Source organism: Pseudomonas sp. MF08831, from assembly GCF_059862645.1.
Map to the genome: position 1 here is coordinate 1 of NZ_JCBCUX010000012.1, position 57,671 is coordinate 57,671.

Below are 57,671 nucleotides of genomic sequence, written 5' to 3' on the forward strand. Positions count from 1 at the left end.
CACTGCTCTACCAACTCCTTCTGGGCTTCGATGAACTGAAGCAACTCGCTGTCGAATTCTGCGTAACTCTTTGTTTACCAAGGAGTTTTCCGTTTCGACTGCGCCGGAAGTGGGGCGAATTATAGACAGATATAAAACGCCGTCAACACTTAATTTCAGGTTTATTCGGATTTAAGCGTAATACGCGCAAATGCCTTCTTACCGGCCTGGCAAACGTGGGTAGCGCCCAGCTCGTATATAAAGGTGCGATCAACAACCTCACCATCTATACGCACGCCACCGGAACCCAACAGGTCACGCGCAACCGCCGAGTTCTTCACCAAGCCAGCTTTGTTAAGCACTGCAGCGATCGGCATCGCTTCAGCAGCAGTCAGCTCGATCTCCGGCAGATCATCCGGCAACTCGCCATCCTTCATGCGATTGCCTGCCGCACGGTGAGCACTTGCCGCAGCCTCTTCGCCATGAAAGCGCGCCACAATCTCTTCGGCCAACTTGATCTTCACGTCACGCGGATTGGCACCCGCCTCGACGTCAGCACGCAGCGCATTGATCTCATCCATCGAGCGGAAACTCAACAGCTCAAAGTAACGCCACATCAACGCGTCCGGAATTGAAACCAGCTTGCCGTACATCACACCCGGCGCTTCCTGAATACCTACATAGTTACCCAAGGACTTGGACATCTTCTTGACGCCATCCAACCCCTCCAGCAACGGCATGGTCAGAATGCACTGCGCCTCTTGCCCATACGCACGCTGCAACTCACGACCCATCAGCAGGTTGAACTTCTGATCGGTGCCCCCCAACTCAACGTCCGCGCGCAACGCCACCGAGTCATACCCTTGAACCAGTGGGTACAGGAACTCGTGAATCGCGATCGGCTGATTAGTGGAGTAGCGCTTGTCGAAGTCATCGCGCTCAAGCATGCGCGCCACGGTGTACTGGGATGTCAGGCGGATAAAGTCAGCCGGCCCCATCTTGTCCATCCAGGTGGAGTTGAAGGCCACCTCAGTCTTGGCCGGATCCAGAATCTTGAACACCTGAGTCTTATAGGTCTCGGCATTGTCGAGAACCTGCTCACGGGTCAGCGGCGGGCGCGTTGCGCTCTTGCCGCTTGGATCACCGATCATCCCGGTAAAGTCACCTATAAGGAAGATGACTTGATGCCCCAGCTCCTGGAACTGACGCAGCTTATTAATAAGCACGGTGTGACCCAGGTGCAGATCCGGCGCCGTTGGATCGAAGCCAGCCTTAATACGCAGGGGTTGGCCACGCTTGAGCTTTTCGATCAGCTCGGCCTCGACCAACAGTTCTTCCGCACCACGTTTTATCAGCGCTAGCTGCTCTTCAACCGACTTCATAACAGACCCGCAAGGCTCAGATTCAAAAGGGAACCAACCATACAAGATCAGGGACTAATTACAAGTTTTGCCCTGCGCACGGACACCGTTCAGCAAGCCCAGCGTTCGCAAGCTTGCGCCACAGATGATTTGGTTATATTTTATACAGTTATTTCATCTTCATCATGTCATTCATCTTTTCCATTTCATCTTCAAAGTCAAAATTACTTATGACCACAGAACCGTCTAAAGCGCCGCCGCTTTACCCGAAGACCCACCTGCTCGCCGCAAGTGGTATCGCCGCTCTTCTCAGCCTGGCACTCCTGGTATTCCCTTCCAGTGACGTAGAAGCCAAACGAACATCCCTGAGCCTTGACCTGGAAAGTCCAGTTGAACAACTGACACAAGATCAAGACGCTGCTGAAGCGCAACAAGCCACAAATGCACCAACCGAATCACCCTTTGCGCAGATAGAAAGCACTCCCGAAGACACTCAACAAGCCACTCAAGAGCCGCCTGCGGCCGTTGCGGACAAGAACCCCCTGCACCGCGAAGTGATCGTGGCCAAAGGCGACACTCTCTCAACGCTGTTCGAGAAAGTGGGCCTGCCCGCCTCTACTGTTAATGAGGTGTTGGCGAGCGATAAACAAGCCAAACAATTCACTCAGCTCAAGCACGGGCAGAAGCTTCAGTTCGAGCTGGCACCCAACGGTCAGCTGAACAACCTGCACAGCAATGTCAGCGACCTCGAAAGCATCTCGCTGACCAAAGGCGCCAAAGGCTTTGCCTTCAACCGCATCACCACCAAACCGGTGATGCGCTCCGCCTACATACATGGCGTGATCAACAGCTCGCTGTCGCAATCGGCCGCCCGCGCCGGCTTGTCCCACAGCATGACCATGGACATGGCCAGTGTGTTTGGCTACGACATCGACTTCGCTCAGGACATTCGCCAAGGCGACGAATTCGACGTGATCTACGAGCAGAAAGTCGCCAACGGCAAAGTGGTCGGCACCGGCGCCATCCTTTCGGCGCGTTTCACCAACCGTGGCAAGACCTACACCGCCGTTCGCTATACCAACAAACAAGGCAATACCAGCTACTACACGGCTGATGGCAACAGCATGCGCAAGGCGTTCATCCGCACGCCGGTAGATTTCGCTCGCATCAGCTCGCGTTTCTCCATGGGCCGCAAACACCCGATCCTGAACAAGATCCGCGCTCACAAAGGCGTCGACTATGCCGCCCCGCGTGGCACGCCGATCAAAGCAGCCGGCGATGGCAAGGTGTTGCTGGCCGGACGTCGCGGTGGCTACGGCAATACCGTGATCATCCAGCACGGCAACACCTACCGCACGCTGTATGGCCACATGCAAGGGTTCGCCAAAGGCGTGTCCACAGGCAGTAACGTCAAGCAAGGCCAGGTGATCGGCTACATCGGCACCACTGGCCTGTCCACTGGCCCGCACTTGCACTATGAATTCCAGGTGAATGGCGTTCACGTCGATCCATTGGGCCAGAAGCTGCCGATGGCCGACCCGATCGCCAAAGCCGAACGCGCACGCTTCCTGCAGCAAAGCCAGCCGCTGATGGCCCGCATGGACCAGGAGCGCTCTACCCTGCTGGCCTCGGCGAAGCGCTAAGGTATGCCGCGCTATATAGGTGTGATGTCCGGAACCAGCCTTGATGGCCTGGATATCGCCCTGATCGAACAAGACCCGGCGATCAACTTGATCGCCACGCACTACATCCCGATGCCCGAGACCCTGCGCGCCGAGTTGCTAAGCCTGTGCGCCAGCGGCCCGGATGAGATCGCACGTTCAGCGATGGCCCAGCGACATTGGGTAACGCTCGCCGCCGAGGGCATCCACGCCTTGCTGCAACAGCAGAACCTCAAGCCGGAAGACATTCGCGCCATTGGCAGCCACGGGCAGACGATCCGCCATGAACCGGCCCGTGGCTTTACCGTTCAGATCGGTAACCCTGCGCTGCTCACCGAGCTGACAGGCATCACCGTGGTCAGCGACTTCCGCAGCCGCGACGTCGCCGCCGGCGGCCAGGGCGCGCCGCTCGTGCCAGCGTTTCATGAGGCGTTGTTCGGTGAGCGTGCCGGCAACCGTGCCGTATTAAACGTAGGCGGGTTCAGCAACCTTAGCCTGATCGAGACCGGCAAGCCGGTAGCCGGCTTCGACTGCGGCCCCGGAAACGTCTTGCTGGATGCCTGGATTCACCAACGGCGCGGCGAGCACTTTGACCGCGACGGGCAGTGGGCCGCCAGTGGCAAGGTTGAGCCTCAGTTGCTCAGCCGCCTACTCAGCGACCCCTTCTTCCTCACCAAAGGCCCGAAAAGTACCGGACGTGAAGTCTTCAACCTGAGCTGGCTGCAGCAACACCTCGGCACATTACCCGCGTTTAAGCCTCAGGACGTACAGGCAACCCTGCTTGAACTGACGGCGCTGACCATCGTTGAATCCCTGCAAACCGCACAGTCCGCGACTGAAACGCTGCTGGTCTGTGGTGGCGGCGCGCATAACGCCACGCTGATGAACCGTCTGACGGCGCTGCTGCCGTCCACCCAGGTCAGCAGCACCGCCACTTATGGCGTCGATCCCGACTGGGTCGAAGCCATGGCCTTCGCCTGGCTGGCCCATTGCTGCCTTGAAGGCATTGCCGCCAACCGCCCCAGCGTCACCGGCGCACGTGGGCTGCGGGTACTGGGCGCGATTTACCCGGCCTGACTCCCAGACAGCAAAACGCCGCTTGGCCTTTCAAAGCCAAGCGGCGTTTTTTTATCTGCTATGGATCAGATCGAGAACGAAGACCCGCACCCACACGTCGTGGTGGCATTCGGGTTCTTGATCACGAAACGCGAACCTTCCAGACCTTCCTGGTAATCCACCTCGGCACCTGCCAGGTATTGGAAGCTCATCGGGTCCACGACCAGGCTAACGCCTTCGCGCTCGACGATAGTGTCATCATCGGCCACATCTTCATCGAAGGTAAAACCGTACTGAAACCCTGAACAACCGCCGCCCGTAACAAATACGCGCAGCTTCAAGCGATCATTACCCTCTTCATCGACCAGGCTCTTCACCTTGTGCGCAGCACCGTGGGTGAATTGCAAAGCCGTGGGGGTGAAGGACTCAACGCTCATGCTGATAATCTCCCGGCGTACCGCCGCCATATGCGTAATGGCGGGCATTATCCGCTTCTCCTAGAAAAGCGGTCAACTATTGTTACGGTATATCAATCTGCGTTGCCGCCATTAAAAACACAAAAGGCCCGATCAACGGGCCTTTTGCACAGCAGCAGGCAAGCCTTACGGCAGCATGCCCGCGTGGGACAGGCCCAGCTTTTCATCCAGGCCAAACAGGATGTTCAGGTTCTGCACCGCCTGGCCCGAGGCGCCCTTGACCAGGTTGTCGATGACCGACAACACCACCACCAGGTCGCCATCCTGCGGACGGTGCACGGCAATACGGCAGACGTTGGCACCACGCACGCTGCGGGTTTCCGGATGGCTGCCAGCTGGCATTACATCGACGAACGGTTCGTTGGCATAACGCTTTTCAAACAGCGCTTGCAGATCTACCGAACGATCGACCACGGTTGCGTACAGCGTGGAGTGAATGCCACGAATCATCGGCGTCAGGTGCGGCACGAACGTCAGACCGACCTCCTTGCCAGCGGCACGCCGCAGCCCTTGACGAATTTCCGGCAAGTGGCGGTGCCCTTTTACCGCATAGGCTTTCATGCTTTCGGACGTTTCGGAGTACAGCGAACCCACAGCTGCCCCACGACCGGCGCCGCTCACACCCGACTTGCAGTCTGCGATCAGGCGCGAAGTGTCCGCCAGCCCGGCTTCGAGCAATGGCAGGAAACCCAGCTGCGTGGCAGTCGGGTAGCAACCCGGCACCGCGATCAGGCGTGCTTGCCTGATCTGCTCGCGATTGACTTCAGGCAGGCCGTATACCGCCTCTTCCAGCAATTGAGGCGCGCCGTGCGGCTGGCCGTACCATTTGGCCCATTCGTCAGCATCCTGCAGACGGAAATCGGCTGACAGATCGATGACCTTGGTCCCCGACGCCAGCAGTTCACCGGCCAGTGCATGCGCCACCCCGTGAGGCGTTGCGAAAAACACCACGTCACAGGCGCCAAGGGTCTTGATGTCCGGCACGCTGAACGCCAGGCCGTCGTAGTGGCCTCGCAGGTTGGGGTACATATCGGCCACGGCCAGTCCGGCCTCGGATCGGGAAGTGATAACCACCACCTCAGCTTGCGGATGCTGAGCCAACAGACGCAGCAATTCGACACCGGTGTAACCCGTGCCGCCGACGATACCGACCTTGACCATAAACCTGCCCTCAACGAACCCACTGGAAAGCCGTCGATAATAGGGGCCACATCGCCCTGCGACAACCGTCAACGTGACGTACGGGCGCATGAGCCACTACTATCTTCAGTTACCGTGAACCTGGGAATAACTAGAAATGCTCTATCTATGGATCAAAGCCTTCCACATCGTCGCTATCGTCTGCTGGTTTGCCGGGCTGTTCTACCTGCCCCGCCTGTTCGTCTATCACGCCCAAAGTGAAGACACCGTCAGCAAAGAACGCTTCAGCGTCATGGAGCGCAAGCTCTACCGCGGCATCATGGGCCCGGCGATGATCGCCACGCTGATATTCGGCGGCTGGCTGATCTACCTCAACCCTGCCATCTTTCAATCCGGTGCCTGGATCCACGCCAAACTGACCCTGGTCGTGCTGCTCATCGGTTACCACCATATGTGCGGCGCACAGGTAAAACGCTTTGCCCGTGGCGAAAACACCCGCAGCCATGTCTTTTATCGCTGGTTCAATGAAGTACCGGTTCTGATATTGCTGGCTATCGTAATTTTGGTCGTGGTCAAACCGTTCTAACTTCAATCACTCGGGGTACCTCCAATGTCGCTGCCCGCTTTGCTTGAACAACGTCTGCGCCTGCCCGTGGTGGCTGCGCCGATGTTCCTGATTTCCAACCCACAACTGGTACTGGCCTGCTGTCGCAATGGCGTGGTCGGGAGTTTCCCGGCACTGAACCAACGTGAAAGCAGCGGCTTCAAGGCCTGGCTGGAAGAAATCGAAGCGGGCCTGGCGCAGCTGGATAACCCCGCGCCGTATGCCGTCAACCTGATCGTGCACAACAGCAACCCCCGCCTGGAGGCCGATCTGGCGATCTGTGTGGCGCACAAAGTGCCGATCGTCATCACCAGCCTGGGTGCGGTGAAAGAACTGGTCGATGCCGTGCACAGCTACGGCGGTCTGGTGTTTCACGACGTCACCACCCGGCGCCACGCCGAGAAAGCCGCAGAGGCTGGTGTTGACGGCCTGATCGCCGTGGCTGCAGGCGCCGGGGGCCATGCCGGCACCTGGAGTCCGTTCGCGCTGATCGCCGAGATTCGGCAGTTCTTCGACAAAACCCTGCTGTTGGCAGGCTGCCTCAACCATGGCCACGAGATCCTTGCCGCCCAACTGTTGGGCGCAGACCTCGCCTACTTCGGCACACGCTTTATCGGCACCACTGAAAGCCATGCCCCGGATGCGTATAAAGAGATGCTGCTCACATCGCGTGCCGCCGACATCGTGCACACTCCCGCAGTGTCCGGCGTGCCCGCCAGCTTTATGCGCCAGAGCCTGGAAAACGCCGGTTTCGACCTCGCAGCCTTACAGGGCAAAGGCGAAGTCAACTTCGGCTCCAAGCTCAAGCCGTTGAGCGACGAGGCCAAGGCATGGAAAACGGTGTGGTCTGCGGGCCAGGGCGTCGGTGAGATTGACGATCTGCCCGGCGTCGATGAACTGATTGCCCGCCTGGATGCCGAATACCGCAAGGCCCGCGAACAGGCGACACAACTGCGCTGGCCACGCTGATACACTCGCCAGGCCTGCCGATTGAAGCGGGCCGGCAACTCCCCTCCTTTACCAGTGACAAGGATGCCCGCATGAGCGACAACCGTTTCAAGATCGTGTTTGACGGAGCCTTGCTCCCGGGTGTCGAAAGCACCACGGCCAAACTCAACCTCGCCGAGTTGTTCAAGAGCGATGTCGAGTCGATCGAAAAGCTCTTCACCGGACGCCCCGTTGCGCTCAAGCGTGACCTGTCGCGCGCGGATGCAGAGACCTACCTGACTGCGCTGAAAAACGCCGGTGTTGATGCCCGCATCGAAGATGAGCAGCCCGTGGCGTTCAGCCTGGCCGAAACCCATGAAACGCAGACCAGCGCTGCTGATTTTTCGCGCGCCGCCGCCTCGCCTTACGCGCCACCCCGTGCAGCCGTGGGGGATAGCACCGAGGAATTCGCAACGCTCAAGGTTTTCACCATTCACGGGCGTATCGGTCGCCTGCGCTACCTGGCCTGGACGTTGGTATTGACCGTCGCCATGCTGGTCGCCGCGGGCATTATCAGCACCGCCAGTTTCGCCGTCGCCACCGCCTCGCCAATAGCCGGCGCTATTCTCGGCTCGCTGCTGGGTTTCGCGCTGTTTGTTGCACTGGTCTGGGTCAGCGTGCAAATCGGCGTGCAACGCCTGCACGATCTGGGCTGGTCTGGCTGGCTGTACTTCCTGAACCTGGTGCCCTTGGTGAACAGCGTTTTCCCGCTGTTGCTGCTGGTGCTGCCCGGTAATCCAGGTGCCAACCAATACGGCCCTCCGCCACCACGCAACTCTACTGCGGTGAAGGTGCTGGCTGCCATGTGGCTGGCGTTCATTCCGGTGATGCTCGCCATCCTGGTCACGCTGGGCATGAACGGTTACCTGAATCAATTCGAAGCCAATATGAGCAATAGCTACGAAAGCAGCTCCATCAATGCCGATGACGACACCGATCAAAGCGTCATCGTCGATGAAGAAGACGGCGCGCAAAGTGCTGACGACGCAGCCGAACCTGTAGACTCTCCAGAACAGTGAGAAACGCCCGGCGCCTGTGATGCCTCTGTCACAGGCCCGGCGGCGTTGCGATGGAGAAAGGCATGACCCGTTACGCTCTGATCACCGGTGCCTCCAGCGGCATCGGCCTGGCCTTGGCCGAAGCATTGGCCCGTCGCGGCCGCAGCTTGATTCTGGTGGCCCGCCAGCGTGATCAGTTGGAAAGCATTGCAATCGAATTGACTCAACGCTTTGGCGTCGAGGTGTTGTTTCGCGCCTGCGATCTGGGCGAGCCGCTGCGCCTGTCCGGGTTCCTGCTGGAGCTTGAAGAGGGCGAGCGGCAGATCGACCTGCTGGTCAACTGCGCCGGCATCGGCACCAGCGGACCGTTCCTGGCCCAGGACTGGATGACCGAACAAGACCTGATCGAAGTCAACATCCTGGCCCTGACCCGTATGTGCCATGCCCTGGGCAATGCCATGGCGCTGCATGGCGGCGGGCAGATTCTTAACGTTGCTTCGGTCGCCGCGTTTCAGCCGGGCCCATGGATGAGCAGCTATTACGCCAGCAAGGCGTATGTACTGCACTTCTCCGAAGGGCTGCGCGAAGAGTTGAAGAGTTGTGGCATCAAGGTCTCGGTGCTGTGCCCCGGCCCCACGCGCACAGCCTTTTTTGGTACCGCGCAAATGGACACCGCCAAACTCGACCGCAGCCAACAACTGATGAGCCCGGAAGAAGTCGCGCTTTATACCGTGCGAGCCTTGGAAAGAAACAAAGCCATCATCATTCCCGGGCGGCGCAACCGTTGGCTGGCGTTCAGCCCGCGCCTGAGCCCCCGCTGGCTGACCCGCAAGATTGCCGGCGCGATCAACAAGGCCTATTGCCCACGTTGACGGCCTGGGTACACTCCCCTGCACTTTCACAATGGAGAAACAGCTGTGGATACTCTGTTCACCAAGATCATCAACAGGGAAATACCGGCGAAGATCATCTATGAAGATGACCAGGTCCTCGCTTTCCACGATATTGCCCCGATGGCGCCCGTGCATTTTCTGGTCATTCCAAAAAAGCCGATCCGCACCCTCAATGACCTCACCGAAGACGATAAAGCCCTGGCCGGCCATATTCTGTTTACCGCTCAGCGTCTGGCTGTGGAACAGGGCTGCGAGAAAGGCTTTCGCGTGGTGATGAACTGCAATGAAGAAGGCGGGCAGACCGTTTATCACATTCATATGCACGTACTGGGGCAGCGCCAGATGAACTGGCCACCGGGCTGATCAGCCGTCCTGCAAAGGTCGCGGCCCAGTGCTGCGACTTCATGCCCTTGACTCAACGCAAACGCTTCGCCCTCTCTTGCGGTAAACTGGCCGCCGAGATTCTTCCCGGAGGTCAGCATGACTACCCAACGTCACTACTCGCCGATTGACCGTCTGTTGCTGCAAGCCGACATGGCCATGCGCACGCTGTTGCCGTTCAGCGGCCAACCGTACCGCCCATCGCCCGCAATCGTGCAGCCGGATTCGCAGATGAGCGAGACCGACACCCGCCACGTCGTCGGCCTGATGCGCATCAACCATACCGGCGAAGTCTGTGCCCAGGCGCTGTACCAGGGCCAGGCGCTGACCGCCAAGCTGCCGCAGGTGCGCGCGGCGATGGAACATGCCGCCGAGGAAGAAATCGACCATCTGGCCTGGTGTGAGCAGCGCATTCGTCAGTTGGGCAGCCATACGAGCGTGCTGAACCCACTGTTTTACGGTTTGTCGTTTGGTATCGGCGCTGCTGCCGGCCTGATCAGTGACAAGGTCAGCCTTGGCTTTGTCGCAGCGACGGAACATCAGGTGTGCAAACATCTGGATGAACACCTGGAACAGCTGCCGGCCGAAGACGAAAAGTCCCGGGCCATTCTCGAGCAGATGCGCATCGATGAAGAACACCACGCAGAAAGCGCATTGGATGCGGGCGGCTTTCGCTTCCCGGCGCCGGTGCGGTTTGGCATGAGCCTGTTGGCCAAAGTCATGACCAAGAGCACCTATCGCATCTAAGTGCATTGAATCTGACCCACAAAAAAGGGCGCCACACAGGCGCCCTTTTCTTTTGCCGCTTGGCGATCAACCCAACTCGATGATTTCATAATCATGAGTGATTGCCACACCGGCCGCGCCCAGCATGATCGACGCCGAGCAATACTTCTCGGCCGACAGCTCGATGGCACGCTTGACCTGGGCTTCTTTCAGCGCCCGGCCCTTCACTACGAAATGCATGTGGATCTTGGTGAACACCTTCGGGTCTTCAGTGGCGCGCTCGGCTTCCAGGAAGGCTTCGCAGCTTTCCACGGCCTGGCGGGATTTCTTCAGGATGCTGACCACGTCGAAATTGCTGCAACCGCCGACACCCAGCAGGAGCATTTCCATCGGACGTACGCCCAGGTTACGGCCACCGGCTTCCGGCGGGCCATCCATGACCACCACATGGCCACTGCCCGACTCACCGAGGAACATGGCTTCGCCCGCCCATTGGATGCGTGCCTTCATCGCCCAGACTCCACTGCTAAAAAAGGGTCGCCAGCTTAGCACAGGGCCTTGGAACCGCAGCGTCCTGCCTTCAAAGCGATCAATGACAGCGTTTGCTCGGTAAATTCCTTAATCGAGGCAGAATGTGTCTGGTAAGCTGGCGCCAATTCAATGGCGCATTGCCATCCTTTGTACAGCGTGTATCAATGCCGACATCGCTGGATAAAAAAATAAATCCAACCACACCGTGCAGTCTTTCCGGGATACAACCATGGTTGCTCTTACTCCCACACCCAAGATCAAGAATCTCGACAAGCTGCTGATGCATTGCCAGCGCCGGCGTTATCCGGCCAAGCACAACATCATCTGCGCGGGCGAACGTTCCGAAACGCTGTTCTTCATCATCAAAGGCTCGGTCACTATCCTGATCGAGGATGAAGACGGTCGCGAGATGATCATCGCCTACCTCAATACCGGCGATTTCTTCGGGGAGCTGGGGCTGTTCGAGCAAGCCGGCAAAGAGCAGGAACGCAGCGCCTGGGTGCGCGCCAAGATTGAATGCGACGTTGCCGAAATCAGTTACGCGAAATTCCGCGAATTGGCCCAGCATGATCCCGACATCCTTTACGCCCTGAGCGGCCAGATTGCCCAGCGCCTGCGCGACACCACACGCAAAGTCGGTGATCTGGCGTTCTTTGACGTCACCGGCCGCGTGGCCCGTTGCCTGCTGGAGCTGTGCAAGCAACCGGATGCCATGACCCATCCGGACGGCATGCAGATCAAAGTCACGCGTCAGGAAATCGGGCGCATTGTCGGCTGCTCACGGGAAATGGTCGGTCGCGTACTCAAGGACCTGGAAGAGCGCAACCTGGTGCACGTCAAAGGCAAGACCATGGTGGTGTTCGGTACGCGTTAACCCGCCAGGAAGCCGGCCAGCATCTGACGGTACAAGGTATCCAGCCGGCTGATCGCATCCGGCGCGGGAAAGGCTTCATGCAGTGCGATATGACTGTCGGCACGTACACGCTGGTCGAGGCCGCAGGCTTCATTGAAACGGTTGACCGCTGCAATCAATTCCTCGCGATCGTCATCCAGCAACAGGGCACCGTGCACCAACCCCACCGGGCGGCCGCCGCTCTGTCGCCAGCGCTGGGCGGTGCCCACCATCTTGCGACCGTTGAGGTTGACGTTGTAACGACCGTCGCAAAACGCACCGTCGATTTCACCGACGGACGCGTCACCGCCCAACTCAATCAATAAGTCGCAGATCGGCTGGCACAAACGCTGGTAACCGGTTTCGATGCGCCCTTGATCACCTTCGCTGCGTGGCGGCGCGTACACCAGGGCGATATTGACGGTAGCGCCAGACTGCGGCACCGGCTCACCGCCGGTTTCACGCAGCAACACCGGCCAACCGGCATCGGCTGATACGCGGCTCGCGGCTTCAAACGCGGGCAAGCGGCTCAAGCGACGCGGCATGACCAGCGCTTGGTCGCTGGGCTGCCAGAACAGCAGCCCGAACGCTCGCTCGCCAGCGCAAACGGCCGCCAACAGGTCTTGTTCGGCAGCGAGGCCGGCTTCTACGGTCATCGATAGGGGTTGAATCATCAAACACCTACTTCTCTGAATAGACACAAAACCAATGTGGGAGCTGGCTTGCCTGCGATACAGGCACCTCGGTGTATCAGTTACACCCTGGTGATGCTATCGCAGGCAAGCCAGCTCCCACACAAGCCCGCTCCCACATTGTTGACCGCATTCCAAATCAGTCTAATGTGGAGCCGCTGACCGCCACGCCACGCTCAGGGAAGAACAAACGCTGCAGTTCCGCCCCCGGGTTCTCGGCGCGCATAAAGGTTTCGCCCACCAGGAACGAGTACACACCGCTGATTTCCATCAGTTCCACATCGGCGCGGTTAACGATGCCACTCTCGGTGATAACCAGACGGTCGCGCGGAATTCGCGGCAACAGGTCAAGGGTGTTTTCCAGGCTGACTTCAAAAGTGTGCAGGTTGCGGTTATTGACCCCCACCAACGGTGTATCGAGGGTTTTCAGTGCACGTTCCAGCTCATCACCATCGTGGACTTCCACCAGCACATCCAGGCCAACACTTTTGGCCACGGCTGCCAACTCGGCCATCTTCACGTCATCCAGTGCAGAGACGATCAGCAGCACGCAGTCGGCGCCCAAGGCACGGGCTTCGACGATTTGGTATGGGTCGACCATGAAGTCTTTGCGGATCACCGGCAACTTGCACGCCGCGCGGGCCTGTTGCAGGAACAGGTCGCAGCCCTGGAAGTAGTCGATGTCGGTCAGGACCGAAAGGCAGGTCGCGCCGCCCTTCTCGTAGCTCTTGGCAATCTCTTCAGGAATAAAGAGTTCGCGAATCACGCCCTTGCTGGGTGAGGCTTTTTTGATCTCGGCAATGACCGCGGGCTGCTTGTCCTTGGCCTGCTTTATCAGGGCATTGGCAAAACCACGCGGCGCATCGGCGATCTTCGCCTGAGCTTCCAACTCGGCCAGGCTGACGCGGGCGCGACGCTCGGCGACTTCTTCAGCCTTGCGGGCCAGGATTTTTTCCAGAACGGTCGGAACACTCATCCTTCATTCTCCATCTTGAACACCGCAGTAAAGGCACCCAGTTCTTCGAGCTTCTCGCGAGCGAGCCCGGTGTGCAATGCATCATGTGCGAGGGCCACGCCCTCTTTGAGACTGTAGGCGTGATCGGCGGCATACAGTGCCGCGCCGGCATTGAGCACGATCATTTCGGCAGCTTTCTGGCCGTTTTCCGTTTTGCGACGCCCCAGGGCATCCCGAATCAATTCAAGCGAGGCGGCCGGGCTTTCCACCGACAGGCCATGCAGGCTCTGGCTTTTCATGCCGAGGTCTTCGGGCTCGACCCAGTACTCGGTGACTTGGTCGTTCTTCAGTTCCGCCACAAAGGTCGGGGCTGCCAGGCTGAACTCGTCCAAACCGTCTTTGGAATGCACCACCAGCACGTGCTTGCTGCCCAGGCGTTGCAACACCTCGGCCAAGGGGCGGCACAGCGCCTGACTGAACACACCCACCACCTGATGTTTCACACCGGCCGGATTCGTAAGCGGGCCGAGCATGTTGAACAGGGTGCGCAGGCCAAGGTCCTTGCGCGGGCCGGCGGCGTGTTTCATCGCACCGTGGTGGGATTGAGCAAACATGAAGCCAATGCCGACGCTGTCGATGCAGCGCGCCACTTGTACCGGCGTCAGGTTCAGGTAGATCCCGGCCGCTTCCAGCAAGTCGGCACTGCCGCTCTTGCCAGACACCGCGCGGTTACCGTGCTTGGCCACGGTGCAACCGGCCGCCGCGACCACAAAGGAGGAAGCCGTCGACACGTTGAAGATATTCGCGCCGTCACCGCCGGTGCCGACTACATCGACCACGCCGTCGAGGGTCTTGAGTTCGACCTTGTCGGCCAGCTCACGCATAACCGACACAGCGCCGACGATTTCGTCGATGCTTTCGCTCTTCATGCGCATCGCCATCATGAACGCGCCGATCTGCGCCTCGGTGCATTGGCCGGTCATGATCTCGCGCATCACATCGCTCATTTCAGCGGTGCTCAGGTCCAGATGGCCGACGATACGGCTCAGGGCAGTCTTGATATCCATGGAAAGTCCTTAGCGCGTGCCGCCGCTCTGCTTGAGAAAGTTAGCGAACAGCTCGTAGCCCTGCTCGGTCAGGATCGACTCGGGGTGAAATTGCACCCCTTCGATATTCAGTGTCTTGTGGCGCAGGCCCATGATCTCATCGACCGAACCGTCTTCCAGCTGGGTCCAGGCGGTCAGCTCCAGGCACTCGGGCAGGGTCTCACGCTTGACTACCAGCGAGTGGTAGCGGGTGACCGTTACCGGCAGGTTCAGGCCGTGGAATACGCCCAGGTCTTTATGGAACACCGGGCTGGTTTTGCCATGCATCACCTGGCGCGCGCGAACCACATCACCGCCAAAGGCCTGGCCAATGGACTGGTGGCCCAGGCACACGCCCAGGATCGGCAACTTGCCAGCGAAATATTTGATTGCCTCCAGGGACACACCGGCTTCGGTCGGCGTGCAAGGGCCTGGCGAAACCACGATGCGCTCCGGATTCAGGGCGGCGATTTCGGCGACCGTCAGTTCATCGTTGCGCACGACCTTGACCTCGGCACCGAGCTCGCCCAGGTACTGCACAACGTTGTAGGTAAAGGAGTCGTAGTTATCAATCATCAGCAACATGTGGGTTCAAACCTCTTGAATTCACTGATTTCGAATGACCGCCTTCCGAGAGTGACCCGCTGCCAGACGCACGTTCCGGTTGCCAGGGTTAGCCGGCAAGGGGCGTCAAAACAACGGGTGAAGAAGGCAAATCGGTACAGGTCCGGCCAAGCCGGCAGAGAAAAATGTCAGGCGCGCCAACGCCAACGGGCGTGTGCCTTGACTACTCGCATCAAGAGTTTGCTGATGATCAACACGGGGAGGGTCTCATTCATACGTTCAGGCACAGTAACGTAGCCTCGCCAGCGGTGCAATATGGAGCCGCGAATACGGGGTAATCACGACGAAATCTTTATAGGAAAAAACTGTTTTCTTCACAGAGAACCCTCACTACATTGCTAGTGTTTCGCTTCCGATACAAAAACAACTAAATGGAATTTTGCATGTTCAGACCTCCGTTTTTCGCACCGCTTGCCGGCTGCCTCTTATCACTGGCCTGCGCGCAGGCGTTCGCAGCCTCCTCACCGTATTCAACCATGGTCGTTTTCGGCGACAGCCTGGCCGATGCCGGTCAGTTCCCGGATGGTTCAAATGGCGCCACGCTGCGCTTTACCAACCGCACCGGCCCGACCTTCCAGGGCGATTACGGCCTGGTTTCGTCGACTTTGCTCGGTTCCCGGCTGGGTGTTGCGCCAAACGACCTGAATGCCTCCACCTCGCCGGTTCGCGCGGCGCAAGGCTTGCCCGACGGCAACAACTGGGCAGTCGGGGGCTACCGTACCGACAACATCCTGGATTCCATTACCTCGGTCTCCAACGCGGCGATTCCGCCTGGCAACCCCGGTGGCGGTACGGTGTTGCGCAGTCGCCAGGGTTATCTGCCGGCAAACGGCGGGCGAGCCGACCCCAATGCGCTGTATTTCCTGTCCGGTGGCGGCAATGACTTCCTGCAAGGCCGCGTCCTCAGCCCAGGCCAGGCTGTTGCCGCCGGCGGGCGCCTGGCCGACAGTGCCCAAGTGCTGCAACAGGCCGGCGCGCGCTACATCATGGTGTGGATGCTGCCCGACCTGGGCCTGACTCCAGCCATCAACGGCACGCCGCTGCAGGCGTCGAGTTCGGCCCTGAGCAACCTCTTCAACCAGTCACTGGTGCAGCGCCTGTCTCAGATCGATGCGCAGATCATCCCGTTGAATATTCCGCTGCTGCTCAATGAAGCCTTCGCCAGCCCGGCGCGCTTTGGCCTGGCGACCGGACAAAACCTCACCGGTACCTGTTTCAGCGGTAACAGCTGCACCGCCAACCCGACCTACGGCATTGGCGGCACCAGTCCGGACCCGACCAAGCTGATCTACAACGACTCGGTCCACCCCACCATCGCCGGGCAACGCTTGATCGCCGACTACGCCTACTCACTGCTTGCGGCGCCGTGGGAACTGACCTTGCTGCCGGAGATGGCCCAAGGCACGTTGCGCGCCCATCAGGACGAACTGCGCAACCAATGGCAGGCGGACAACGGCAATTGGCAAGCCGTCGGCCAATGGCGTGCCATCGTGGCCGGTGGCGGCCAGCGCCTGAACTTCGATGATCAAAACAGCTCGGCCAGCGGCGACGGCAATGGCTACAACCTGAATGTCGGGGGCAGCTACCGGCTCGACGAAAACTGGCGCGTAGGCGTGGCAGCCGGCCTGTATCGGCAGACGCTTGAAGCCGGCGCCAGCGATTCGGACTACAAGCTCAACAGCTACATGGGCACCGCTTTCGCCCAATACCAGCAAAACCATTGGTGGGCGGACGCGGCGTTGACCGGCGGCAAACTGGACTTCGACAGCCTCAAGCGCAAGTTCGCCCTGGGCGTCAGCGAAGGCTCCGAAAAAGGCGACACCGACGGCTGGCTCTGGGCCCTCAGCGGCCGCGTGGGTTACGACATTGCCGGCGCCGGCAGCGACTGGCACCTGTCACCGTTCGTCAGCGCCGACTATGCACGGGTCGAGGTCGATGGCTATTCGGAAAAGGACAGTCGCTCCACCGCACTGACCTTTGACGATCAACAACGCGACTCCAAGCGCCTGGGCGTCGGCTTGCAGGGCAGCTATCGCGTCACGCCGCAAACCCAGGTGTTTGGCGAAGTGGCCCACGAGCATGAGTTCGAAAACGACACACAGAGAGTGAAGATGTCGCTCAACAGCGTGCCAGGGATCGATTTCAAGCTGGACGGCTACACGCCACGCAGCAATTCGGATCGCTTAAGTCTGGGCTTCAGCCACAAGCTGACGCAGGAGCTGGCGTTACGGGCGGCGTATAACGTGAGCAAGGATGACAATTTGACCCAGCAAGGGGTGAGTGTGGGGGTGAGTCTGGATTTCTAAACTGCTTGTAAGATCAGCGAAAAACCAATGTGGGAGCGGGCTTGCTCGCGAAGGCGGTGTATCAGCGACACATCCAGTGACTGACACTCTGCCTTCGCGAGCAAGCCCGCTCCCACAGTTGGATCTACATCTGGCTTTAGTTTTGCGGGGTTTGCTCAGCCAACGCCACCGCCCGGAACATCGCACGGCGCTTGTTCAGGGTTTCTTCCCATTCCAGCGCCGGCACCGAGTCGGCGACGATCCCGCCACCCGCCTGCACATGCAGCTCACCGTCCTTGATCACCGCCGTACGAATCGCAATCGCAGTGTCCATGTTGCCGTTCCAGGCGAAATACCCCACGGCGCCGCCGTACACACCACGCTTGACTGGTTCGAGTTCGTCGATGATCTCCATCGCGCGAATCTTCGGCGCGCCCGACAAGGTGCCGGCCGGCAGAATCGCGCGCAGCGCGTCCATGGCGGTCAGGCCTTCCTTCAGCTCGCCGGTAACGTTGGAGACAATGTGCATCACGTTGGAATAGCGCTCGATGACCATCTTCTCGGTGAGCTTTACCGAGCCGATTTCCGAGACGCGGCCGGTGTCATTGCGGCCCAGGTCGATGAGCATCAAGTGCTCGGCGATTTCCTTGTCGTCGCTCAGCAGGTCTTCTTCCAGCGCCAGGTCGGCCTCTTCAGTCGCGCCGCGTGGGCGAGTGCCGGCGATTGGGCGCACGGTGATCAGGTTGTCTTCGACGCGCACCAGCACTTCCGGCGAACTGCCCACCACGTGGAAGTCGCCGAAGTTGAAGAAGTACATGTACGGCGTCGGGTTGAAGCAACGCAGCGCGCGGTACAGGTCAATCGGTGCGGCCTTGAAGTCGATGGACATGCGTTGCGACGGCACTACCTGCATGCAGTCACCGGCGAGGATGTATTCCTTGATGGTATCCACCGCGCGCTCATAGTCATCCTGAGTAAAGCTGGAGCGGAACACCGGGTCGGCAGCCGGTGGACGGCTGAGGTCCAGGCCACGGCGCGGGGTGATCGGCTGGCGCAGTTTTTCCAGCAAGGCTTCAAGGCTGGCCTGGCCTTGCTCGAAGGCATCGGCCTGGGAAGGATCCGCCAGCACAATCGCGTGCATTTTGCCGGCGAGGTTGTCGAACACCACCACCGCGTCGGAGACCATCAGCAGAATGTCCGGCACGCCCAGCGGGTCCGGGTTCGGGCATTTGCCCAGGCGTTTTTCCACGTAGCGGACGCAGTCGTAGCCGAAGTAACCCACCAGGCCACCGTTGAAGCGCGGCAGGCCGGCGATGGTCGGCACGTTGTAGCGCGCCTTGAAGGCCTCGACGAAGGCCAGCGGGTCTTCAACGTCGTGGCTTTCGATCTCGACGCCATCGAGCGTGATGCTCACATGATGGTCGTGCACCCGCAGCACCGTGCGACACGGCAGGCCGATGATCGAGTAACGGCCCCACTTCTCCCCGCCTTGTACCGATTCCAGCAGGTAGGAGTTGGGCTCGTCGGCCAGTTTCAGGTAGATCGACAGCGGCGTATCGAAGTCGGCCAGGGTTTCGCAGGCCAACGGGATACGGTTATAGCCAGCAGCGGCCAAACGCAGGAATTCTTCGCGGATCATGAGGTGCCTCGTGGCTTGAGGGTCAAACGGTCAGGTGTGCAAACGTGCCGCAGCGCGGCCAGGATCAGTCAGGCGCGCCAACGCCAGCGGGCCAGGGCCTTGATGACTTTCATCCAGAGTTTGCGAGTGACCACCACGATGGGGTTTCCAGAAGGGGTTGATTCGATGTCGGGCAACGTTATCTCAGCGCCCGCTCCCAAGCAACCGGGGATTAACAGACGCAGGTCATCAATCACCAGCGCCGGCGCTTCTTCGGCAATCGGTCGGCCATGGTTATAGCCGTAACTGAGGGCCACACACTGCACGCCCGCAGCTTTGGCGGCCAGCACATCACTGCGCGAGTCACCGACAAACAACGACTGGGAGGCCGGGATATTGGCCATTTTCATCACGAAGAACAGCGCCGCCGGGTCGGGTTTCTTCTGCGGCAACGTATCGCCACCGATGATCCAGCGGAAGTAACGGCCGATCTTCATGTGATCCAACAATGGCGCGACAAAACGCTCCGGCTTGTTGGTGATCAGGGCCATTTCCACGCCCTGCTTGTGCAGCCACTTGAGCGTGTCGCGTACGCCGGGGTAAACCACGCTCAGCTCGTGGCCGTTTTCATAGGCCGCGTTGAACAACTCCAGGGCGTGCTCAGCCTCCACATCATCGACACCTTCGGCATCGATGTTGTTGGCCAAGGCCCGGCGCACCAGCATCTGCACGCCATTGCCGACCCACATGCGTACCGACTCGATCCCTGCAGGCTTGCGCCCCAGCTTGAGCAGCATCTGGTCCACCGCCGCTGCCAGGTCCGGCACCGAGTCGATCAAGGTACCGTCCAGATCGAACATCACCAGCCGTGGCAGCTTGCCGGGGAACAGCTGCTCAAAGCCGCTCATGGACGCGCCAGCGCCAGTTCGGCGCGCATCGTGTCGATGACGGCCTGGTAGTCCGGCGCATTGAAGATCGCCGAACCGGCCACAAAGGTGTCGGCGCCGGCGGCAGCGATTTCACGGATATTGTTGACGTTGACCCCACCGTCGATTTCCAGGCGGATGTCACGGCCCGACGCATCGATCAGCGCGCGGGCTTCACGCAGTTTGTTCAGGGTGCCGGGAATGAATTTCTGCCCGCCAAAGCCTGGGTTGACGCTCATCAGCAAGACCATGTCGACCTTGTCCATCACGTACTCAAGCACGCTCAACGGCGTGGCCGGGTTGAACACCAGGCCCGCCTTGCAGCCGCCTTCGCGGATCAGTTGCAAGGTGCGGTCGACGTGCAGCGTGGCTTCCGGGTGGAAGGTGATGTAGGTCGCGCCGGCCTCGATGAAGTCACCGACGATACGGTCCACCGGGCTGACCATCAGGTGCGCATCGATCGGCGCAGTGATGCCGTACTTACGCAGCGCCGCGCAGACCATCGGGCCGATGGTCAGGTTGGGCACGTAGTGATTGTCCATGACATCGAAGTGCACGAAGTCGGCGCCGGCGGCCAACACCTTGTCCACTTCTTCACCCAGGCGGGCGAAATCGGCGGAGAGAATCGATGGAGCGATAACGAAGGGCTGCATGACGCACCTTTTTTGAGCTAAATCACGATGGCGCGCATTGTATACCTCATGCTTTGCTGCGCGCACCGTGACCTAACTCAACGGTTAGTAAGCCGCCCGGTAGATTTTCTCGATATCCGCCGCGCTGAGCTTGCGCGGGTTGTTGCGCATCAAGCGTTCAATGCCCGCTGCTTCCGTGGCCATGGCAGGGATCGCGTCCTCGGGAACCCCGAAGCTGCGCAGGCCTGCCGGGATCTCCACTGCAGCGCACAGTCGCGTCATCGCCTCGACGGCCTGGTCGGCGGCATCGTTGACACTCAAGCTGCTGACATTCACGCCCATGGCCTGGGCAATGTCCTGCATGCGCTCCACACACGCCAACTTGTTCCAGTGCATCACATAGGGCAGCAACAGCGCGTTGCTCACGCCGTGGGCGATATTGAAACGCCCGCCCAGCGGGTACGCCAGGGCGTGCACGGCGCCGACCCCGGCATTGCCGAAGGCCATGCCGGCCATCAGGCTGGCGGTGGCCATGTCGTCGCGGGCCTGCAGATTGGCCGGGTTGGCGTAGGCTTTGGGCAGCGCGTTGGCGATCAGCTTGATCGCGCCAATCGCCAGGGCGTCGGTGATCGGCGAGGCATTCAGCGACAGGTAGGATTCGATGGCATGCACCAACGCATCCACGCCACTGGCGGCGGTGACGCTGCGCGGGCATGTGAGGGTCATTTGCGGGCTGATCAGCGCGACATCCGGCAGCAGATAATCGCTGACAATGCCCTTTTTCAGCTGTGCCGCCTTGTCGGAGAGGATCGCCACATTGGTCACCTCCGAGCCGGTGCCGGCCGTGGTCGGGATGGCAATCAGCGGCGGGCCTTTGCGCGGCACCTGGTCGACGCCGAACAAATCCGCCAGCGCGCCGTGGTAACCGGCATAGGCCGCGACGCTCTTGGCAATGTCGATGGCACTGCCACCGCCCACGCCGATCAAGCCGTCATGCCCGCCTTCGCGGTACACGCGCATGCAGTCTTCGACGATGGCGATTTCCGGGTCGGGCAGCACGCGGTCGAAAATTTCATAGGTACGCTCGCCCACGTGTTCGAGCGCCAGCGCCACGGTGCCGGACTTGACCAGCGCGGCGTCGGTGACAATCAGCGGGTTATCTACATCCAGACGCGTGAGCTCAAAGGCCAGCTGTTCGATGGCGCCAGCGCCGGTCAGCAGTTTGTGGGCGATCTTGAATGAGGAAGTACTCATGTGCGCGGCCTCTTATTAATGATGGGCTGGCACAAGAGTAGCTGGGTATTTTGGGTTGCCTAGCATTCAGGGTCTGAATGGTTATTCCCGACTCAACACATAACCAATGTGGGAGCGGGCTTGCTCGCGAATGCGGTAGGTCAGTCAGTGTATGTGTTACTGATCGACCGCATTCGCGAGCAAGCCCGCTCCCACATTTTGATCTCCTCTGGGCTTTAGACCTGGGCGGTACGCAGTTTTTCGCTACGGCCGCGCAGCCATTCAAGCGTCAGCAACAGCAGCACCGAGAAGGCAATCAACAGCGTGGCCGCTGCAGCAATCGTCGGGCTGAGGTTTTCGCGGATGCCGCTGAACATCTGCCGCGGCAAGGTCGCTTGCTCAGGGCCGGCAAGAAACAGCGTCACTACGACCTCGTCAAACGAGGTGGAAAAGGCAAACAGCGCCCCGGAAATCACCCCCGGCGCGATCAACGGCAAGGTGACCCGGCGAAACGCGGTCAGCGGCGAAGCGCCCAGGCTGGCCGCCGCCCGCACCAGGTTATGGTTGAAGCCCTGCAACGTCGCCGACACGGTAATGATCACAAACGGCACGCCCAGCACCGCGTGCACCACAATCAACGAGAAGAAGCTGTTGCCCAGCCCCAACGGCGCAAAGAACAAGTAACTGGCCACACCGATGATCACCACCGGCACCACCATCGGCGAAATCACCAGGGCCATCACCAGCGCCTTGCCGGGGAAATTGCCGCGCGTCAGGCCAATCGCCGCCAGCGTGCCGAAGACCATGGCCAGCACCGTGGCGGCCGGGGCGACGATGATGCTGTTCTTCAGCGCGCGCATCCATTCGGCCGAGGCGAAGAAATCCTGATACCAGTGCAGCGAGAAGCCTTGCAGCGGGTACACCAGGAAACTGCCGCTGTTGAACGACAGCGGGATAATCACCAACACCGGCAAAATCAGGAACAGCAGGATCAAGCCGCACAGGATCCGCAAGCTGTAGAACCACACCCGCTCCACCGGTGACATATAAGGGCTCAGCATCGCAAGGTCTCCTCAGCTCAGGCGCAGGCGACTGGCGCCCACCAACCGGTTATAGATCAAGTACAGCACCACGGTCGCCAGCAGCAACAAACCGCCCAAGGCCGTGGCCATGCCCCAGTTGATGCTGGTGTTGGTGTAGAACGCGACGAAGTAGCTGACCATCTGGTCGTTCGGGCTGCCGAGCAGCGCCGGGGTGATGTAGTAACCAATCGCCAGGATGAACACCAGCAGGCAACCGGCGCCCACCCCGGCGTAGGTCTGCGGAAAGTACACGCGCCAGAAGCTGGCGAACGGATGGCAACCCAGGGAAATCGCCGCGCGCATGTAGGTGGGCGAGATGCCTTTCATCACGCTGTAGATCGGCAGAATCATGAACGGCAACAGGATGTGCACCATCGAGATGTACACCCCGGTGCGGTTGAACACCAACTCCAAAGGCTGATCGATCAGGCCCATGCCCATGAGTGCGCTGTTGATCAGCCCGCCGGACTGCAGCAACACGATCCACGCCGCCACCCGCACCAGAATCGAGGTCCAGAACGGCAGCAGCACCAGAATCATCAGCAGGTTGCTTTTACGGGCTGGCAGGTTGGCCAGCAGGTAGGCCAATGGATACGCCAGCAGCAGGCAGACAAAGGTGATCACCAGGCCCATCCAGAACGTGCGGGCAAAGATGTCCAGGTAGATCGCCTGATCAGGCGTGGCCGGGGCCACTTCGCCGAGGTCGTCAATGCGGTGATCGACCGCCGCCAGCAGGTAGTACGGCGTAAGGCTGCTGGTGTTGCGCCGGATCGCCTGCCAGTACGCCGGATCGCCCCAGCGTTCGTCGAGGCCTTCCAGCGCTTCTTTATAAGAGCCAGGCGCTTCGGTAAACGGCAGCGCCCGCGCGGTTTTGGTCAGCAGGCTACGGTAGCCGGCCAGTTCCATGTTCAAGCGTTTGGACAGGTCGCCCAAGGTCTGGTTTTTGCGCGCTTCGCCCAGGTCTTCGCTGAGCGCCTGGTAGACCGGCTCACCCGGCAGACCACGACCGTCCCAGGTCTTGACCGCCACCACGGTACGCGGCAAACCGCCTACCACTTCCGGGTTGCCGACGCTTTTGTAGAGCAGCGCAACAATCGGCACCAGAAACACCAGCAGCAAAAACAGCACCAGCGGCGCAATCAAGGCCTGGGCCTTCCAGCGGTTGAGCCGCTCGGCACGCGCCAGGCGCTGCTTGAGGGTGGGGCTGGGAATGGCGATAACCATGGCAAACTCCGGAACTTGAAATGAAAGCACTCTGCCCAACACAGCGAATCTCACATGGGAACGGGCTTGTGTGGGAGCGGGCTTGCTCGCGAATGCGGTGGATCAGTCGCCTCAAGTGTTGACTGTCACACTGCATTCGCGAGCAAGCCCGCTCCCACACTTACCGGTTCCCACAGGATTTAGCGGTGTTGCTGGTTACTTGGCCGCCCACGAATTGAAGCGCTGCTCGAGCTGCTCGCCGTTATCCGCCCAGAAGCTCACGTCGATCTGCACCTGGTTGGCGATGTTTTCCGGCGTGGTCGGCATGTCTTTGAGCACATCCTTGGCCAGCAACGGCACGGCCTGGGTGTTGGCCGGGCCGTAGGCGATGTTTTCCGAGTAGGTCTTCTGCTGCTGCGGCTGTACCGAGAAGGCGATGAACTTCTTCGCCGCTTCGGCGCGGTCCTTGGCCAGACCCTTGGGAATGGCCCAGGCATCGAAGTCGTAGATGCCGCCGTTCCACACCACTTTCAGGTTGCTTTCTTTTTGCACGGCAGCAATGCGGCCGTTGTAGGCCGAGCTCATCACCACGTCACCCGAGGCGAGGTACTGCGGCGGTTGTGCGCCGGCCTCCCACCACTGGATCGACGGCTTGAGCTCGTCGAGCTTTTTGAACGCGCGGTCCTGGCCGTCTTTGCCGGCCAGCACTTTGTACACGTCCTTCGGCGCCACGCCGTCGGCCATCAAGGCGAATTCCAGGGTGTATTTGGCGCCTTTGCGCAGGCCGCGCTTGCCCGGGAATTTCTTGGTGTCCCAGAAATCCGCCCAGCTGGTCGGTGCAGTGGTCAGCTTGTCGGCGTTGTAGGCCAGCACGGTGGACCACACAAAGAAGCCCACACCGCACGGCTGGATCGCGCCCTTCACGTAGTCCGCGCTATTGCCGAACAGCTTGGGGTCGAGGGGCTCGAACATGTCTTCGTCGCAGCCACGGGACAGTTCCGGCGATTCCACCTCGACCAGGTCCCAGGACACGCTCTTGGTGTCGACCATGGCTTTGACCTTGGCCATTTCACCGTTGTACTCACCGGCGACGATCTTGCCGTTGCCCGCGCTTTCCCACGGTGCGTAGAAGGCTTTGACCTGGGCCGCCTTGTTCGCGCCGCCAAAGGACACGACCGTCAGGTCCGGGCCTGCCATGGCCTGTGTCGCGCCCATCAAGCCGATGACCAGGGCGGAATATTTAAGGGATCTCAACATTGTTGTTCTCTCCACGTGCAGGGTTGGTGAAGCCATGGGGCGATTAATTCGCCTCTAGAAGTGGGTCGAGTGCGCGAACGTGCTCGACTTGCCAGCCAATCGGTACCACGTCGCCGACCGCCAGGGCTGGGTCCAGCTCGGCAATCGGTTGTTTCACAAAAAAATCGGTCTTGCCGCAGACTTCCAGGCGCACACGCACGTGGTCGCCCAGGTAGATGAACTCGGCCACGCGCCCGGAGAAGCGGTTCACGCAGGATTCGCTGGAGCCATTGAGGCTGACGCGCTCCGGGCGCACCGACAACGTCACCGGCCCGCCGAGCTGGCCGACATTCACCGCCAGCGCCTCGACCTTTTCACCGCGCGCCAGCTCCACCACGCAACGCTCGCCTGTGTGGCTGTGCAGGCGGCCATTGAGGCGATTGTTCTCGCCAATGAAGTTGGCCACAAAGGTGTTTTTCGGTTCTTCGTACAAGGTGCGCGGCGCGGCAATCTGCTGGATCTCGCCCTGGTGGAACACCGCCACGCGGTCGGACATGGTCAGCGCTTCGCCCTGGTCGTGGGTCACGTACACCACGGTGACGCCCAGGCGCTGGTGCAGGTGCTTGATCTCCATCTGCATGTGTTCGCGCAGTTGCTTGTCGAGGGCGCCGAGGGGTTCGTCCATCAGCACCAGTTGGGGTTCGAACACCAGCGCTCGCGCCAAGGCCACGCGCTGTTGCTGGCCGCCGGAGAGTTGCGCCGGGTAACGCTGGGCGAAGGCATCGAGCTGAACCATGCTCAGCACCCGTTTGACCCGCTCGCTGACGTCGGTCTTGCTCAAGCCACGCACCGACAGTGGAAAGGCCAGGTTCTCGGCGACGGTCATGTGCGGGAACAGCGCGTAGTTCTGGAACACCATGCCGATGTCGCGTTTGTGCGGCGGCACGTTGTTGATGGAGCGCCCGGCCAGCAGGATTTCCCCTGCAGTCGGGGTCTCGAAACCGGCGAGCATCATCAGGCTGGTGGTCTTGCCTGAACCGGACGGCCCGAGCAGGGTGAGGAACTCGCCCTTGCGAATCTCCAGGTTGAGGTCTTTGACGATCAGGTTCTCGCCGTCGTAGCTCTTCTGCACGCCACGAAAGCTGACCAGCACATCATTTGAATCCACCTCGCTCATACCCACACCTTTTGTTTTGGACGGCTGTGGCACAAGCGTAGTCCAGGCGCGAGGCCCCGGAAATCGGGGGCCAGGAGAGATTTGCATCAGCAGGATGGAAGGTTCGGGGTAGGGATTGCCCTACACCGATGGCGGGGATGGGACAGGGCCGCTACAAGGGGCTGGCTACAAGCGGCAAGAATGGGCGCGGCGGTATTTTCGCGGTGTCGTTATTGGGCATGCCGCCTGCCACCGATCATTCTCACGCTGCGCGTGGAAATCATCATGGGTCACAACAGTTTGTGTTCCATGGCGTACTTCACCAACTCAGCCAATGAGGTGATGTTGAGCTTTTGCATCAAACGCGCCTTGTGGGTGCTGATGGTCTTGCTGCTCAGCGCCAACTGCTGGGCGATGTCATTGACGTTAGCGCCTTGGGCCAGGCGCTCGAACACCGAGAATTCACGCTCCGACAGCAGCGAATGCAGCGGCCGCGCGTCGGTGAGGCCGACCTCAAAGACCATGCGGTCGGCCAGGTCCGAGTCGATGTAACGCCCGCCCGCCGCGACTTTGCGAATCGCCGTCAGCAGCAGCGCCGGATCACTGTCCTTGGTGGCGTACCCGGCCGCGCCGACTTTCAAGGCGCGGGCGGCCATCTGCGCTTCATCGTGCATCGACAGCACCAGAATCGCCGGCGGATTGTGCAGCGCGCGGATACGCGCAATCGCTTCCAGGCCGTTCACGCCGGGCATCGAGATATCCAGCAACACCACCTCGCACGCGACATGGCGCAAGGTCTCCAGCAATTGCTCGCCATTGCTGGCCTCGCCGACCACCAGCAGGTCTTTGGCCAGGCCGATCAATTGCTTGATGCCTTCACGGACGATGGTGTGGTCTTCGGCTACCAATACGCGAATCACAGGGGCTTCCTCTTGTGGTTATGCATCCAACGGCACCGTGACACTCAAGGTGGTGCCCTCCCCCGGTTCGCTGTGCAGGCTCAGTTGCCCGCCCATCATCAGCACGCGCTCGCGCATACCGACGACGCCAAAGGAGACCGGGCGACCCTGGGTTTCGACGAACCCGACGCCGTCATCGCTGATGGTCAGCCGCAGGTCGGCGCCCTCCACGCTCAAGGTCAGCTCGACAGTATGCGCCTGGGCATGGCGCATCACATTGGTCAGCGCCTCCTGCAGGATGCGGAACAGGCCGATGGCCTTGGCATCGCTCAGGGCCGGCAGGTTTTCCGGGACTTGTACCAGGCAGGGGATGTGGGTGCGGGCCTCGAAGCGCCGGGCTTGCCATTCGATGGCCGAAGCGATGCCGGCGTCAAGAATCGGCGGGCGCAGCGCGGTCGCCACATCGCGTACGAGCTGGAACAACTGCGCGATCAGCCGCTTCATGCTGTTCAAGCGCTCGTTCAGGCCTGGGTCCAGTTGGGCATAGGCCAGCTCGCACATCGAGGTTTCCAGCTTGAGTACCGTGAGCATCTGCCCGAGTTCGTCGTGCACCTCACGGGCGATACGCGCCTTTTCTTCTTCGCGCACGGTTTCCAGGTGGGCCGACAGCTCGCGCAGTTGTGTTTCGCTTTGCTGCAAGGCGGCCACATAACGGCGGCGCTCGGTGACGTCATTCAGGTAGACCACCAGGTATTCGGCATCGGCAAAGCGCAGGAAACTCAACGACACGTCGGCCGGCAGGATGCTGCCGTCGGCGCGCACGCAATCGGTCGCGAAGGTTTGCGGGCCTTCCTCGCTGGCACGCGCGCGCTTCCACACATTGAGCCAGCGGTCCATGTTCAGGGTCGGGTCGAAATCGATCAGCGGTCGCTCGATCAGCGCGCCCGGCCCATAGCCCAGCATGGTTTCGGCGGCGCGGTTGGCGTAACGCACATGGCTGTCCCAATTGACCCACAGGATGCCGACGGTGCTTTGATCGATGGAGAATTGCGTCAGCCGCAAGGCCTCGGCGCCGGCAGCGCGTGCGGCACTTTCTTCACGGGCAGCCAGCAGGTGGTGTTCGAGCACGCGCTGGTGGCGGCGTTGCCAGAACACCACTGCGAGGCTGGCGAGCAAAAACATCGCCAACAGCAGGCTGAGGTTTTGCCACAGGCCCGGCGATTGCGTCAGTTGCGGGTATTTAGGTTGCAGCCAGCGGCTGTGCAATTGGTCGAGGTCGCGGGCCGGTATCGCGCGCAACGCGCTTTGCATGATGCCCGCCAGTTCCGGCCATTCGCGGCGGGTGGCCACGCGCAGCAATTGCGGCAGGCCGATGTCGCCGACCACCGTCAGCCCGGCAAACTCGGCCTCACCGGCCAAGCGGCTCAATTGCGCCTCATCCACCACGGCATAACGCGCCTGCTGGCTCACCAGCAATTGCAGGGCCTGGCGCTCCATGGGCACGCCTTGCAGGTTGAGGTTGGGATAGTTGCTGCGCAGGTAATCGGCCACCGTGCTGGGCATGCGTACGGCAACGCGAGAAAGCTCGTCGAGTTTTTCCAGCTCTACCGCGCCGCCGCCTTCGCGGATGCCGACGATATGCTGGGGCACGCGCATATAAGGGTCGCTGAATAACCACAGGCGCAAGCCGGCCGGTGTTTGCTGCAGGCCGGGGGCGATATCCACCTCGCCGTCGCGCACAGCAGCGTCCAATTGCTCTTGGCTGGGGAAGTTGCGCCAGGTCAGCTCGATGTTCAGCGCCTTGGCCAACCATTGCATCAGCTCGACATTGGCCCCGGACAAGCGCTGCAGGCGCCGATCGTATTGCGCGTACGGCGCCTGCAATACCAGGCCCACGCGCAGCTCCGGATGCTGGGCCAGCCACTCACGCTGCTGCGCATTGAGCGGCGCCTGCGGTATGGCAGGCGCGGGCGCAGCCTTCGCCATCAAGGCAAAGCACAAACCGCCGATAACCAGCAGACAGCGAAAACCCATGATCCACGTCTCACATCACTGACAAATACTGACCAACCCATTAGGCTGCTGGAATCACTTCTGGCCGGGAATTAACGATGCCCTTTATCCACCGTTCGGCACTGCCAGCATTGTGCCTGTCGCTGCTATTTACCAGCGCCTTTTCTGTGCAGGCCGCCGACGCGCCTGCACCCGCCGCCGAAAAACCGGCTGAACGCCAACCCCTGCCCGAGCGCAGCCAGGAAGAAGCCAGCGCCCTGGAGCGTCAGGTTCCGCAACAGGAACAGCAACAATTGCAGGCCGGCAGCGATTCATTCCTGGCCCTGTGGAGGCCGGCCAACAGCGCCGAGCCCGAAGGCGTGGTGATTATCGTACCGGGCGCCGGGGAAAGCGCTGACTGGCCGCAAGCAATCGCACCGTTGCGGCGCAAATTACCCGACGCCAACTGGGCCACGCTGAGCCTGTCGCTGCCGGACGTGAACGTCGACACCTTGCCGCCGCGCGTCCTGGAATCGCCCAAGGCCGCCGTCGATACCAGCAGCAAAGACGGCAGCACCGCGGCCAAACCCATCGAACAAGCCGCCAGCGCCGAAGCCGAAGGCACCGACCCTGCGGTAGTGCCGGGCGCCGATGAACAAGACAAGACCGACGCCAAACGCATCTTCGACCGCATCGATGCCGCCGTTGCCTTTGCCCAGACCCAGAGCGCACGCAGCGTGGTGCTGCTCGGCCACGGCACGGGCGCCTGGTGGGCGGCGCGTTACTTGAGCGAGAAACAACCGTCCCAGGTGCAAAAGCTGGTGATGGTGGCAGGCAAGACGCCGGCGGCCAGGCAGCCAGACCTGCAACAATTGGCCCCGGCGTTGAAGGTGCCAACGGCGGATGTTTTCTACCAGGACGGCGCTCAGGAGCGCAAAAACGCACTGGCCCGCATCCAGGCCGCCAAGCGTGGGAAGAATGCCGGCTATAAACAGGTGTCACTCAAGACCTTGCCCGGCAACAGTTCGGCTGAGCAGGAACAGTTGTATCGGCGGGTTCGCGGGTGGTTGAACCCGCAGACTGCTGCTGAGTAACCTTGATCTGATAACCCAATCAACTGTGGAAACTGGCTTGCCTGCGATAGCGGGCTGTCAGTGACAACTGTTTAGCTGACACACCGCTATCGCCGGCAAGCCAGCGCCCACACGAATGGAGTTGGCAACTCAGGATTTGTGCTGGTTAGCGAAAATCCCGGCGCTCGCGAATCAACGCGTAAGCGTTATGCAGCTCACGGGTTCGCTCGGTCGCTTCGCGCACCTGTGCGGCGCTGGCGCCAGTGCCGGCAATCTTGTCCGGGTGGTGGCGACTGAGCAGGCGGCGATAGGCGCGTTTGATCACACTCGGTTCGCTGGTGGACGTGACCCCCAGAATCCGCATCGCGTCCTGATAGGCGCCCGCGCGATTGGCCAACGGCTTGCGCTCCTGCACGTAATCGGCAGCCAGCGCCTGCAGCTGCTGAGGCGTCCAGCCGAGCCACTTGCCCCACAGGTCGATCAAGTCGCGCTCGGCGTTATCCACCTTGCCGTCCGCCCAGGCCATGCGCCAACAGGCGCGCAGTAAACCCTCTGCGGCATGGGGCTGGGCCTTGAGCACGCGCAGGTAATGGCGCACTCGGTCGGAACCGGACTTGCCTCGATTGAACGCGCTGATCGCCCGGCGCTGGGCCGACTCGGTCATGTCCAGCGCACACATCTCCTGGCGCGCCTGCTGGATATGCCCATCCACCACGCGGCCATTGCTCTTGGCCAGGCGCCCCAACAGCACGAACAGCAGTTCGTCATTGCGCAACGCCGGGCGCCCGCCCAGGCGCTCGCGCAGTTGCGCCCAACTTTGCAGCTGAAGGCGGCGATCCAGCGCCTGCCCCAGCAATGCTCCCAACAAGGCCCCCGGAATACTGGCAATGGCAAAGCCAGCCCCGGCACCGATCAGTGTCCCTGGCCACAACATCTTATTGCCCCGCAGTCAGCAAGGTTTCAACCTGCGCCAGACGCTCCAGCGTGCCGACATCAATCCAGTGTCCCGTCATGTGTTCCCCCGTTACCAGACCTTTGGCCATGGCCGTGCGCAGCAGCGGCGCCAGCTTGAAGGCACCGGCACTGCAACCCGCGAACAATTGAGGGTCGAGCACTGAAATGCCACTGAAGGTCAGGTTATCGGCACCGGGCGCCGCATCATGAAGCAACCCTTGATCCAGGTAGAAATCGCCGCCGGAGGGGTGATGCGCCGGGTTATCCACCATCACCAGATGCGCCAGCCCCTGAAGTGGCCGGCGCAATTGGGTGAAGTCGTAGTCGGTCCAGATATCGCCATTGACCACCAGGAAGGGCTCGTCACCCAGCAACGGCAATGCCTGGAAAATCCCGCCGCCGGTTTCCAGCGGCTCGCCTTCGGCCGAATACTGGATGCGCAGGCCAAACTGCGCACCGTCGCCCAAGTAGCTTTCGATCTGCTGGCCGAGCCACGCATGGTTGATCACGATTTCGCTGAAGCCGGCCTTGGCCAGCGCCTCAAGGTGATACTCGATCAACCGCTTGCCGCCCGCCAGCACCAGGGGTTTGGGCGTGTGCAAGGTCAACGGGCGCATGCGCTCACCCTTGCCGGCCGCCAGGATCATGGCTTTCATACGCTCGCCTCGACAGGTTGGCGCAGGCTGGCAAGCAGTTCGCCCAACTCGGCCAGCTCAGGACGGTCTGCCAGCACCGCTTCTATATAAGCAAAGAAGCGCGGCACGTCCGCCAGGTAGCGTGGCTTGCCGTCGCGATGGCAGATACGCGCGAAAATACCGATCACCTTGAGGTGACGCTGCACGCCCATCAAGTCACTGGCACGCTGGAATTCTTCGAAATCGGCCTGTACCGGAATGCCCAACTGCCCGGCACGCTCCCAATAGCCCCGTTGCCACGCGCGTACGCGCGCTTTCGGCCAACTGAGGAAGGCATCCTTGAACAAGCACGTGATGTCGTAGGTGACCGGGCCGTAGACGGCGTCCTGGAAATCCAACACACCGGGGTTCGGTTCGCTGATCATCAGGTTGCGCGGCATATAGTCGCGATGCACCAGCACTTTAGGCTGGGCCAGGGCGCTGTCGATCAAGTGATCGCTGACGCGCTGCCACAAGGCCTGCTGCTGGGTATCCAACTCGATACCCAAGTGCCGGCGAACGTACCATTCCGGAAACAGTTCCAGCTCGCGGCGCAACAAGGCGACGTCATAGCTGGGCAGCGGCGCGTCCATCGGCAATTGCTGAAAAGCCAGCAATGCATCGATGGCATCGGCGAACAATGGATCGGCGTTTTGCTCGTCAATCACGTCCAGATAGGTTTTTTTGCCCAGGTCATTAAGCAAAAGAAAGCCGCGCGGCAAATCTTCTGCATAAATTTTTGGCACATTTATTCCTGATTTCGCCAGCAAATCAGCGATATCGACGAAAGGTTTGCAGTTTTCCTGGGGGGGTGGCGCATCCATTACGACGAAACTTTGCCCACCGCCTTCCCACCGGAAGTAACGCCTGAAACTCGCGTCGCTGCTGGCCGCGGTCAATGTGGCCGGGGGTACGGCGCCCCAGTCCTGAGCGTTGAAAAGGATCGGCAACTGCTCATCCAGCCAGACTTTCAGCTGTTGTAAACGTAGATCTTGCTCGGGCATTACAAGGGTCTCCGACGGCGCTAGCCGTCAAGCGGGTCATGCTTTATTATCACGCATCTTTTTCAGACCATCGAGAGGCGTGCGGCCCACACCGCGGGCAGATGGCACGCAGGAAGCCCGGACTAATAAGATGGCATTGAAATCCCCCGCGTTTCGTAGAAAATTTCCGTTGCTGGTAACCGGCAGTCTGCTGGCCATGCAACCTTTCGCCACCTCATTCGTGGTCGCCGCGGAACAGTATGACTGCTCAGTCTCTGCTTCGGGTGCCTGGGATTGCGCGCCGAAAACCGCCGCAGCCCCGTTGCCACCACGCCCGGTGCATGACGGCGCAGCCGTCAGCTCGGCCGGCAGCACGGCGCAAGCCAATGCTGACGGCAGCGCCGAGGCCGAACCGAAGACCGCTCTGGTCACCGAAGCCAAGGGCCGTGGCCTGCGTTCGCGCAGCGCCGACTACAGCCACCTGGACTGGGTGCCTCGCGAGAAGCTGACCGCAGCCCAACTGGCTGAAACCGGTCCTTATTGCTCCGGCGCGTACATCGAACCGGTTCGTCCTGGCATGAACGACAAGACGAACAAGAGCGATGCGCCGACCTTCATCGGTGCCAAGGCCTCGCGTTATGAGCAGGAACAACAGGTCGCGACCCTGGCCGGTGACGTTGTCATGCGTCAGGGCAGCATGCAGCTGGAGGCTCAGGAAGCCAGCCTGTATCAGGCCGAGAACCGTGGCGAGCTGAACGGCAACGTGCGTCTGCGCGACAACGGCGCCCTGATCGTGGGCGACCATGCCCAGGTCCAGCTCGACACCGGTGCCGCCCAGATCGACAACGCCGAATACGTGCTGCACAAATCGCGTATCCGCGGTAACGCGCTGTACGCCAAGCGTGCCGAGAACGCGATCATCCGTCTCAAGGACGGTACGTACACCACCTGCGAGCCGGACAGCAACGCCTGGCAGCTCAAAGGCAACAACATCACGTTGAACCCGGCCACCGGCTTCGGTACGGCGACCAACGCGACGTTGCGGGTCAAGAACATTCCGATCCTGTACACCCCGTATATCTATTTCCCGATCGACGACCGTCGTCAATCCGGCTTCCTGCCGCCAAGCTTCAGCACCGGCAGCGAAACCGGCTTTACCCTGGTTACGCCGTACTACTTCAACCTGGCACCGAACTACGATGCCACGTTGTATCCGCAGTACATGACCAAGCGCGGCATGATGGTGGAAGGCGAATTCCGCTACCTCACCAAGTCCAGCGAAGGTCAGTTCGGCGGCGCGTACCTGAACGATGACAGCGACGAGCGTAAAGGTCAGAGCGACTACGAAAAAGACCGTTACATGGTCAACTGGCAGCACAAGGGCGGTCTGGATTCACGTGTAGCGACGCAGGTCGACTACACCAACATCAGCGACCCTTACTTCTTCCAGGATCTGAAGACCTACCAAGAAGGTGTTCAGCCGCGAGACTACGTCAACCAACAGGGTTCCGTAGCTTATCGTGGCGACGATTTCCAGGCGCGCCTGAACCTTCAGGCCTACCAGCTGGCGACGATCTCTCAGATCACTCCGTATGACCGGTTGCCGCAGATCACCTTCAACGGGATGCTGCCATACCACCCGGGTGGCGTGAACTTCACCTACGAGACGGAAGCTGTCCGGTTTGAACGTAGCCTGGAAAAGGGCACCTTCACCGATGAAGATGGCCTGGTTTCGAATCGACTCGACACATTCGTCACAGGCCTGACCCGTGCAAACGGTACTCGTCTGAACGTTGCGCCGGCTGTTGAATACCCGATGAACTGGACCTACGGCTTCATTACGCCGAAGCTCAAGTATGTCTACACCAAGTACGATCTTGACCTGGACAGCACAGGCAAAGACCAGATCATCGCGCAACAGGCGGCAGCGACGGCGGCCAATCCCTATGCCGGCGGCGTGTTCAAGAGCTCTCAAGATCGCGCCATTCCAGTTGCCAGTATCGACAGCGGCCTGTACTTCGACCGCAACACGAACTGGTTCGGCAAAGACTATCGCCAAACCTTGGAACCACGTGCCTACTATCTCTATGTGCCTAACAAGGACCAGAGCGATATCCCGGTATTTGACACCAGTGAATACTCGTTCAGTTACGGCTCACTGTTCCGCGATAACCGCTTCAGCGGCTCCGACCGGATCGGCGACGAGAACAAGCTGTCGTTGGGCGTAACCAGTCGCTGGATCGAAGACAACGGTTTCGAGCGTCAGCGCGTGTCCGTGGGCCAGGCGGTGTACTTCAAGGATCGACAGGTTCAACTTCCAGGCGTCCTTGCGTCCGACCGTGCAGATGCACAGTCTGACGTTTCCCCTATCGCTCTGGAATACGAATACCGCTACAACCGCGACTGGCGCGCAACCGCCGACTACAACTGGGATACCGAGGAGCACAGCGTTCGTTCCGGCAGCGCGATGCTTCACTACCAGCCAGAAGACAACCCGAACAAGATCATCAACGTCGGTTACCGCTACCGCAACGACCAAGTGGTCTACAACCAGCTGACCGGCAAATGGCAGTTTGGTGGCGACTACGGCACCGAGGGGCAGCCGAACTTCATCAAGGATTACTACAAAATCCAGCAACACGATTTCTCGATGATGTGGCCGATCGTTCCGCAGTGGAACCTGATCACCCGCTGGCAGTATGACTATGCCCGCAACCGTACCCTGGAAGCCTTTGGTGGTTTCGAGTACGACAACTGCTGCTGGAAACTGCGCGTCATCAACCGTTACTGGGTTTCCAACGACGAATACAGCCAGATCGCCCCGCTGAACGAAAAGGGTGACCACGGGCTCTTCTTCCAGATCGTCCTTAAAGGACTCGGCGGCCTGACCGGCGCCAAGGTAGAGAGCTTCCTCGACAAAGGCATTCAAGGTTATCGTGAACGTGAAGATCAAGCTTTCTGATTGTCTGCGCCCACTCGTGCTGGGCGCACTGTTCCTGGGGACCGCTTCGGCACACGCTGCGGTTCAACCGCTGGACAAGGTTGTGGCCATCGTCGATAACGACGTGATCATGCAGAGCCAACTCGACCAACGGGTCAAGGAAGTTCAGCAAACCATCGCCAAGCGTGGCGGCGGCGTACCACCTACCAGCGTGCTGGACCCACAGGTTCTGGAGCGCCTGATTGTCGAAAACCTGCAACTGCAGATCGGCGATCGTTCCGGCATCCGTATTTCGGACGAAGAGCTGAACCAGGCGGTCGGTACTATCGCTCAACGCAACAACATGAGCGTTGACCAGTTCCGCGCGGCACTGGCTCACGACGGTTTGTCCTATGAGGACGCCCGTGACCAGATCCGCCGTGAAATGATCATCAGCCGTGTGCGTCAGCGCCGTGTGGCCGAGCGTGTGCAGGTGTCCGAGCAGGAAGTGAAGAACTTCCTGGCATCGGACCTGGGCAAGATGCAGCTCTCCGAAGAACTGCACCTGGCCAACATCCTGATCCCGACGCCTGACAGCGCCAACGCCGAACAGCTCAATGCTGCCGCCGCAAAAACCCAGGCTGTTTATGACCGCCTGAAAGCCGGTGCTGACTTTGCCCAGACGGCAATTGCCGTGTCCGGCAGTGACAACGCTCTGGACGGCGGTGACATGGGCTGGCGTAAAGCTGCTCAACTGCCACCTCCGTTCGACCGTGAGCTGAGTGCGATGAACGTGGGTGACATTACCCAGCCAGCACGTACGCCAGGCGGCTTTATCATCCTCAAGTTGCTCGGCAAGCGCGGCGGCGAGACCTCGCTGAAAGACGAAGTGCACGTTCGTCACATCCTGGTCAAACCAAGCGAGATCCGCACCGAAGCGCAAACCAAGGAACTGGCCCAGAAGATCTATGACCGCATCGAAGGCGGTGAAGACTTCGCCACGCTGGCCAAGAGTTTCTCGGAAGACCCGGGTTCGGCCCTCAACGGTGGCGATCTGAACTGGATCGACCCGAAAGCGCTGGTGCCTGAGTTCCAGGACGTGATGGCCAAGACCCCGCAAGGCGTTCTGTCCAAGCCGTTCAAGACCCAATATGGCTGGCATGTACTGGAAGTCCTTGGCCGTCGCGCCACTGACAACACCACGCAGGCCCGCGAGCAGCAAGCACTGACCGTGTTGCGTAACCGCAAATACGATGAAGAGCTGCAAACCTGGTTGCGTCAGATCCGTGACGAAGCCTACGTGGAAAACAAGCTGCCAGGCGCCGAGCAAACAGGCACCGACCAGGCAGCACAGTGAAACCCCAGCGTTTCGCGGTAACACCCGGCGAGCCGGCCGGCATTGGTCCTGACCTGTGCCTGCTGCTCGCCTCGCACCCTCAGCCACACCCCCTGATTGCCATTACCAGCCGTGACCTGCTCCTTGAGCGGGCCGCGCAGCTGGGTGTGGCCGTTAACCTGCTGGACGTGTCACCGGGCAACTGGCCCGACCTGCCGGCACCTGCGGGCAGCCTGTACGTTTGGGACACTCCGCTTGCCGCCAAGGTGGTTGCCGGGCAACTGAACAAGGCCAATGCGGCCTTTGTACTGGAAACCCTGACGCGCGCCGGTCAAGGCTGCATCGACGGCGACTTCGCCGGCATGATCACCGCGCCGGTACACAAAGGCGTGATCAACGAATCCGGCATCGCCTTTTCCGGCCACACCGAATTCCTCGCCGAGCTGACCCATACCGCTCAAGTGGTGATGATGCTGGCCACACGCGGCCTGCGCGTTGCACTGGTAACGACGCATTTGCCGTTGCGTGATGTGGCCGATGCGATCACCGCCGAGCGCCTGGAGCGCGTCACGCGCATCCTGCACGCTGACCTGCAACAGAAATTCGGCATTGCCCAACCGCGCATCCTGGTCTGTGGGCTCAACCCGCACGCCGGTGAAGGCGGCCATTTGGGCCATGAAGAAATCGACATCATCGAACCGACATTAGAGCGTCTGCGCCAAGAAGGCATGGACCTGCGTGGCCCACTGCCTGCAGACACTCTGTTTACCCCCAAGTATCTGGAGCACTGCGACGCAGTGCTGGCGATGTACCATGACCAGGGGCTGCCCGTGCTGAAATACAAAGGCTTCGGCGCCGCAGTCAACGTGACACTGGGCCTGCCGATCATCCGTACTTCCGTGGACCATGGCACTGCCCTGGACCTGGCGGGCAGCGGCAAGATCGATACCGGCAGCCTGCACGTGGCCCTGGAAACCGCCTATCAGATGGCCGAGACCCGTATATGACTGAGCATTACCAACACCGGGCGCGCAAGCGCTTCGGGCAAAACTTCCTGCACGACGCTGGCGTAATCGACCGCATCCTGCGCTCCATCCACGCCAAGCCGGAAGACCGCCTGCTGGAAATCGGCCCGGGCCAGGGCGCCTTGACCCAAGGCCTGTTGGCCAGTGGCGGGCAACTGGACGTGGTGGAGCTGGACAAGGACTTGATCCCGATCCTCAACCAGCAGTTTGCCGACAAACCCAATTTCAACCTGCACCAGGGCGATGCGCTGAAGTTCGACTTCAACAGCCTCAACGCTGCGCCCAGCAGCCTGCGGGTGGTGGGCAACCTGCCGTACAACATCTCCACGCCGCTGATTTTTCACCTGCTGAACAACGCAGGAATCATCCGCGACATGCACTTCATGCTGCAAAAAGAAGTGGTTGAGCGTTTGGCGGCGGGCCCTGGTGGTGGTGATTGGGGCCGTCTGTCGATCATGGTTCAGTACCACTGCCGCGTAGAGCACCTGTTCAACGTTGGCCCTGGCGCGTTCAACCCGCCGCCGAAGGTCGACTCGGCCATCGTGCGCCTGGTGCCTCACGCCGTGCTGCCGCACCCGGCCAAGGATCACAAACTGCTGGAGCGCGTGGTACGCGAGGCGTTCAACCAACGCCGCAAAACCCTGCGCAACACGCTCAAGGCCCTGCTCAGCAATGCCGAAATCGAAGCCGCCGGCGTCGATGGCAGCCTGCGCCCCGAGCAACTGGACCTGGCCGCGTTTGTGCGCCTGGCTGATCAGCTTGCGATCCAGCCCGCGCCGACCGTGGAATAAGCTGTAACTCGATACAAATGTGGGAGCGGGCTTGTCCGCGATGGCGGTGCATCAGTTACACATTCAGTGACTGACACTGCGCATTCGCGGGCAAGCCCGTTCCCACATTTGCTCAGCGTTATACCGATAACGCTTGCCAGCTGCCCGACACATGTCTGGCCTAGTGCCCTCCTCATGGCCTAGACTGATCCGCATCTGCTGTCCTCCGCTTTTGCTTTTAAGGCCTCTTGCATGTCCGATCCTCGCTACCAGATCGACGTCAGCGTCGTCACCCGCTTCCTGGCGGACCAATCGCAACCCGAACACAACCGTTTCGCCTTTGCCTACACCATCACGGTGAAGAACAACGGGCAGGTGCCGGCCAAGCTGCTGTCGCGCCACTGGGTAATCACCGACGGTGACGGCCAGGTCGAGGAAGTGCGCGGCGCCGGCGTGGTTGGCCAGCAACCGTTGATCGACATCGGCGCCAGCCATACGTATAGCAGTGGCACAGTGATGACCTCCAAAGTCGGCACCATGCAGGGCACTTATCAGATGAAAGCCACTGACGGCAAACTGTTCGACGCTGTCATCGCGCCCTTCCGCCTCGCCGTGCCGGGAGCCCTGCACTGATGACGACGTACGCGGTCGGCGACCTGCAAGGCTGCCTGGAACCCCTCAAGTGCTTGCTGGAGCGAGTTGCCTTCAACCCGGCGAGCGACCGCCTGTGGTTAGTGGGTGACCTGGTCAATCGTGGGCCCGAATCCCTGCAAACCCTGCGCTACTTATATAGCCTGCGTGATTCCCTGGTCTGCGTCCTGGGCAACCACGACCTGCACCTGCTGGCGGCCGGCAATAACATCGAGCGCTTGAAAAAAGGCGACACGCTGCGCGAGATCCTCGAAGCGCCGGATCGCACCGAGCTGCTGGAGTGGCTGCGTCGGCAAAAGCTCATGCATTACGACGAAGGCCGCAACATGGCTTTGGTCCATGCGGGCATCCCGCCCCAGTGGACGGTGAAAAAAGCCCTCAAGTGCGCTGCCGAAGTCGAGAGCGCCCTGGCCGATGACAACCTCTACACCGCCTTTCTTGACGGCATGTACGGCAATGAGCCGGTCAAGTGGGACAACGACCTTACCGGCGTGGCCCGCCTGCGCGTGATCACCAACTACTTCACCCGCATGCGCTTTTGCACCGCCGAAGGCAAGCTGGACCTCAAGAGCAAGGAAGGCGCCGACACCGCCCTGCCCGGCTACAAACCCTGGTTCGCCCACAAGGAGCGCAAGACCCGTGACACGAAGATCATCTTCGGCCACTGGGCGGCCCTGGAAGGCAAATGTGATGAACCCGGCGTGTTCGCCCTCGACACCGGCTGCGTGTGGGGCGGCGCCATGACCCTGATGAACATCGACACCGGCGAGCGCCTGAGCTGCCAGTGCGAATCCCCCCTTTCTGTGACACAGCCGGCCGCCAAGCCATAGGAGCCCGCCATGAGCGAATTCAAACGTATCCCTCCCGAACAAGCCCAGGCGCTGCGCGAGCAAGGCGCGGTGGTGGTCGACATCCGCGATCAGCCGACGTATGCCGCCGCGCACATCAGCGGTGCGCAACATTTGGATAACACCAACATTGCCGACTTCATCCGTGCCGCCGACCTCGACGCGCCGGTGATCGTCGCCTGCTACCACGGCAACTCCAGCCAGAGCGCGGCCGCCTACCTGATCAGCCAGGGCTTCTCTGACGTGTATAGCCTGGACGGCGGCTTTGAGCTGTGGCGTGCGACCTATCCTGCAGAAATTGCCTCAGGCGATTCGCAATAATTTTTTTCACACCCCGCTACCCCGCGTGACGCTTGGGCTCGCGCCGTTTCTGACGAACGGCGCAGCCAAACTAATTACGTATCCCACCTTGACCTCCCGGATTCCGAACTATCCTTAAGCGCAGGCCATCCGAATCAGGGGAGAGCCGGTACACCGGCGTGCGGGTCATCGGTAGCGTTTCAGGGTGTTTGGGGGGAAAACGGCCATTGGTTGATCACCAATGACTGCCAGCATCGACTGATTGACCCGGCGTCGGCTCCACGTATCGAGCGAGGTGACGACGTCATGAGTATCTTTAGCCACTTCCAACAACGCTTCGCGTCCACACAGCAGGAAGAACTCACGCTGCAAGAGTATCTCGAGCTGTGCAAGCAGGACCGCAGTACCTACGCGTCTGCCGCCGAACGTCTGCTATTGGCGATTGGTGAGCCGGAGCTGGTGGAAACCGCGAATAATTCGCGCCTGTCGCGAATATTTTCCAACAAGGTGATCCGCCGCTATCCGGCCTTTGAAGACTTCCACGGCATGGAAGAATGCATCGACCAGATCGTCTCCTACTTCCGCCACGCCGCCCAAGGCCTGGAAGAGAAGAAACAAATCCTCTACCTGCTCGGCCCCGTCGGCGGCGGTAAGTCGTCTCTGGCTGAAAAGCTCAAACAGCTGATCGAGAAGGTGCCCTTCTACGCGATCAAGGGCTCGCCGGTCTTCGAGTCGCCTCTGGGCCTGTTCAACGCCACGGAAGATGGCGCGATCCTCGAGGAAGACTTTGGCATTCCACGGCGCTACCTCAACACCATCATGTCGCCTTGGGCCACCAAGCGCCTGGCCGAGTTTGGCGGTGACATCAGCCAGTTCCGCGTGGTGAAACTCTACCCGTCGATCCTCAATCAGATCGGCGTGGCAAAAACCGAACCGGGCGATGAGAACAACCAGGACATCTCGGCGCTGGTGGGTAAGGTCGATATCCGCAAACTCGAAGAATTCCCGCAGAACGACGCCGACGCCTATAGCTACTCGGGCGCGCTGTGCCGGGCCAACCAGGGCCTGATGGAATTCGTGGAGATGTTCAAGGCGCCGATCAAGGTGCTGCACCCACTGCTGACCGCCACCCAGGAAGGCAACTACAACAGTACCGAAGGCCTGGGCGCGATCCCGTTCACCGGGATTCTGCTGGCCCACTCCAACGAATCGGAATGGCACACCTTCCGCAACAACAAGAACAACGAAGCCTTCATCGACCGGATCTACATCGTCAAGGTGCCCTACTGCCTGCGCGTCAGCGATGAGATCAAGATCTACGACAAGCTGTTGTTCAACAGCTCGCTGGCCAAGGCGCATTGCGCGCCCGATACCTTGAAGATGCTCGCCCAGTTCACCGTGCTGTCACGCCTCAAAGAGCCGGAGAACTCGAATATCTACTCGAAGATGCGCGTGTACGACGGCGAAAACCTCAAGGACACCGACCCCAAGGCCAAGTCGATTCAGGAATACCGCGACACCGCAGGCGTGGACGAGGGCATGAACGGCCTATCCACTCGTTTCGCGTTCAAGATCCTGTCCAAGGTCTTCAACTTCGACCCGCACGAAATCGCGGCCAACCCGGTGCATCTGCTCTACGTGCTGGAACAGCAGATCGAACAGGAGCAATTCCAGGCCGAAACCCGCGAGCGCTACCTGCGCTTCCTCAAGGAATACCTGGCGCCGCGCTATATCGAGTTCATCGGCAAGGAAATCCAGACCGCCTACCTGGAGTCCTACAGCGAATACGGCCAGAACATCTTCGACCGCTACGTGCTGTATGCGGACTTCTGGATTCAGGACCAGGAATACCGCGATCCGGAAACCGGCGAAATCCTCAATCGCGTTGCCCTCAACGAGGAGCTGGAGAAGATCGAAAAACCCGCCGGCATCAGCAATCCGAAGGATTTCCGCAACGAAATCGTCAACTTCGTGCTGCGCGCCCGCGCCAACAACAACGGCAAGAACCCAACCTGGCTCAGCTACGAGAAGCTTCGGGTGGTCATCGAGAAGAAAATGTTCTCGAACACCGAGGATCTGCTGCCGGTCATCAGCTTCAACGCCAAGGCCAGCAAGGAGGACCAGCAAAAACACAACGACTTCGTCACTCGAATGGTCGAGCGTGGCTACACCGACAAACAGGTACGGCTGCTCTCCGAGTGGTACCTGCGGGTTCGTAAATCACAGTAAGGCAGCGACAGGCGTGTACTGCCGGGCCTTTGGCCTGGCAGCTGACCGCTTGTCTCTAAGCTTCCAGCTCGCGGCTTGAAGCTTGTAACGTGAAGCTGCCCGGAGGGCTCCCCATGAGCTATGTGATCGACCGACGCCTCAATGGCAAGAACAAGAGCACGGTAAACCGCCAGCGTTTCCTGCGGCGTTACCGTGACCACATCAAAAAGGCCGTTGAAGAGGCCGTCAGCCGCCGCTCCATCACCGACATGGAGCATGGCGAGCAAATCAGTATTCCCGGACGCGACATTGACGAACCGGTGCTGCACCACGGTCGCGGCGGCAAGCAGACCGTCGTGCACCCCGGCAACAAGGAGTTCACCACCGGCGAACATATCCAGCGCCCCCAAGGCGGTGGCGGCGGTAAAGGCCCAGGCAAGGCGGGCAATTCCGGCGAAGGCATGGACGAGTTTGTGTTCCAGATCACCCAGGAGGAATTCCTGGAGTTCATGTTCGAAGACCTGGAGCTGCCCAACCTGGTCAAACGCAACCTGACCGGCACCGACACCTTCAAGACCGTTCGCGCCGGCATCAGCAACGAAGGCAACCCGTCCAGGATCAACATCATCCGCACCTTGCGCTCGGCCCATGCCCGGCGTATCGCGCTGTCAGGCAGCAGCCGCGCCAAATTGAAACAAGCGAAGGAAGAGTTGGCGCGCTTAAAACGCGAAGAACCAGACAACTTCGGCGATATCCAGGCCATCGAGGCAGAAATAGAGAAACTCAGCGCGCGCATTCACCGCGTGCCTTTCCTCGACACCTTCGACTTGAAATACAACCTGCTGGTCAAACAACCCAACCCCAGCTCCAAGGCCGTGATGTTTTGCCTGATGGACGTGTCCGGTTCGATGACCCAGGCGACCAAGGACATCGCCAAGCGCTTTTTCATCCTGCTGTACCTGTTTCTCAAGCGGAACTACGACAAGATCGACGTGGTGTTCATCCGCCATCACACCAGCGCCCGGGAAGTGGATGAAGAGGAGTTTTTCTACTCGCGGGAAACCGGCGGCACCATCGTGTCCAGTGCGTTGAAGTTGATGCAGGAGATCATGGCCGAGCGCTATCCGGCCAATGAATGGAATATCTACGCGGCTCAGGCGTCCGACGGCGACAACTGGAACGACGACTCGCCGATCTGCCGCGATATCCTGATCAACCAGATCATGCCGTTTGTGCAGTACTACACGTACGTCGAAATTACTCCCCGTGAGCACCAAGCCCTGTGGTTCGAATATGAGCGTATCGGTGAAGCCTTTGCCGACACTTTCGCCCAACAGCAACTGGTCTCGGCCGGCGATATCTACCCGGTCTTCCGTGAACTCTTCCAGCGCAGGTTAGTGACATGACCGCCAAAAAAGAGCATAAGCGCCAACCCATTTCCACCGGCTCCGAGTGGACCTTTGAACTGATCCAGGCCTATGACCGGGAAATCAGCCGTATCGCGGCGGGTTATGCCCTGGACACCTACCCCAACCAGATCGAAGTGATTACCGCCGAACAGATGATGGATGCCTACGCCTCAGTCGGCATGCCCTTGGGTTATCACCATTGGTCCTACGGCAAACACTTCCTGAGTACGGAGAAGTCCTACACACGCGGCCAGATGGGCCTGGCCTACGAGATCGTCATCAACTCCGACCCGTGCATCGCCTACCTGATGGAAGAAAACACCATCTGCATGCAGGCGTTGGTGGTTGCCCATGCGTGCTACGGGCACAACAGCTTTTTCAAGGGCAATTACCTGTTCCGCACCTGGACCGATGCCAGTTCGATCATCGATTACCTGGTGTTCGCCAAGCAGTACATCATGCAATGCGAGGAACGCCACGGCATCGACGCGGTTGAGGACCTGCTCGACTCCTGCCATGCGCTGATGAACTACGGCGTTGACCGCTACAAACGCCCGTACCCGATTTCTGCCGAGGAAGAACGCCTGCGCCAGAAGGAGCGCGAGGAGCACCTGCAGAAGCAGATCAACGACCTGTGGCGCACCATTCCGAAGAAAACCGGGAAAAACAGCGATAAAGACAATGCACGCTTCCCCGCCGAACCTCAGGAAAACATCCTGTATTTCCTGGAAAAACACGCGCCGCTGCTGGAGCCGTGGCAGCGCGAAATCGTGCGTATTGTGCGCAAAATCGCCCAATATTTTTATCCACAGCGCCAGACCCAGGTGATGAACGAAGGCTGGGCGACGTTCTGGCACTACACCTTGATGAATGACCTGTACGACGAAGGCCTCGTCACTGACGGCTTCATGATGGAGTTCCTCACCTCCCATACCAGCGTGGTGTTCCAACCCGGCTTCGACAGCCCGTACTACAGCGGCATCAACCCCTATGCACTGGGCTTTGCCATGTACCGCGACATCCGGCGCATGTGCGAACACCCCACCGAAGAGGATCGCCGCTGGTTCCCGGAAATCGCCGGCAGCGATTGGTTGTCGACCATCAAGTTCGCCATGAGCAGCTTCAAGGACGAGAGCTTCATCCTGCAGTACCTGTCACCCCAAGTGATTCGCGACCTCAAACTGTTCAGCATCATGGACGACGACCTCAAGGACGACCTGCTGGTGCCGGCCATTCACGACGAGCCCGGCTACCGCACCATCCGCGAGACATTGGCGGCGCAATACAACCTGGGCAACCGCGAGCCCAATGTGCAGATCTACAGCATCGATGTGCGCGGCGACCGCTCGCTGACCCTGCGTCATCAGCAGCACGACCGCAAACCCTTGGGCGAATCCACTGAGGAGGTACTCAAGCACCTGCATCGGTTGTGGGGCTTCGATATTCACCTGGAAACCCTGCAGGGCGACCAGGTGATGAAGACTCACCATGTGCCACCGCGCAGCGATCACAGCGACAACGACTACGGCCGCCTGGACCTGGCCGTCGTTCATCTCTGAAACAGCAAAGCCTCCATTGGTCAGGCACAGGCGGTATCCTGTGCCGCTAATGGAGGCTTTTTCATGAAAATCTACACAGTCGGCGGCGCGGTGCGTGATCGCCTGCTCGGCATCGAGGTCACCGACATCGACCGCGTGGTCGTCGGCGCAACCACTGAAGAAATGCTCGCCAAGGGCTACAAGCCGGTGGGTGCTGACTTCCCGGTATTCCTGGACCCGAAAAACGGCGACGAGTACGCCCTGGCTCGCACCGAGCGCAAGAGTGGCCGGGGTTATGGCGGCTTTGTGTTTCATGCCAGCCCCGAGGTCACGCTGGAAGAAGACCTGATTCGTCGCGACCTGACCATCAACGCCATGGCGGAGGACGGTGACGGCAACCTGACCGATCCGTACCACGGCCAGCGCGACCTGCAGGCGCGCATTCTGCGTCACGTTTCCCCGGCGTTCGCCGAAGATCCACTGCGTGTACTGCGTGTTGCGCGCTTCGCAGCGCGTTATGCCCATCTGGGTTTCACGGTAGCGCCTGAGACGCTCGGCCTGATGCGCCAACTCAGCGAGTCCGGCGAATTGGAAGCCCTGACGCCCGAGCGTAGCTGGAAGGAAATCTCCCGGGCCTTGATGGAAGATCAACCTCAGGTGTTCATCCAGGTGCTGCGCGACTGCCATGCGCTGAAAACCCTGATGCCGGAAGTGGACGCGTTGTTCGGCGTGCCGCAGCCGGAGGCCCATCACCCCGAGATCGACACCGGCCTGCACACCTTGAGCGTGCTGGAACAGGCCGCCCTGCACAAACAACCCCTCACCGTGCGCTGGGCCTGCCTGCTGCATGACGTGGGAAAGGGCCTGACGGCTGTGGATAAGTTGCCGCAGCATATTGCTCATGAACAGACAGGCTTGAAGCTGATCAAGGCGGTCAACGAACGCTTCAAGGTGCCAAAGGATTGCCAGGAGTTGGCACTGCTGGTGGGCCAATATCACACTCATGGCCACCGCGCTCTGGAACTCAAGGCCTCGACATTGCTGGAACTGCTGCAGAGTTTTGACGTGTATCGCCGGCCTCAGCGGTTTGAGGAGTTCGTGGTGAGCTGTGAAATGGATGCACGCGGCCGCAAGGGCCTTGAGCAACGAAGTTATCCACAGGCGGATTATTTGCGCGGCGCGGCCAAGGTTGCGCGCGAAGTCGCGGTGGCGCCCCTGCTGGAGAAAGGCTTCAAGGGACCTGCGCTGGGCGAGGCGCTCAAGCGCGAGCGGCTCAAGGCGCTGAAAGCCTACAAGGCACACTACAACGTGTAGCAAGCAAGCTTTGTGGCGAGCGGGCTTGCCCCGCGTTGGGCTGCACAGCAGCCCCAGTAAAGGCGTTGAAATTTGCTGGTAAAACTCAGCGCCTGTTGTGGGGCTGCTACGCAGCCCGACGCGGGGCAAGCCCGCTCGCCACTGGGATTTGCGAGCCGGCGTCCACCTTTGAATCCGGGCAGACGGGCGTTACAGGAGATTTTTCGGGGTGAGTGGCTGGTTTTGCCATTCAAACGCGACAGGTGCCAGCACCTGGTCGATCTGCGCATCGCGCCACAGCTCGGCCAATGTCTTGCCCACCTCAGGATGCACGCGCTCCGGCGCCATCAACGACAGCGGCCATAACACAAAAGCGTTTTTGAGGATTTCTGCGCGCGGCAGGATCAAGCCGTCAAAATTCCCGACTAATTCGCCGTACAACAGCACGTCGATGTCCAACGGTAGCCCTTTGCGGTCCGGTGCATAGCGGCCATTGTCAGCCTCGATGAATTTCAACCGGCGATCCAGCTCCATCAACGGCAAGTCGGTATAGGCCGACACCACCAGGTTGAAAAACGGTCCGCTTTTGATCCCCACCGGCTGGCTTTCGAACACAGGTGAGCAGCGCACATCCGTCAAGAAGCTCGCCAATGCATCCAGGCCGGCGCGCAGATGGCGCTCGCGTTCGATATTGCTGCCAAGGCCAAGGTAAACCTGAGTTAGCGACATCCGCGCTCGATCTCCACGCCCACGCCTTTGGCTGCCGGCACGGCACCCGGCTTGGTCAGCTTGAGGCGCAACCAGGGAATCTGGAATTCGCTCATCAACACTTCAGCCAGGCGTTCGGCGAAGGTTTCTACCAGCTGGTACTGGGACTGCTCGGCAAAGGCCTGAATACGCGCGGACACGCTGGCGTAATCGAGCGCCAGGGTCAGGTCGTCGCCCGCGGCGGCAGGGCGATTGTCCCAGGCGAAACTCAGGTCCAGGCGCAGGCATTGCTTGATGCCGCGCTCCCAGTCGTAGGCCCCGATCACGGTGTCGACTTCCAGGCCTTCGATAAACACTCTGTCCAAGCTCTTCTCCGCAGCACGACAAGGGCGCGTTGCCCCGTTAGAATCAGGGCGTCCTCGCCCGGAATAGTTAGCATGTTTTGGTCACTGGCGATTCTCGCCTACCTGCTCGGCTCGCTGTCCTTCGCCATTTTGCTCAGCCGCCTGACGGGAAATCCCGACCCGCGAATGAGTGGCTCAGGCAATGCCGGTGCTACCAACATGTTGCGCCTGGCCGGCAAAAAACTCGCCGTGCTGACGCTGCTGGGCGATATCTGCAAGGGCCTGTTGCCCGTACTCATCGCCAGCCTCGCCGGCCTCACCCTGCAACAGCAGGCCTGGGTGGGCGTGTGCGCTGTCCTCGGCCATCTGTTTCCGCTTTACTTCCGCTTTCGCGGCGGCAAGGGTGTCGCCACGGCGGCCGGCATGCTGCTGGGGATTTACCCTCCAGCGGCGCTGCTGGCGGTGCTGGCCTGGCTGTTGACGTTCTACCTGACCCGCACCAGCTCGCTGGCCGCACTGATCGCCACGCCGCTCACCCTGCCATTGCTGGCCTGGCAGGCGCCTGCAGCGCTGTTGCCGATGAGCGTGCTGACGCTGCTGATCGTCTGGCGCCACCGCGGCAATTTACGCGACCTGTTTGCCGGGCGCGAACGGCATTTTTAAATACGTTCGATGAGCCCGGCTCACGTGAGCCCTTACAGCGGTGAAAGTTGCTCCATCGGCCAGCGTGCCTGCACGCTGATCGCCAGGCTTTCGTGCTGCCCGGCTTGCAGACGCTGGCAACCGGCGTAGGCGATCATTGCACCGTTGTCGGTGCAGAACTCAGGGCGCGCATAAAACACGTCGCCGTGCATGTCGCCGAGCATTTTTTCCAACGAGGTGCGCAGCGCTTTGTTGGCGCTGACGCCGCCTGCGATCACCAGGCGCTTCATGCCCGCCTGTTTCAGGGCGCGCTTGCACTTGATGGTCAAAGTCTCCACCACGGCCTGCTGGAACGCCAGTGCGATGTCGCAACGGGCTTGCTCACTGTCGTCCCCGGCGCTGACGCTTTGCTGCCAGGTGTTCAGTGCGGAGGTTTTCAAGCCGCTGAAGCTGAACATTAGGCCCGGGCGATCGCACATCGGACGCGGGAAGGTGTAACGGCCCGGCACGCCTTTTTCGGCAAGACGCGCAATTTCCGGACCGCCGGGATAATTGAGGCCCATCATCTTCGCCGTCTTGTCGAACGCTTCACCGGCGGCATCGTCCAGAGACTCACCCAGCAGCGTGTATTGGCCAATCGCATCGACCTGAACCAGCTGCGTATGCCCACCCGAAACCAACAAAGCGACGAACGGGAACTGTGGCGGTGTTTTTTCCAGCATGGGCGCCAGTAAATGGCCTTCCATGTGGTGCACGCCGAGGGCCGGAATGCCCCAGGCGAACGCCAGCGCCTGGGCGCAAGAAGCCCCAACCAGCAGGGCTCCGACCAATCCGGGGCCGGCGGTGTAGGCAATCGCGTCGATCTCGGTCGGCACGCAGCCGGCCTCGTCCAGCACCTGGCGAATCAACGGCAGCATGCGCTTGACGTGATCGCGGCTGGCGAGCTCCGGCACCACGCCGCCATAGGCGCGGTGCAGGTCGATCTGGCTGAACAGTGCATCGGCCAAAAGCCCGCGTTCACTGTCGTAAAGTGCGACACCGGTTTCGTCGCAGGAGGTTTCAAGTCCCAGTACTAGCATGGGTTTGCGCCTTGTAGAGGCTGAATTCGAAGGCGCGCATAATAGTCGTCACTCCCCCTCCCGACTAGCGGTTTTCGATCAGAGGCTTTGCATTCCGGGCAATGAGGGGTTAACATCCGCAACCCTTAAAAACCGACGACCTCAGCCGCGAATTTTTTGCGACGAGAACGTTGATTCCCGGTAATGAAAGAAGGTAGCTCTGGATGCCAGCCGTCAAAGTAAAAGAGAACGAACCCTTCGACGTAGCTCTGCGTCGTTTCAAGCGCTCCTGCGAAAAAGCCGGTGTTCTGGCTGAAGTTCGTAGCCGCGAATTTTATGAGAAGCCAACTTCTGAGCGTAAGCGCAAAGCAGCAGCCGCTGTTAAGCGTCACGCTAAGAAAGTTCAGCGCGAGCAGCGCCGCGCCGTTCGTCTGTACTAATACACAGACTTACGTAGCAAGCTTCTGCCAAGCCCGGCCCTCAGCCGGGCTATTGGCATTTGCGGATATCGCTTGATGCTTCACCGTCGACGCCGCACACGCGACCGAGACACTGCTTCACACGTCAGGACTGGCTCTTTTGCCAGCGGTGCGCGTCTCTTCTGACGAGCCTAACAAGGCTACTGACGAGCACACTCATTCTTCAAACAGACGATCAACTGTGTCGGCTGTGCCCAACGATGCGTTTCCGAGGCCCGCCATTGGCCAACACCGGACGCTCGGGCAACATTTCCAGGCCGAACACTGATAGAAATTAACGTCAGTGAATGTTCGGCAGATACACTCCCTGACAGCCCAACCAGACGACAGTTGATCGAGCCGCACAATGTGTGCGCCTGAGCACTTCGCGGGCCTCATTGATACGCAGTGATGACGAGAACGCCATGGCCGGGCTAATTCCCCAGAGCTTTATTGACGACCTTCTGAACCGCACCGACATCGTCGATGTTGTCAGCTCGCGCGTGCAATTGAAAAAAGCCGGCAAGAATTACACCGCCTGCTGCCCGTTCCACAAAGAAAAGACCCCCTCGTTCAGCGTCAGCCCCGACAAGCAGTTCTACTACTGCTTCGGCTGCGGCGCGGGCGGCAATGCCCTGGGCTTTCTCATGGACCACGACAACCTGGACTTCCCCCAGGCTATCGAGGACCTGGCCAAAGCCGCCGGCATGGAAATCCCCCGCGAAGAAAGTGGCCGCCCGCACAAACCGCGGCAACCCACCGACTCGCCGCTGTACCCGCTGCTGACGGCCGCTGCCGACTTCTACCGTCAGGCGCTCAAAAGCCATCCGCAGCGCAAGGCCGCTGTCGAATACCTCAAGGGCCGCGGCCTCACCGGTGAAATTGCCCGGGACTTCGGCCTCGGTTTCGCGCCGCCAGGCTGGGACAACCTCTACAAGCACCTGAGCAGCGACACCCTGCAGCAGAAAGCCATGATCGACGCTGGCCTGCTGGTGGAAAACGCCGAGACCGGCAAGCGCTATGACCGCTTCCGCGACCGGGTGATGTTTCCGATCCGCGACAGCCGTGGCCGGATCATCGCGTTCGGCGGCCGCGTGCTCGGCGACGATAAGCCCAAGTACCTGAACTCCCCGGAAACCCCAGTGTTTCACAAGGGTCAGGAACTCTACGGACTGTTCGAAGCGCGTAAAAACAACCGCAACCTTGATGAAATCATCGTGGTTGAGGGCTACATGGACGTGATCGCCCTCGCCCAGCAAGGACTGCGCAATGCCGTGGCCACCCTGGGCACCGCCACCAGCGAAGAACACATGAAGCGCCTGTTTCGCGTGGTGCCCAGCGTGCTGTTCTGCTTCGACGGCGACCAGGCCGGCCGCAACGCCGCCTGGCGTGCGCTCGAGGCCACGCTGTCGAGCCTGCAGGATGGCCGCCGTGCGCGTTTTCTGTTTCTGCCGGAAGGTGAAGACCCGGACACCCTGGTGCGCTCCGAAGGCACCGACGCGTTCCGCGCGCGCATCAATCAACATGCGCAGCCGCTGGCGGACTATTTCTTCCAGCAATTGACCGAAGAAGCCGACCCGCGCTCTCTTGAAGGCAAGGCCCACATGGCCACGCTCGCGGCGCCGTTGATCGACAAAGTGCCGGGCGCCAACCTGAAATCACTGATGCGCATGCGCCTGCTGGAAATCACCGGCTTGAGTGGCGAGGCCGTCAGCCAGCTGGTGCACAACGCACCGCAAGACGCACCGCCGGCTTACGACCCAGGCATGGATTACGACGCCATGCCGGATTACTCGGACTTTCACCAACCGCAGGAGGCCTACGCGCCCCAGCAGGAGTGGACACCGAAGAAACCCGGCGCCGGCGGCAAGAAATGGGACAAGAAACCCTGGAGCAAGAACGGCAAGCGCGGTGATCGCGATGAAGCCTACGCGCCACGCACGCCGGTGGCGGTGGAGGCCCCGACGCTTATTGCGTTGCGCACGCTGATCCACTACCCGCAATTGGCGAAGAAAGTTGAGAGCGCCGATCATTTTGCCAACGAGAGCAACACGTACGCTCAGGTACTGATCGCCTTGATCGAGGCGGTACAGAAAAATCCTAAGCTAAACTCAATTCAGTTGATGGCTCGCTGGCATGGCACCGAACAAGGCCGCCTCTTGAAAGCACTCGCAGAAAAGGAGTGGCTAATTGACGGCGATAACCTTGAACAACAGTTTTTAGACACCATTACTAGGTTATCCGCGGGTCAGCACACGCAGACCCTCGATGAACTCATCAAGAGAGCAAGGCAGCCGGGATTATCGGCTGAAGAGCAGATTCAGATAGCAAAACAGATGCGCGACCTCTTAAAACAGAATGTTTCCGCATCAAACCCGACCTCAGCTGGCGTGTGAGGTCATAGCTCGGGTATAATCCTCGGCTTGTTTTTTGCCCGCCAAGACCTTCAGTGGATAGGGTGTTATGTCCGGAAAAGCGCAACAGCAGTCTCGTATCAAAGAGTTGATCACACTGGGTCGTGAGCAGGGTTACCTGACTTACGCCGAGGTCAACGACCACCTGCCTGAGGATATTTCAGATCCAGAGCAGGTGGAAGACATCATCCGCATGATTAACGACATGGGGATCAACGTATTCGAAACTGCGCCAGATAAGGATTCCCTTATGCTGGCCGACGCCGATACTGACGAGGCCGCGGCCGAAGAGGCAGCAGCAGCGTTGGCAGCAGTGGAGACCGATATCGGTCGCACGACGGACCCTGTGCGCATGTACATGCGTGAAATGGGTACGGTCGAGTTGCTGACACGCGAAGGCGAAATTGAAATCGCCAAGCGTATCGAAGAGGGCATCCGTGAAGTGATGGGCGCAATTGCGCACTTCCCTGGCACGGTTGACCACATTCTCTCCGAGTACACCCGCGTTACCACCGAAGGTGGCCGCCTGTCCGACGTTCTGAGCGGTTATATCGACCCGGACGATGGCATTGCGCCGCCTGCTGCCGAAGTACCGCCGCCTGTCGATGCGAAAGCCGCGAAAGCCGACGACGATTCCGAAGACGACGATGCTGAAGCCAGCAGCGACGACGAAGATGAAGTTGAAAGCGGTCCGGACCCGATCATCGCTGCCCAGCGTTTCGGTGCGGTTTCCGATCAAATGGAAATCACCCGCAAGGCCCTGAAAAAGCACGGTCGTGGCAACAAGCAGGCCATTGCCGAGCTGATCGCCCTGGCTGAGCTGTTCATGCCGATCAAGCTGGTGCCGAAGCAATTCGAAGGCCTGGTTGAGCGTGTTCGCAGTGCCCTTGAGCGTCTGCGTGCCCAAGAGCGCGCAATCATGCAGCTGTGCGTACGTGATGCGCGCATGCCGCGTGCTGACTTCCTGCGCCAGTTCCCGGGCAACGAAGTTGACGAAAGCTGGACCGACGCACTGGCCAAAGGCAAGGCGAAATACGCCGAAGCCATTGGTCGTCTGCAGCCCGATATCATCCGTTGCCAGCAGAAGCTGACTGCGCTTGAGACTGAAACCGGTCTGACGATTGCCGAAATCAAGGACATCAACCGTCGCATGTCGATCGGTGAGGCCAAAGCCCGCCGCGCGAAGAAAGAGATGGTTGAAGCGAACTTGCGTCTGGTGATCTCCATCGCCAAGAAGTACACCAACCGTGGCCTGCAATTCCTCGATCTGATCCAGGAAGGCAACATCGGCTTGATGAAGGCTGTGGACAAGTTCGAATACCGTCGCGGCTACAAGTTCTCGACTTATGCCACCTGGTGGATCCGTCAGGCGATCACTCGCTCGATCGCCGACCAGGCCCGCACCATCCGTATTCCGGTGCACATGATCGAGACGATCAACAAGCTCAACCGTATTTCCCGGCAGATGTTGCAGGAAATGGGTCGCGAACCGACCCCGGAAGAGCTGGGCGAACGTATGGAGATGCCTGAGGATAAAATCCGCAAGGTATTGAAGATCGCTAAAGAGCCGATCTCCATGGAAACGCCGATTGGTGATGACGAAGACTCCCATCTGGGTGACTTCATCGAAGACTCGACCATGCAGTCGCCAATCGATGTCGCCACTGTTGAGAGCCTGAAAGAAGCGACTCGCGACGTACTGTCCGGCCTCACTGCCCGTGAAGCCAAGGTACTGCGCATGCGTTTCGGCATCGACATGAATACCGACCACACCCTTGAGGAAGTCGGTAAGCAGTTTGACGTGACCCGTGAGCGGATCCGTCAGATCGAAGCCAAGGCACTGCGCAAGCTGCGCCACCCGACGCGAAGCGAGCATCTGCGCTCCTTCCTCGACGAGTGATACCAGAACCCCCGGCCCAGGCCGGGGGTTTTGCTTTGTGCAGATCACTTTCTACAGATTAACTGCCGCGCAACACCCCTCCCCGCAATGCCCGTCTACACTCGAAACATTCCCCGTGCCATAACGAGACCGTTATGCCCAGACTGCCGACCGTGATACTGCTGTCGCTGCTCACCTGGACCGCAACGGCTGGCGCGTTGACTCTCACCGATGAAGAGCGTGGCTGGCTGGCGGACCATCAGGAGCTGCGACTGGGAGTGGACACCTCTTGGCCACCCTTCGAATACCGTGACGAAAATGGTCGTTATCAGGGCCTTGCCGCCGACTATGTACGCCTGATCCAGGACCGCTTGGGCGTCAGGATCAAACTGATCGAGCCCGCCAACTGGACCGCCGTGCTCGAACAGGCCAAAAACAACCAGCTCGACCTGCTGCCCGGCACCATGTCCACCCCGGAGCGCCAGGGTTTCCTGGCCTTCACACGGCCTTATCTGGACTTTCCCATCGTCATCCTCGCCCACGAAGGCGGCGCCAAACCGCGCGACCTCAAGGACCTTTACGGGCTGAAGATCGCCGTGGTGGAAAACTACGCACCCCACGAACTGCTGCGCACCCACCATCCCGACCTCAATCTGGTGGCCATGCCCAACGTCAGCTCGACGCTGCAAGCCCTGGCCACTGATGAAGTGGATGCGGTCGTCGGCGACCTCGCCTCCAGCGTCTGGAGCCTGCGCCAACTCAAACTCGATGGGTTATACGTCAGCGGTGAAACGCCCTACCGTTATCAACTGGCAATGGGCGTTCCGCGCGATGAGAAAATGCTGGTGGGTATCCTCGACAAGGTGCTCGCGGACCTCAGCTCGGACGAAACCGACGCCATCCAGCAACACTGGGTAGGCAGCTTCACCGATCACCGCACGTTCTGGGCCGACCTGCTGATGTACGGCCTGCCAGCCGTGCTGCTGTTGAGTACCGTGCTGGCCATCGTGATTCGGATCAATCGTCGGCTCAGTTCGGAAATATCCCGGCGGGTGGCCCTTGAGCAAGAACTGCGCAGCAGCGAATACCACTACCGCGGCCTGGTGGAGAGCCTGTCCGCCATTGCCTGGGAAGCCAGCATCACAGACTTCACCTACAGCTACGTGTCGCCGCATGCCGAGGACCTGCTCGGCTACCCCCGCGCGCATTGGCTGATTCCAGGGTTCTGGCGCAACATTATCCACCCCGCCGACCTGACCCGCGCCGAGGCCTACTGCTACCGAGAAACCCGTGCCAACCGCGACCACAGCCTCGATTACCGAGTCATCACCGCCGACGGGCGCTGCCTGTGGGTACGCGACATTGTCAGCCTTATCGAGCACGGCCACGAGCCGGTGCTGCGCGGCTTGATGATCGATATCAGCGAAGCCAAGCGCACCGAAGAAGCCCTGCAGCTATCCGAGCAGAAATTTGCCTCGGTGTTCCAGCAATGTCCGGACATCCTGGTGATTGCGCGGATGTCCGATGGCTGCCTGCTGGAGGTCAACAAGGCGTTCGAAGACCAGATCGGCCTGAGCGCCGAAGACGTGGTGGGCAAGACCGCCACAGAATTGAATATCTGGGGCATTCCGGGCGTCGGGCCCGACCTGCTGCAACGCGTGCAGACCACCAGCATCCGCAACCTCGAGATGTCGTTCCGACGCAGCAATGGCCAGGCGTTTACCGGGCTGATCTCGGCGGAACCGTTCCAACTCGACACCACCGAGGCCTTGGTGGTGGTGGTGCGCGATATCACCCAGCTCAAGGAAACCCAGCAACAACTGCAAACCTCGGAAGAGAAATTCGCCAAGGCCTTCCACGCCTCACCCGATGGCCTGCTGCTGAGCCGTCAACGTGACGGGCTGCTGATTGAAGTGAATGAGGGCTTCAGCCGACTTACCGGTTTCACCAGTGTGACCTCGCTCGACCAGTCAACCCTGGACCTGGGCATCTGGGTCGATCTGAACGAGCGCAAGCACATGCTGGAACTGATGCGTCGCGATGGTTTTGTGCGCGATTTCGTCTGCCATATACGCCGCAACGACGGGCAGATTCGCCTCTGCGAAGTGTCCAGTCGCCCGCTGCCCATCGGCGATGAAGAATGCATGCTGACCATTGCGCGAGACATCACCGAACGCCAGTTCATGCAGGAAAAACTGCAACAGGCCGCCACGGTATTCGAGAGCACTGCCGAGGGTGTGTTGATCACCGACACCCGACAGAACATCAGTGCCGTCAACCGCGCGTTCAGCGAAATCACCGGGTACAGCGAAGCCGAAGCCCTTGGCAGCACGCCGCGCCTGCTCGCCTCCGGCCTGCACGACAGCGCCTTCTATGCGGCCATGTGGCACCAGTTGACCGCCCAAGGGCACTGGCAGGGCGAGATTTCCAACCGCCGCAAGAACGGCGAGCTGTACCCCAGTTGGCTGACCATCAGTGCCGTGCGCAACCATGAGCAATTGATCACCCACTTTGTCGCCGTGTTTGCCGACATCTCCAGCCTCAAGCACGCCCAGGCGCGCCTCGACTACCAGGCACACCATGACCCACTGACCGGATTGCCCAACCGCAACCTGTTCGAAAGCCGGTTGCAGGCCGCACTGAATGGCCAGCAGGAAAGCGGCAACCAAGGCGCGGTGCTGTTTCTCGACCTGGACCGTTTCAAACACATCAATGACAGCCTCGGCCACCCCGTCGGCGACCTGCTGCTCAAGGACATCGCCGTGCGCCTCAAGGAGCAGCTGCGCGATGTCGACACCGTGGCACGCCTGGGCGGCGATGAGTTCATCATCCTGCTGCCCGGCCTGCAACACGCCAGCGATGCCGGGCACCTGGCCAATAAGC

General features: G+C 60.3%; 51 protein-coding genes (1 of these 51 running past the window's edge). 27 read left to right on the top strand and 24 right to left on the bottom strand.

Annotated features, from left to right (window positions below):
* Positions 1–161: 161 nt before the first annotated feature.
* Positions 162–1,361, bottom strand: coding sequence for a tyrosine--tRNA ligase (gene tyrS, locus AC19YS_RS22410; protein ID WP_005791998.1), 1,200 nt, complete (start codon positions 1,359–1,361; stop codon positions 162–164).
* Between the two features lie 209 nt (positions 1,362–1,570).
* Here tyrS and AC19YS_RS22415 point away from each other — a divergent pair, with 209 nt between their 5' ends.
* Together AC19YS_RS22415 and AC19YS_RS22420 are read left to right on the top strand one after the other, a co-directional pair.
* Positions 1,571–2,983 carry a peptidoglycan DD-metalloendopeptidase family protein gene (locus tag AC19YS_RS22415; RefSeq protein WP_179676595.1) on the top strand — a complete coding sequence of 471 codons (1,413 nt, stop codon included), beginning with the start codon at positions 1,571–1,573 and terminating at the stop codon, positions 2,981–2,983.
* A 3-nt stretch (positions 2,984–2,986) separates the two neighbouring features.
* Positions 2,987–4,078, top strand: a complete 1,092-nt coding sequence (locus AC19YS_RS22420) for an anhydro-N-acetylmuramic acid kinase (protein ID WP_200625581.1) — start codon at positions 2,987–2,989, stop codon at positions 4,076–4,078.
* A 65-nt stretch (positions 4,079–4,143) separates the two neighbouring features.
* Here the strand turns inward: AC19YS_RS22420 and erpA are convergent, their stop codons facing one another.
* Both erpA and argC read right to left on the bottom strand, forming a co-directional pair.
* Positions 4,144–4,494 carry an iron-sulfur cluster insertion protein ErpA gene (gene erpA / locus AC19YS_RS22425; RefSeq protein ID WP_003176443.1) on the bottom strand — a complete coding sequence of 117 codons (351 nt, stop codon included), beginning with the start codon at positions 4,492–4,494 and terminating at the stop codon, positions 4,144–4,146.
* A 165-nt stretch (positions 4,495–4,659) separates the two neighbouring features.
* On the bottom strand, positions 4,660–5,694 hold the full coding sequence (argC, locus tag AC19YS_RS22430) for an N-acetyl-gamma-glutamyl-phosphate reductase (protein ID WP_200625582.1): 1,035 nt from the start codon (positions 5,692–5,694) through the stop codon (positions 4,660–4,662).
* A 136-nt stretch (positions 5,695–5,830) separates the two neighbouring features.
* Between argC and hemJ the strand changes: the two genes are divergently transcribed.
* The 6 genes from hemJ (at position 5,831) to coq7 (ending at position 10,283) form a co-directional block, all read left to right on the top strand.
* Positions 5,831–6,259, top strand: a complete 429-nt coding sequence (hemJ, locus tag AC19YS_RS22435) for a protoporphyrinogen oxidase HemJ (RefSeq protein ID WP_119737710.1) — start codon at positions 5,831–5,833, stop codon at positions 6,257–6,259.
* A 24-nt stretch (positions 6,260–6,283) separates the two neighbouring features.
* Positions 6,284–7,246, top strand: a complete 963-nt coding sequence (locus tag AC19YS_RS22440) for an NAD(P)H-dependent flavin oxidoreductase (RefSeq protein ID WP_169367715.1) — start codon at positions 6,284–6,286, stop codon at positions 7,244–7,246.
* Positions 7,247–7,317: 71 nt separating this feature from the next.
* The gene (locus AC19YS_RS22445) at positions 7,318–8,283 is read left to right on the top strand and encodes a DUF805 domain-containing protein (protein WP_124418578.1); all 966 of its coding nucleotides are present in this window, start codon (positions 7,318–7,320) and stop codon (positions 8,281–8,283) included.
* 62 nt (positions 8,284–8,345) lie between these two features.
* Positions 8,346–9,134: an SDR family NAD(P)-dependent oxidoreductase gene (locus tag AC19YS_RS22450; RefSeq protein ID WP_119737706.1), complete on the top strand. Its 789-nt coding sequence runs from the start codon at positions 8,346–8,348 to the stop codon at positions 9,132–9,134.
* A gap of 45 nt (positions 9,135–9,179) precedes the next feature.
* The gene (locus AC19YS_RS22455) at positions 9,180–9,518 is read left to right on the top strand and encodes a histidine triad nucleotide-binding protein (RefSeq protein ID WP_106575496.1); all 339 of its coding nucleotides are present in this window, start codon (positions 9,180–9,182) and stop codon (positions 9,516–9,518) included.
* Between the two features lie 117 nt (positions 9,519–9,635).
* On the top strand, positions 9,636–10,283 hold the full coding sequence (gene coq7 / locus AC19YS_RS22460) for a 2-polyprenyl-3-methyl-6-methoxy-1,4-benzoquinone monooxygenase (protein ID WP_124418579.1): 648 nt from the start codon (positions 9,636–9,638) through the stop codon (positions 10,281–10,283).
* Between the two features lie 66 nt (positions 10,284–10,349).
* On the opposite strand, the gene AC19YS_RS22465 is transcribed toward coq7, so the two are convergent.
* Complete coding sequence (locus AC19YS_RS22465; protein ID WP_005792019.1) at positions 10,350–10,772, bottom strand: OsmC family protein; 423 nt, start codon at positions 10,770–10,772, stop codon at positions 10,350–10,352.
* Between the two features lie 250 nt (positions 10,773–11,022).
* Here AC19YS_RS22465 and crp point away from each other — a divergent pair, with 250 nt between their 5' ends.
* The gene (crp, locus tag AC19YS_RS22470; RefSeq protein ID WP_106575498.1) at positions 11,023–11,667 is read left to right on the top strand and encodes a cAMP-activated global transcriptional regulator CRP; all 645 of its coding nucleotides are present in this window, start codon (positions 11,023–11,025) and stop codon (positions 11,665–11,667) included.
* Here the strand turns inward: crp and AC19YS_RS22475 are convergent.
* From AC19YS_RS22475 to AC19YS_RS22490, 4 genes are all read right to left on the bottom strand, one after another.
* A complete protein-coding gene (locus AC19YS_RS22475) occupies positions 11,664–12,359 on the bottom strand; it encodes a lipoate--protein ligase family protein (protein WP_124418580.1) in 696 nt (231 codons plus the stop codon). The genes crp and AC19YS_RS22475 overlap by 4 nt on opposite strands.
* Before the next feature lie 157 nt (positions 12,360–12,516).
* Positions 12,517–13,353 (bottom strand): indole-3-glycerol phosphate synthase TrpC, encoded by an 837-nt coding sequence (gene trpC, locus AC19YS_RS22480; protein ID WP_106575501.1) that lies wholly within the window; start codon positions 13,351–13,353, stop codon positions 12,517–12,519.
* A complete protein-coding gene (gene trpD / locus AC19YS_RS22485) occupies positions 13,350–14,399 on the bottom strand; it encodes an anthranilate phosphoribosyltransferase (protein ID WP_200625585.1) in 1,050 nt (349 codons plus the stop codon). The genes trpC and trpD overlap by 4 nt, the downstream gene beginning before the upstream one ends.
* 9 nt (positions 14,400–14,408) lie before the next feature.
* Entirely contained in the window at positions 14,409–15,002 is a 594-nt protein-coding gene (locus AC19YS_RS22490) for an aminodeoxychorismate/anthranilate synthase component II (protein WP_094951420.1), read from the bottom strand.
* 422 nt (positions 15,003–15,424) lie between these two features.
* On the opposite strand from AC19YS_RS22490, the gene estP reads away from it, so the two are divergent.
* Entirely contained in the window at positions 15,425–17,347 is a 1,923-nt protein-coding gene (gene estP / locus AC19YS_RS22495) for an esterase EstP (protein WP_500602692.1), read from the top strand.
* A 136-nt stretch (positions 17,348–17,483) separates the two neighbouring features.
* Here estP and trpE read toward each other — a convergent pair whose 3' ends face one another.
* From trpE to AC19YS_RS22545, 10 genes are all read right to left on the bottom strand, one after another.
* A complete protein-coding gene (trpE, locus tag AC19YS_RS22500; protein ID WP_106575504.1) occupies positions 17,484–18,965 on the bottom strand; it encodes an anthranilate synthase component I in 1,482 nt (493 codons plus the stop codon).
* A gap of 68 nt (positions 18,966–19,033) precedes the next feature.
* Positions 19,034–19,852, bottom strand: coding sequence for a phosphoglycolate phosphatase (locus AC19YS_RS22505; protein ID WP_200625587.1), 819 nt, complete (start codon positions 19,850–19,852; stop codon positions 19,034–19,036).
* Positions 19,849–20,523: a ribulose-phosphate 3-epimerase gene (gene rpe / locus AC19YS_RS22510; RefSeq protein WP_106575506.1), complete on the bottom strand. Its 675-nt coding sequence runs from the start codon at positions 20,521–20,523 to the stop codon at positions 19,849–19,851. Before rpe ends, AC19YS_RS22505 begins: the two co-directional genes overlap by 4 nt.
* An 84-nt stretch (positions 20,524–20,607) precedes the next feature.
* Positions 20,608–21,756: an iron-containing alcohol dehydrogenase gene (locus AC19YS_RS22515; protein WP_106575507.1), complete on the bottom strand. Its 1,149-nt coding sequence runs from the start codon at positions 21,754–21,756 to the stop codon at positions 20,608–20,610.
* A gap of 215 nt (positions 21,757–21,971) precedes the next feature.
* Complete coding sequence (locus AC19YS_RS22520; protein ID WP_028618151.1) at positions 21,972–22,796, bottom strand: ABC transporter permease; 825 nt, start codon at positions 22,794–22,796, stop codon at positions 21,972–21,974.
* A 12-nt stretch (positions 22,797–22,808) separates the two neighbouring features.
* Complete coding sequence (locus AC19YS_RS22525) at positions 22,809–24,041, bottom strand: ABC transporter permease (RefSeq protein WP_106575508.1); 1,233 nt, start codon at positions 24,039–24,041, stop codon at positions 22,809–22,811.
* 195 nt (positions 24,042–24,236) lie between these two features.
* A complete protein-coding gene (locus tag AC19YS_RS22530) occupies positions 24,237–25,277 on the bottom strand; it encodes an ABC transporter substrate-binding protein (protein WP_119737694.1) in 1,041 nt (346 codons plus the stop codon).
* A 43-nt stretch (positions 25,278–25,320) separates the two neighbouring features.
* Positions 25,321–26,433: an ABC transporter ATP-binding protein gene (locus AC19YS_RS22535; protein WP_106575510.1), complete on the bottom strand. Its 1,113-nt coding sequence runs from the start codon at positions 26,431–26,433 to the stop codon at positions 25,321–25,323.
* A 269-nt stretch (positions 26,434–26,702) separates the two neighbouring features.
* The gene (locus tag AC19YS_RS22540; RefSeq protein ID WP_500602693.1) at positions 26,703–27,332 is read right to left on the bottom strand and encodes a response regulator; all 630 of its coding nucleotides are present in this window, start codon (positions 27,330–27,332) and stop codon (positions 26,703–26,705) included.
* 18 nt (positions 27,333–27,350) lie between these two features.
* A complete protein-coding gene (locus tag AC19YS_RS22545) occupies positions 27,351–29,345 on the bottom strand; it encodes a PAS domain-containing sensor histidine kinase (RefSeq protein WP_500602694.1) in 1,995 nt (664 codons plus the stop codon).
* 77 nt (positions 29,346–29,422) lie between these two features.
* Here AC19YS_RS22545 and AC19YS_RS22550 point away from each other — a divergent pair, with 77 nt between their 5' ends.
* Complete coding sequence (locus AC19YS_RS22550; protein ID WP_500602695.1) at positions 29,423–30,397, top strand: alpha/beta hydrolase family protein; 975 nt, start codon at positions 29,423–29,425, stop codon at positions 30,395–30,397.
* Between the two features lie 145 nt (positions 30,398–30,542).
* On the opposite strand, the gene AC19YS_RS22555 is transcribed toward AC19YS_RS22550, so the two are convergent.
* Genes AC19YS_RS22555 through AC19YS_RS22565 form a run of 3 tightly spaced genes read right to left on the bottom strand, consistent with a single transcriptional unit; the run spans position 30,543 to position 33,008 of the window.
* The gene (locus tag AC19YS_RS22555; protein WP_500602696.1) at positions 30,543–31,310 is read right to left on the bottom strand and encodes a TerB family tellurite resistance protein; all 768 of its coding nucleotides are present in this window, start codon (positions 31,308–31,310) and stop codon (positions 30,543–30,545) included.
* A 1-nt stretch (position 31,311) separates the two neighbouring features.
* On the bottom strand, positions 31,312–31,986 hold the full coding sequence (murU, locus tag AC19YS_RS22560) for an N-acetylmuramate alpha-1-phosphate uridylyltransferase MurU (RefSeq protein WP_200625591.1): 675 nt from the start codon (positions 31,984–31,986) through the stop codon (positions 31,312–31,314).
* The gene (locus AC19YS_RS22565) at positions 31,983–33,008 is read right to left on the bottom strand and encodes an aminoglycoside phosphotransferase family protein (protein WP_106575516.1); all 1,026 of its coding nucleotides are present in this window, start codon (positions 33,006–33,008) and stop codon (positions 31,983–31,985) included. Before AC19YS_RS22565 ends, murU begins: the two co-directional genes overlap by 4 nt.
* Positions 33,009–33,138: 130 nt before the next feature.
* On the opposite strand from AC19YS_RS22565, the gene AC19YS_RS22570 reads away from it, so the two are divergent.
* The 11 genes from AC19YS_RS22570 (at position 33,139) to AC19YS_RS22620 (ending at position 47,306) form a co-directional block, all read left to right on the top strand.
* Positions 33,139–35,949, top strand: a complete 2,811-nt coding sequence (locus AC19YS_RS22570) for an LPS-assembly protein LptD (RefSeq protein ID WP_200625592.1) — start codon at positions 33,139–33,141, stop codon at positions 35,947–35,949.
* Entirely contained in the window at positions 35,924–37,264 is a 1,341-nt protein-coding gene (locus AC19YS_RS22575; RefSeq protein WP_119737679.1) for a peptidylprolyl isomerase, read from the top strand. Before AC19YS_RS22570 ends, AC19YS_RS22575 begins: the two co-directional genes overlap by 26 nt.
* Entirely contained in the window at positions 37,261–38,250 is a 990-nt protein-coding gene (gene pdxA, locus AC19YS_RS22580; RefSeq protein WP_200625593.1) for a 4-hydroxythreonine-4-phosphate dehydrogenase PdxA, read from the top strand. The genes AC19YS_RS22575 and pdxA overlap by 4 nt, the downstream gene beginning before the upstream one ends.
* Positions 38,247–39,059 carry a 16S rRNA (adenine(1518)-N(6)/adenine(1519)-N(6))-dimethyltransferase RsmA gene (gene rsmA, locus AC19YS_RS22585; RefSeq protein ID WP_106575520.1) on the top strand — a complete coding sequence of 271 codons (813 nt, stop codon included), beginning with the start codon at positions 38,247–38,249 and terminating at the stop codon, positions 39,057–39,059. Before pdxA ends, rsmA begins: the two co-directional genes overlap by 4 nt.
* A gap of 231 nt (positions 39,060–39,290) precedes the next feature.
* A complete protein-coding gene (gene apaG / locus AC19YS_RS22590; RefSeq protein WP_106575521.1) occupies positions 39,291–39,671 on the top strand; it encodes a Co2+/Mg2+ efflux facilitator ApaG/CorD in 381 nt (126 codons plus the stop codon).
* Positions 39,671–40,519 (top strand): symmetrical bis(5'-nucleosyl)-tetraphosphatase, encoded by an 849-nt coding sequence (locus AC19YS_RS22595; RefSeq protein WP_124418588.1) that lies wholly within the window; start codon positions 39,671–39,673, stop codon positions 40,517–40,519. The genes apaG and AC19YS_RS22595 overlap by 1 nt, the downstream gene beginning before the upstream one ends.
* 9 nt (positions 40,520–40,528) lie before the next feature.
* Positions 40,529–40,858 (top strand): thiosulfate sulfurtransferase GlpE, encoded by a 330-nt coding sequence (gene glpE / locus AC19YS_RS22600; protein WP_106575523.1) that lies wholly within the window; start codon positions 40,529–40,531, stop codon positions 40,856–40,858.
* Positions 40,859–41,143: 285 nt separating this feature from the next.
* Positions 41,144–43,066 (top strand): PrkA family serine protein kinase, encoded by a 1,923-nt coding sequence (locus AC19YS_RS22605; protein ID WP_003194732.1) that lies wholly within the window; start codon positions 41,144–41,146, stop codon positions 43,064–43,066.
* Between the two features lie 113 nt (positions 43,067–43,179).
* Positions 43,180–44,451, top strand: a complete 1,272-nt coding sequence (locus AC19YS_RS22610) for a YeaH/YhbH family protein (protein ID WP_106575524.1) — start codon at positions 43,180–43,182, stop codon at positions 44,449–44,451.
* A complete protein-coding gene (locus AC19YS_RS22615) occupies positions 44,448–46,013 on the top strand; it encodes a SpoVR family protein (RefSeq protein ID WP_106575525.1) in 1,566 nt (521 codons plus the stop codon). Before AC19YS_RS22610 ends, AC19YS_RS22615 begins: the two co-directional genes overlap by 4 nt.
* A gap of 63 nt (positions 46,014–46,076) precedes the next feature.
* Entirely contained in the window at positions 46,077–47,306 is a 1,230-nt protein-coding gene (locus AC19YS_RS22620; protein WP_200625594.1) for a multifunctional CCA addition/repair protein, read from the top strand.
* A 189-nt stretch (positions 47,307–47,495) separates the two neighbouring features.
* Here the strand turns inward: AC19YS_RS22620 and folK are convergent, their stop codons facing one another.
* Positions 47,496–48,014 (bottom strand): 2-amino-4-hydroxy-6-hydroxymethyldihydropteridine diphosphokinase, encoded by a 519-nt coding sequence (gene folK, locus AC19YS_RS22625; RefSeq protein ID WP_200621999.1) that lies wholly within the window; start codon positions 48,012–48,014, stop codon positions 47,496–47,498.
* Positions 48,005–48,358, bottom strand: coding sequence for a dihydroneopterin aldolase (folB, locus tag AC19YS_RS22630; RefSeq protein WP_106575528.1), 354 nt, complete (start codon positions 48,356–48,358; stop codon positions 48,005–48,007). Before folB ends, folK begins: the two co-directional genes overlap by 10 nt.
* Positions 48,359–48,430: 72 nt before the next feature.
* Here folB and plsY point away from each other — a divergent pair, with 72 nt between their 5' ends.
* Positions 48,431–49,000 (top strand): glycerol-3-phosphate 1-O-acyltransferase PlsY, encoded by a 570-nt coding sequence (plsY, locus tag AC19YS_RS22635; protein WP_094951989.1) that lies wholly within the window; start codon positions 48,431–48,433, stop codon positions 48,998–49,000.
* Positions 49,001–49,032: 32 nt separating this feature from the next.
* On the opposite strand, the gene tsaD is transcribed toward plsY, so the two are convergent.
* A complete protein-coding gene (tsaD, locus tag AC19YS_RS22640) occupies positions 49,033–50,058 on the bottom strand; it encodes a tRNA (adenosine(37)-N6)-threonylcarbamoyltransferase complex transferase subunit TsaD (protein WP_119737664.1) in 1,026 nt (341 codons plus the stop codon).
* Positions 50,059–50,261: 203 nt separating this feature from the next.
* Between tsaD and rpsU the strand changes: the two genes are divergently transcribed.
* The 4 genes from rpsU to AC19YS_RS22660 form a co-directional block, all read left to right on the top strand.
* The gene (gene rpsU, locus AC19YS_RS22645; protein ID WP_002551877.1) at positions 50,262–50,477 is read left to right on the top strand and encodes a 30S ribosomal protein S21; all 216 of its coding nucleotides are present in this window, start codon (positions 50,262–50,264) and stop codon (positions 50,475–50,477) included.
* Between the two features lie 443 nt (positions 50,478–50,920).
* On the top strand, positions 50,921–52,891 hold the full coding sequence (gene dnaG, locus AC19YS_RS22650; protein ID WP_119737662.1) for a DNA primase: 1,971 nt from the start codon (positions 50,921–50,923) through the stop codon (positions 52,889–52,891).
* 67 nt (positions 52,892–52,958) lie between these two features.
* On the top strand, positions 52,959–54,809 hold the full coding sequence (rpoD, locus tag AC19YS_RS22655; RefSeq protein WP_106575532.1) for an RNA polymerase sigma factor RpoD: 1,851 nt from the start codon (positions 52,959–52,961) through the stop codon (positions 54,807–54,809).
* A 134-nt stretch (positions 54,810–54,943) separates the two neighbouring features.
* Positions 54,944–57,671: the 5' portion of an EAL domain-containing protein gene (locus tag AC19YS_RS22660; protein ID WP_500602699.1), read on the top strand. It continues 1,016 nt past the right edge of the window; 2,728 of the gene's 3,744 nt are visible here — the first part of the coding sequence; the start codon lies at positions 54,944–54,946; its stop codon lies beyond the right edge, outside the window.

What these genes read in the sequence shown, in the direction of transcription:
- AC19YS_RS22475 (WP_124418580.1), bottom strand. Translation starts at nt 12,359, where the DNA reads ATGATTCAACCCCTATCGATGACCGTAGAAGCCGGCCTCGCTGCCGAA.
- apaG (WP_106575521.1), top strand. Translation starts at nt 39,291, where the DNA reads ATGTCCGATCCTCGCTACCAGATCGACGTCAGCGTCGTCACCCGCTTC.
- murU (WP_200625591.1), bottom strand. Translation starts at nt 31,986, where the DNA reads ATGAAAGCCATGATCCTGGCGGCCGGCAAGGGTGAGCGCATGCGCCCG.
- glpE (WP_106575523.1), top strand. Translation starts at nt 40,529, where the DNA reads ATGAGCGAATTCAAACGTATCCCTCCCGAACAAGCCCAGGCGCTGCGC.
- rpsU (WP_002551877.1), top strand. Translation starts at nt 50,262, where the DNA reads ATGCCAGCCGTCAAAGTAAAAGAGAACGAACCCTTCGACGTAGCTCTG.
- AC19YS_RS22445 (WP_124418578.1), top strand. Translation starts at nt 7,318, where the DNA reads ATGAGCGACAACCGTTTCAAGATCGTGTTTGACGGAGCCTTGCTCCCG.
- AC19YS_RS22490 (WP_094951420.1), bottom strand. Translation starts at nt 15,002, where the DNA reads ATGTTGCTGATGATTGATAACTACGACTCCTTTACCTACAACGTTGTG.
- AC19YS_RS22610 (WP_106575524.1), top strand. Translation starts at nt 43,180, where the DNA reads ATGAGCTATGTGATCGACCGACGCCTCAATGGCAAGAACAAGAGCACG.
- AC19YS_RS22465 (WP_005792019.1), bottom strand. Translation starts at nt 10,772, where the DNA reads ATGAAGGCACGCATCCAATGGGCGGGCGAAGCCATGTTCCTCGGTGAG.
- tsaD (WP_119737664.1), bottom strand. Translation starts at nt 50,058, where the DNA reads ATGCTAGTACTGGGACTTGAAACCTCCTGCGACGAAACCGGTGTCGCA.
- AC19YS_RS22505 (WP_200625587.1), bottom strand. Translation starts at nt 19,852, where the DNA reads ATGAGCGGCTTTGAGCAGCTGTTCCCCGGCAAGCTGCCACGGCTGGTG.
- folK (WP_200621999.1), bottom strand. Translation starts at nt 48,014, where the DNA reads ATGTCGCTAACTCAGGTTTACCTTGGCCTTGGCAGCAATATCGAACGC.
- hemJ (WP_119737710.1), top strand. Translation starts at nt 5,831, where the DNA reads ATGCTCTATCTATGGATCAAAGCCTTCCACATCGTCGCTATCGTCTGC.
- AC19YS_RS22620 (WP_200625594.1), top strand. Translation starts at nt 46,077, where the DNA reads ATGAAAATCTACACAGTCGGCGGCGCGGTGCGTGATCGCCTGCTCGGC.
- AC19YS_RS22530 (WP_119737694.1), bottom strand. Translation starts at nt 25,277, where the DNA reads ATGTTGAGATCCCTTAAATATTCCGCCCTGGTCATCGGCTTGATGGGC.
- AC19YS_RS22555 (WP_500602696.1), bottom strand. Translation starts at nt 31,310, where the DNA reads ATGTTGTGGCCAGGGACACTGATCGGTGCCGGGGCTGGCTTTGCCATT.
- argC (WP_200625582.1), bottom strand. Translation starts at nt 5,694, where the DNA reads ATGGTCAAGGTCGGTATCGTCGGCGGCACGGGTTACACCGGTGTCGAA.
- AC19YS_RS22415 (WP_179676595.1), top strand. Translation starts at nt 1,571, where the DNA reads ATGACCACAGAACCGTCTAAAGCGCCGCCGCTTTACCCGAAGACCCAC.
- AC19YS_RS22595 (WP_124418588.1), top strand. Translation starts at nt 39,671, where the DNA reads ATGACGACGTACGCGGTCGGCGACCTGCAAGGCTGCCTGGAACCCCTC.
- rpe (WP_106575506.1), bottom strand. Translation starts at nt 20,523, where the DNA reads ATGCAGCCCTTCGTTATCGCTCCATCGATTCTCTCCGCCGATTTCGCC.
- AC19YS_RS22525 (WP_106575508.1), bottom strand. Translation starts at nt 24,041, where the DNA reads ATGGTTATCGCCATTCCCAGCCCCACCCTCAAGCAGCGCCTGGCGCGT.
- crp (WP_106575498.1), top strand. Translation starts at nt 11,023, where the DNA reads ATGGTTGCTCTTACTCCCACACCCAAGATCAAGAATCTCGACAAGCTG.
- AC19YS_RS22440 (WP_169367715.1), top strand. Translation starts at nt 6,284, where the DNA reads ATGTCGCTGCCCGCTTTGCTTGAACAACGTCTGCGCCTGCCCGTGGTG.
- AC19YS_RS22545 (WP_500602694.1), bottom strand. Translation starts at nt 29,345, where the DNA reads ATGGGTTTTCGCTGTCTGCTGGTTATCGGCGGTTTGTGCTTTGCCTTG.
- AC19YS_RS22605 (WP_003194732.1), top strand. Translation starts at nt 41,144, where the DNA reads ATGAGTATCTTTAGCCACTTCCAACAACGCTTCGCGTCCACACAGCAG.
- AC19YS_RS22450 (WP_119737706.1), top strand. Translation starts at nt 8,346, where the DNA reads ATGACCCGTTACGCTCTGATCACCGGTGCCTCCAGCGGCATCGGCCTG.
- rsmA (WP_106575520.1), top strand. Translation starts at nt 38,247, where the DNA reads ATGACTGAGCATTACCAACACCGGGCGCGCAAGCGCTTCGGGCAAAAC.
- trpD (WP_200625585.1), bottom strand. Translation starts at nt 14,399, where the DNA reads ATGGATATCAAGACTGCCCTGAGCCGTATCGTCGGCCATCTGGACCTG.
- trpE (WP_106575504.1), bottom strand. Translation starts at nt 18,965, where the DNA reads ATGATCCGCGAAGAATTCCTGCGTTTGGCCGCTGCTGGCTATAACCGT.
- estP (WP_500602692.1), top strand. Translation starts at nt 15,425, where the DNA reads ATGTTCAGACCTCCGTTTTTCGCACCGCTTGCCGGCTGCCTCTTATCA.
- AC19YS_RS22535 (WP_106575510.1), bottom strand. Translation starts at nt 26,433, where the DNA reads ATGAGCGAGGTGGATTCAAATGATGTGCTGGTCAGCTTTCGTGGCGTG.
- dnaG (WP_119737662.1), top strand. Translation starts at nt 50,921, where the DNA reads ATGGCCGGGCTAATTCCCCAGAGCTTTATTGACGACCTTCTGAACCGC.
- plsY (WP_094951989.1), top strand. Translation starts at nt 48,431, where the DNA reads ATGTTTTGGTCACTGGCGATTCTCGCCTACCTGCTCGGCTCGCTGTCC.
- AC19YS_RS22550 (WP_500602695.1), top strand. Translation starts at nt 29,423, where the DNA reads ATGCCCTTTATCCACCGTTCGGCACTGCCAGCATTGTGCCTGTCGCTG.
- rpoD (WP_106575532.1), top strand. Translation starts at nt 52,959, where the DNA reads ATGTCCGGAAAAGCGCAACAGCAGTCTCGTATCAAAGAGTTGATCACA.
- AC19YS_RS22515 (WP_106575507.1), bottom strand. Translation starts at nt 21,756, where the DNA reads ATGAGTACTTCCTCATTCAAGATCGCCCACAAACTGCTGACCGGCGCT.
- coq7 (WP_124418579.1), top strand. Translation starts at nt 9,636, where the DNA reads ATGACTACCCAACGTCACTACTCGCCGATTGACCGTCTGTTGCTGCAA.
- trpC (WP_106575501.1), bottom strand. Translation starts at nt 13,353, where the DNA reads ATGAGTGTTCCGACCGTTCTGGAAAAAATCCTGGCCCGCAAGGCTGAA.
- AC19YS_RS22565 (WP_106575516.1), bottom strand. Translation starts at nt 33,008, where the DNA reads ATGCCCGAGCAAGATCTACGTTTACAACAGCTGAAAGTCTGGCTGGAT.
- AC19YS_RS22420 (WP_200625581.1), top strand. Translation starts at nt 2,987, where the DNA reads ATGCCGCGCTATATAGGTGTGATGTCCGGAACCAGCCTTGATGGCCTG.
- AC19YS_RS22615 (WP_106575525.1), top strand. Translation starts at nt 44,448, where the DNA reads ATGACCGCCAAAAAAGAGCATAAGCGCCAACCCATTTCCACCGGCTCC.
- AC19YS_RS22570 (WP_200625592.1), top strand. Translation starts at nt 33,139, where the DNA reads ATGGCATTGAAATCCCCCGCGTTTCGTAGAAAATTTCCGTTGCTGGTA.
- erpA (WP_003176443.1), bottom strand. Translation starts at nt 4,494, where the DNA reads ATGAGCGTTGAGTCCTTCACCCCCACGGCTTTGCAATTCACCCACGGT.
- tyrS (WP_005791998.1), bottom strand. Translation starts at nt 1,361, where the DNA reads ATGAAGTCGGTTGAAGAGCAGCTAGCGCTGATAAAACGTGGTGCGGAA.
- AC19YS_RS22520 (WP_028618151.1), bottom strand. Translation starts at nt 22,796, where the DNA reads ATGCTGAGCCCTTATATGTCACCGGTGGAGCGGGTGTGGTTCTACAGC.